General features: G+C 46.6%; 31 protein-coding genes and 1 pseudogene. 12 read left to right on the top strand and 20 right to left on the bottom strand.

The genetic code is table 11. The features are described from left to right. Window positions 1-130: 130 nt before the first annotated feature. Window positions 131-5,635, bottom strand: coding sequence for a S8 family serine peptidase (locus QUB11_RS21955; protein WP_333203994.1), 5,505 nt, complete (start codon window positions 5,633-5,635; stop codon window positions 131-133). Window positions 5,636-6,289: 654 nt separating this feature from the next. On the opposite strand from QUB11_RS21955, the gene QUB11_RS21950 reads away from it, so the two are divergent. Further along, on the top strand, window positions 6,290-9,103 hold the full coding sequence (locus tag QUB11_RS21950; protein WP_333203990.1) for a chloride channel protein: 2,814 nt from the start codon (window positions 6,290-6,292) through the stop codon (window positions 9,101-9,103). 330 nt (window positions 9,104-9,433) lie between these two features. Here the strand turns inward: QUB11_RS21950 and QUB11_RS21945 are convergent, their stop codons facing one another. Continuing rightward, window positions 9,434-10,948 carry an FAD-dependent oxidoreductase gene (locus QUB11_RS21945; protein ID WP_333203986.1) on the bottom strand — a complete coding sequence of 505 codons (1,515 nt, stop codon included), beginning with the start codon at window positions 10,946-10,948 and terminating at the stop codon, window positions 9,434-9,436. A 101-nt stretch (window positions 10,949-11,049) separates the two neighbouring features. Between QUB11_RS21945 and QUB11_RS21940 the strand changes: the two genes are divergently transcribed. Then, the gene (locus tag QUB11_RS21940; protein WP_333150991.1) at window positions 11,050-11,898 is read left to right on the top strand and encodes an ABC transporter permease; all 849 of its coding nucleotides are present in this window, start codon (window positions 11,050-11,052) and stop codon (window positions 11,896-11,898) included. A 137-nt stretch (window positions 11,899-12,035) separates the two neighbouring features. On the opposite strand, the gene QUB11_RS21935 is transcribed toward QUB11_RS21940, so the two are convergent. Beyond that, on the bottom strand, window positions 12,036-14,096 hold the full coding sequence (locus tag QUB11_RS21935) for a dynamin family protein (RefSeq protein WP_333203984.1): 2,061 nt from the start codon (window positions 14,094-14,096) through the stop codon (window positions 12,036-12,038). 94 nt (window positions 14,097-14,190) lie between these two features. Between QUB11_RS21935 and QUB11_RS21930 the strand changes: the two genes are divergently transcribed. From QUB11_RS21930 to QUB11_RS21920, 3 genes are all read left to right on the top strand, one after another. Beyond that, entirely contained in the window at window positions 14,191-15,048 is an 858-nt protein-coding gene (locus QUB11_RS21930) for an ABC transporter permease (RefSeq protein WP_333203982.1), read from the top strand. A 51-nt stretch (window positions 15,049-15,099) separates the two neighbouring features. Continuing rightward, on the top strand, window positions 15,100-16,161 hold the full coding sequence (locus QUB11_RS21925) for a spermidine/putrescine ABC transporter substrate-binding protein (protein ID WP_333203980.1): 1,062 nt from the start codon (window positions 15,100-15,102) through the stop codon (window positions 16,159-16,161). A 212-nt stretch (window positions 16,162-16,373) separates the two neighbouring features. Then, the gene (locus QUB11_RS21920) at window positions 16,374-17,462 is read left to right on the top strand and encodes an ABC transporter ATP-binding protein (RefSeq protein WP_333203977.1); all 1,089 of its coding nucleotides are present in this window, start codon (window positions 16,374-16,376) and stop codon (window positions 17,460-17,462) included. Window positions 17,463-17,618: 156 nt separating this feature from the next. Here the strand turns inward: QUB11_RS21920 and QUB11_RS21915 are convergent, their stop codons facing one another. Beyond that, window positions 17,619-19,898, bottom strand: a complete 2,280-nt coding sequence (locus tag QUB11_RS21915; protein WP_333203976.1) for a DUF255 domain-containing protein — start codon at window positions 19,896-19,898, stop codon at window positions 17,619-17,621. 127 nt (window positions 19,899-20,025) lie between these two features. Between QUB11_RS21915 and QUB11_RS21910 the strand changes: the two genes are divergently transcribed. Both QUB11_RS21910 and QUB11_RS21905 read left to right on the top strand, forming a co-directional pair. Then, on the top strand, window positions 20,026-21,600 hold the full coding sequence (locus QUB11_RS21910) for an outer membrane protein assembly factor BamB family protein (protein ID WP_333391747.1): 1,575 nt from the start codon (window positions 20,026-20,028) through the stop codon (window positions 21,598-21,600). A 296-nt stretch (window positions 21,601-21,896) separates the two neighbouring features. After that, complete coding sequence (locus QUB11_RS21905) at window positions 21,897-22,043, top strand: hypothetical protein (RefSeq protein ID WP_333391745.1); 147 nt, start codon at window positions 21,897-21,899, stop codon at window positions 22,041-22,043. 8 nt (window positions 22,044-22,051) lie between these two features. On the opposite strand, the pseudogene QUB11_RS31340 reads toward QUB11_RS21905, so the two are convergent. Then, window positions 22,052-22,225: pseudogene (locus QUB11_RS31340) on the bottom strand (DUF255 domain-containing protein); the annotation flags it as partial. Window positions 22,226-23,308: 1,083 nt separating this feature from the next. Here QUB11_RS31340 and QUB11_RS21900 point away from each other — a divergent pair. The 3 genes from QUB11_RS21900 (at window position 23,309) to QUB11_RS21890 (ending at window position 26,950) form a co-directional block, all read left to right on the top strand. Next, the gene (locus QUB11_RS21900; RefSeq protein WP_333391743.1) at window positions 23,309-24,028 is read left to right on the top strand and encodes a PEP-CTERM sorting domain-containing protein; all 720 of its coding nucleotides are present in this window, start codon (window positions 23,309-23,311) and stop codon (window positions 24,026-24,028) included. A 1,328-nt stretch (window positions 24,029-25,356) separates the two neighbouring features. Further along, complete coding sequence (gene crtA, locus QUB11_RS21895; RefSeq protein WP_333391742.1) at window positions 25,357-26,193, top strand: cyanoexosortase A; 837 nt, start codon at window positions 25,357-25,359, stop codon at window positions 26,191-26,193. Between the two features lie 259 nt (window positions 26,194-26,452). After that, a complete protein-coding gene (locus tag QUB11_RS21890; RefSeq protein ID WP_333206598.1) occupies window positions 26,453-26,950 on the top strand; it encodes a 2TM domain-containing protein in 498 nt (165 codons plus the stop codon). A gap of 235 nt (window positions 26,951-27,185) precedes the next feature. Here QUB11_RS21890 and QUB11_RS21885 read toward each other — a convergent pair whose 3' ends face one another. The 9 genes from QUB11_RS21885 to QUB11_RS21845 form a co-directional block, all read right to left on the bottom strand. Continuing rightward, complete coding sequence (locus tag QUB11_RS21885; RefSeq protein WP_333206601.1) at window positions 27,186-28,205, bottom strand: CHAD domain-containing protein; 1,020 nt, start codon at window positions 28,203-28,205, stop codon at window positions 27,186-27,188. A 423-nt stretch (window positions 28,206-28,628) separates the two neighbouring features. Beyond that, window positions 28,629-28,967 carry a cytochrome c6 PetJ gene (gene petJ / locus QUB11_RS21880; RefSeq protein ID WP_333206597.1) on the bottom strand — a complete coding sequence of 113 codons (339 nt, stop codon included), beginning with the start codon at window positions 28,965-28,967 and terminating at the stop codon, window positions 28,629-28,631. A 125-nt stretch (window positions 28,968-29,092) separates the two neighbouring features. Next, a complete protein-coding gene (gene psbV2 / locus QUB11_RS21875; protein WP_333058458.1) occupies window positions 29,093-29,593 on the bottom strand; it encodes a photosystem II cytochrome PsbV2 in 501 nt (166 codons plus the stop codon). 154 nt (window positions 29,594-29,747) lie between these two features. Beyond that, window positions 29,748-30,236 carry a photosystem II cytochrome c-550 gene (gene psbV / locus QUB11_RS21870; protein WP_333035576.1) on the bottom strand — a complete coding sequence of 163 codons (489 nt, stop codon included), beginning with the start codon at window positions 30,234-30,236 and terminating at the stop codon, window positions 29,748-29,750. Window positions 30,237-30,381: 145 nt separating this feature from the next. Then, window positions 30,382-30,573, bottom strand: coding sequence for a translation initiation factor IF-2 (locus tag QUB11_RS21865; protein WP_333058460.1), 192 nt, complete (start codon window positions 30,571-30,573; stop codon window positions 30,382-30,384). A gap of 379 nt (window positions 30,574-30,952) precedes the next feature. After that, entirely contained in the window at window positions 30,953-31,903 is a 951-nt protein-coding gene (gene accD, locus QUB11_RS21860) for an acetyl-CoA carboxylase, carboxyltransferase subunit beta (RefSeq protein WP_333151026.1), read from the bottom strand. Window positions 31,904-32,069: 166 nt separating this feature from the next. Next, complete coding sequence (locus QUB11_RS21855; RefSeq protein WP_333102041.1) at window positions 32,070-32,285, bottom strand: hypothetical protein; 216 nt, start codon at window positions 32,283-32,285, stop codon at window positions 32,070-32,072. A 61-nt stretch (window positions 32,286-32,346) separates the two neighbouring features. Then, window positions 32,347-33,177, bottom strand: a complete 831-nt coding sequence (locus tag QUB11_RS21850; RefSeq protein ID WP_333206596.1) for a prepilin peptidase — start codon at window positions 33,175-33,177, stop codon at window positions 32,347-32,349. Between the two features lie 286 nt (window positions 33,178-33,463). Then, window positions 33,464-33,724, bottom strand: coding sequence for a hypothetical protein (locus tag QUB11_RS21845; RefSeq protein WP_333206595.1), 261 nt, complete (start codon window positions 33,722-33,724; stop codon window positions 33,464-33,466). A gap of 88 nt (window positions 33,725-33,812) precedes the next feature. On the opposite strand from QUB11_RS21845, the gene QUB11_RS21840 reads away from it, so the two are divergent. Beyond that, entirely contained in the window at window positions 33,813-35,390 is a 1,578-nt protein-coding gene (locus QUB11_RS21840; RefSeq protein ID WP_333206594.1) for an adenylate/guanylate cyclase domain-containing protein, read from the top strand. 243 nt (window positions 35,391-35,633) lie between these two features. Here QUB11_RS21840 and QUB11_RS21835 read toward each other — a convergent pair whose 3' ends face one another. From QUB11_RS21835 to QUB11_RS21820, 4 genes are all read right to left on the bottom strand, one after another. Next, on the bottom strand, window positions 35,634-36,143 hold the full coding sequence (locus QUB11_RS21835; RefSeq protein WP_333206593.1) for an N-acetyltransferase: 510 nt from the start codon (window positions 36,141-36,143) through the stop codon (window positions 35,634-35,636). Window positions 36,144-36,181: 38 nt separating this feature from the next. After that, complete coding sequence (locus QUB11_RS21830) at window positions 36,182-37,270, bottom strand: tetratricopeptide repeat protein (RefSeq protein ID WP_333206592.1); 1,089 nt, start codon at window positions 37,268-37,270, stop codon at window positions 36,182-36,184. Between the two features lie 185 nt (window positions 37,271-37,455). Next, window positions 37,456-37,821, bottom strand: coding sequence for a hypothetical protein (locus QUB11_RS21825; protein WP_333206591.1), 366 nt, complete (start codon window positions 37,819-37,821; stop codon window positions 37,456-37,458). A gap of 26 nt (window positions 37,822-37,847) precedes the next feature. Beyond that, a complete protein-coding gene (locus tag QUB11_RS21820) occupies window positions 37,848-38,141 on the bottom strand; it encodes a hypothetical protein (RefSeq protein ID WP_333206590.1) in 294 nt (97 codons plus the stop codon). 239 nt (window positions 38,142-38,380) lie between these two features. Between QUB11_RS21820 and QUB11_RS21815 the strand changes: the two genes are divergently transcribed. Next, entirely contained in the window at window positions 38,381-39,313 is a 933-nt protein-coding gene (locus QUB11_RS21815; RefSeq protein ID WP_333206589.1) for a LysR family transcriptional regulator, read from the top strand. Window positions 39,314-39,601: 288 nt separating this feature from the next. Here the strand turns inward: QUB11_RS21815 and QUB11_RS21810 are convergent, their stop codons facing one another. Next, window positions 39,602-39,934, bottom strand: a complete 333-nt coding sequence (locus tag QUB11_RS21810; protein WP_333206588.1) for a hypothetical protein — start codon at window positions 39,932-39,934, stop codon at window positions 39,602-39,604. Next, window positions 39,931-40,831 (bottom strand): Uma2 family endonuclease (locus QUB11_RS21805; protein ID WP_333391739.1); only part of this gene is annotated, 901 nt, incomplete at its 5' end. The genes QUB11_RS21805 and QUB11_RS21810, both read right to left, overlap by 4 nt.

Below are 40,831 nucleotides of genomic sequence, written 5' to 3'. Positions count from 1 at the left end.
TACTCATTATTATCTCCGATGATTCACTTTTACTTCCTCAATCCGCGTATGTGCCAGTTGGGGGTGCGGAATGTGGGGTAAAATTCATCTGCGTTAATCTACGTGTATCTGCGGTTAAAAAAAGCCGCTTCTAAATGAAAGTGAAATAAGGTTGATCGAGATTCAAATCCATCACCCCTTGCACCGTGGCAATTAAATCATCGGATTCACCGGGTTTTTTGAGGAAAATGCTAGTAACATTCCCCGAAAGCGACAGCGAATAATTGTCCTTAATTCCCGAAAGGACGATCGCATCCTCCGCAGAATTAAAGTCACTAATCACAGCATTACCATCACCAGAGTAGTAGATTTTATCACTATCTCCCAGCAAGAAACGGTCATTACCTTCCCCGCCAGTCAAAGTATCAAACTCCCCAACTCCTGGGTTAGTAGCACTCGGATCGATACCTGCTAAAGTATCATCCCCAACGTCACCGCTAACAACATCATTACCGCTGCCGCCGAGCAAGAAATCCTTATCTAACTGACCAAAAATGCTGTCATCTCCCGCATCGCCGCCGATAGAATCATCGCCCTTTCCACCAAAAATTATATCGTTACCGTCTCCTCCCAAAACAACATCCAAGCCTTTATTTGCGTACAGCGAATCATTACCGCCGCCACCTAAGATGCCGTCGGAAGCTTTACCGCTGTAAACAATATCATTGCCATTCCCAGCATCGATAAAGTCGGTGCCAGCATTGCCCAATAGCGAATCTTCGCCGTCATTGCCCTGGATATTATCAGCACCATCTAAGCCGAAAATCGTATCGTCTCCTGCTAAACCATCCAGTGCGTCAGCTTGGGGAGTTCCGAAGAACAAATCGCTAAGCTGCCCGCCATTGAAAGTAGAATCAACGGTAGTATTCGGACTCGGAATCGGAATGCTGGGCGTTAAAATTTGGGGGCCGTCAGGCGTGGGAGTTGGGGTAGGTGTGGGTGTGGTTGTGAGTGGGGGTAGAGATGGAGGAACAAAGCGATCGAGAATAGTATTTCCCGACAAACCTGCAACAGTTTCGATAAATCCGCTGCCGGGGCCATTGCTGGTGGGAGAATCGAAGAAATTGAGAATTTCGATGTCATCTGCGGCGTTGATTTTACCGTCTTGGTTGATGTCTACTAGCAAGGTAGTACCGCTGCGATCGACTCCGACTTTACCGGGACTTAGAAATAAAGCTGCGGTAACACCCGTGACAACCAGGCTGTCAGTGCCGGCACCTGCTTGAATCTTGCTGGCGGCGGATTGTGTGGGGTCGAGGATAAAGGTATCGTTGCCGCCACCACCGGTGAGGATGTCGGCGCCGCCGTTGCCGATTAAGCTTTCGTCGCTGCTGCTGCCGGTGATGGTATCGGCGAAAGTTGTACCGATGATAACTTCGATACCGGTGAGAGTATCAGTACCTTCGGCTGTGGAACTTCCCCCTGCGAGATTGATATTGACGGGACTCGGGAGAGTAGCATAAGACACCGTATCGATACCGGCACCGCCGACAATACTGTCATTGCCTTCACCGCCAACTAAAGAATCATCACCATCGCCGCCGTCGAGAGTGTCATTGTCTTCTCCGCCGAACAAAAAGTCATTGTCGGCACTACCAAACAAACTGTCATTCCCTTCAGCCCCGTACAGAGAATCTTTGCCATCTCCTCCATTGATAATGTCAGTACCTTCACCGCCCCACAGGCTGTCATCACCGGCAGCGCCTACCAGAGTATCGTTACCTTCGCCGCCGTCGAGAGTGTCGTCGCCATCGCCGCCATCGAGGTAGTCGTTGCCAATCCCCGTACCGAGAATTACGTCACCCTCCGCCTCACTAATCACAATGAGCTCGTCGCCGTTCAACACATCATTGCCAGCGTTGCCGAACAGCGAATCATTGCCTTGATTGCCCTCAATCTCATCGTTGCCGGCCAATCCGTCGATGCTGTCATCGCCGCTGCCACCATTGAGGAAATCATCTTCAGGAGTCGCCTTCAGCGGGAAACTCTTGAGAATATCTGCCCCTGAGAGATTGCCAACTTGTTCGATAAAACCGTCTCCTTGTTCGAGATTTGGTTCAGCGAAGAAGTCAAGAATCAACAAGTCGTCAGTCTCGTTAAAAATCCCGTCCTTGTTGAGGTCAATTAGCAAGTCGGTATCCAATTCGCCGCCCCGCGTGACGCCTGCCGTACCGGCGGCTAAGCCGATCGCCAGCGTGAGACCATTGAGAGTTAGACTATCGGTGCCGCTGTCGTCAGCAATGATGCTGCCCGCTGCGGAAGTACCATTTAACACGTAGAAGTCATTGCCAGTACCGCCAAACAGACTGTCGGCACCACCGCCACCTTCTAGGGTATCGTTACCGTCATCTCCGTAGAGTTCGTCATTGCCAAGGCCGCCATTGATACTGTCGTTATCTTCGCCGCCGCTTAGTTCGTCATTGCCGTCACCGCCTTCTAGGGTATCGTTGTCGTCACCCCCATCTGCAATATCGCTGCCGACACCGCCAGAAATAGAGTCATTGCCTTCGTTGCCATCTAAGTAGTCATCGCCGACATCTCCTGTGAGGGAGTCGGCACCGCTGCCGCCGCTTAGTTCGTCATTGCCGTCGCCGCCGGTGAGCAAATTATTGCCCAATTCATCGTCTAGGATGTCATTTCCCGCGCCGCCAATTAGGCTGTCGTTACCTTCGTCGCCATCTAAGTAGTCATCGCCGGCATCGCCAGAGAGGGAGTCGGCACCGCTGCCGCCGAAAACTCCGTCATCGCCGTCGCCGCCGGAGAGCAAATTATTGCCCGATTCATCTTCTAGGAAGTCATTTCCCTCGCCGCCAAAGAGGCTGTCGTCACCTTCCTCGCCATTTAAGTAGTCATCTCCGGCATTGCCTAGGAGGGAGTCATTTCCTCCTAGACCGGAAATTTCATCGTCACCTGCAAGGCCGTCGATGGTGTCGTTTTGGGCGCTACCTTCGATGGTATCATCGCCCGGTGTTGCCGGAGTTGGAGTTGGGCCGGGAGCTGGGGCTGGAGCTGGGCCGGGAGCTGGGGCTGGAGCTGGAGCTGGGGCTGGGCCGGGAGCTGGAGCTGGGGCTGGGCCGGGAGCTGGGGCTGGAGCTGGGCCGGGAGCTGGGGCTGGAGCTGGGCCGGGAGCTGGGGCTGGAGCTGGGGCTGGGGCTGGGGCTGGAGCTGGGGCTGGGGCTGGGGCTGGGGCTGGGCCGGGAGCTGGGGCTGGGGCTGGGGCTGGGCCGGGAGCTGGGCCGGGAGCTGGGGCTGGAGCTGGTGGAGAGCCGGGAATCTGACTGCTAGGCAGGTTGCCGACATTTTGGAAGCGGCCGCTAGTAGGCAAGTAAAAGTCTTCAATGGTCAAATCATCATTCACTTCTACCTTGCCGTCGGCATTCAAATCGATCAGCAAATTGTTACCTTTTTTGTCAATCCCGTTCTGCCCTACTGCGAGGGTGTTTGTCAGGGTGGCGTTGCTGAGGATTAAATTATTGGCGACACCACCAACATTTTTGATTTTGCTGCCTTTGGCTGTCTTGGCATCGAGGATGTAAGTAGTGTCTCCGATGCCTCCCACTAGAGAGTCGCTACCGCTGAAGCCTTCTAGGGTATCCCCGGTACCGGAGGCGACGAGGGTATCGTTGCCACGGCCGCCGTAGAGGGTGTTGGCTGCTTCGTTGCCGACTATTGAGTCATTTCCTTCGCCAGCAAAGGCATTTTCGATGATGCTGCCGAGGGCGATGGTGAGAGTTTGAGGAGGGAGTTCTTGTCCTGTAACTGTGCGGCCGGGTAGGGTACTTTGTCCACCGGGCGCTAGGTTGACGATAACGTTCTCACTGATGGCGGCAACGTTGATGATGTCGTTGCCATCAGTGTCGCTGAGAGTTTTGCGGGCAGAAGAGGCATCGGTGAAACTTGCGAACTCGTTGGTGTAGATGTAGGTGTTGTCGTTAATTAAGTCGTCGCCGTACAACCGCAAAGTTGCGCCGATGAGTTTGCCAGTGTTATTTTCACTGGTATTTTTGGGGTCGGGGGTGTCGCTATTATCTGAAATGTTCAGCGTCCAATCGCCAAGGCCGGTTTCTCCCCAGTGGCGGGCGCTGCTGAAGGTGTAGTTGATGGTTGTGCCTTTGAAACCGTAGTCTTTTGTTCCACTATTGCCAGCCTGGGTGTAGTAAGGGACACGATCGAGAATTATACTCTCGGTACCACCTGCGGTACCATCTGGTTTTGGAGCAATCAACTTGACTACTAAGTCTTGAAATTGACCGTGCTCGATATTCAAGTCTAGTTCGAGCTTGTCGATGTTGATGCCTTGAGTAATCTTGAAGGTTTGATCGATCCCTGCTGGCTTATTGTCGTCGATAACCACCCCCGATTCTGGCAGGGTCAAATTATCAATTTTCACTTCTCGGTTTATTTCATTGGCCGCAGTTGCTGCTTCATTTTTGGCAGTTCCCAATCCCGATCGCGGCTGCCAAGTTTCAGCCAAACGCACTGCTGCCGTAGCATCGACTAATCCGAAGCCGTAGTCGTGATTGACGTGGAGTCCGCCGCCGTTCCAGTTTTTAGCGCCGTTAAATGTCCAAGTATCGGCGTTGAGGCTAACGGCTGCGCTAACGTTCCCGATCGTGAAATTTTTCCACGACTGATCGGGGTCATTTTTCCGGGCTGAGTAAGCTAGGATTTCCTGAACGTCGCGGTAGCCGAGTTTGGGATTGGCTTGCAGGATTAAGGCTGCAACACCGGCAACCATCGGCGCCGCTGCTGATGTGCCGTTAAAGCCTGCGTGGTAGTTGGTGTTGGGAAAGTTTGTCTTGCTTTTGGCTGTTGCGTTTGTATTGTAGCCATCATTGCCTGTACGATCTATAGTGGCAATACTTTGGGGGAATTCGCTGCCGAAGGTTGAGACGAGAACCGGTGCACCCGGATTGCTGTATGTGGTAAAAACTCCTTGATTGTCGAGCGCTGCTACGGCAATTGTATAGCGGCTGTTTGACAAACGGCTTAAGTTGGCATTTCTCCCCCGCTGTTGCACTCCTGCTCTCAGGTTAGGGTTAAACTGTTGGCGATCGTTTCCCGCAGACCAGGCAAATACTGTTCCCAACTTATTGCGGCCGTTGGTGACAGCGTTTTGGATGCCTTTAACATCATAATCAACAAAGTTAAACAGTGGGCCCCAGCTATTGTTGGAAACGTCGAATTTATCCTGGGCCTGTAAACTGGTATTAGCCTCCTTAAAGTTGTAACCTGCGATCGTCGCTTCGTAAGCAATACCCACTGTACCGAGATCGTTTCTGTTAGCTCCGATAATGCCAGCTGCAGCCATACCGTGACTCTCACCAGGATTCTGTGGCAAGAAGCCGGGCTGGGAAAGCAGTTTATTGAAGTTGCCTGCGAAATCTTCGTGTTCCTCAACACCCTGATCGACGACACCTACTTTGATGCCTTTGCCCGTATACTGTGGCCACAGAGGGAGTACATTCAGGTCAATGCCGGGAGCATTTTCGACTTTCCTATTATTCTCAACTTTCTGTCCTGTGTTCAGCAGCCACCACTGATCCTTGGCTAGAGTATCTTTTAAGTCGTCTGGAAATCTGGATGAATTAGTCATAACAAGCCTCTCCTGATAATTTTCTTAACTGCTTCTGAAAGCGATCGGGTATGAGGAGAAGGCGATCTCATCTGCCATTAGATGAGATCGCCTTCTCCCCGCATCTCCCCTCAGATAGATGTTGTCATAGATTGGTGGCGATCGCTCCAGTAATTTACCAGACATAAAAATTACCTGTTAAAGTTCACAAATATCCAACTGCATATAGAACCCAAGCGATCGCAGGTTGAGTTTCGCTATCTCAATTATTTCTGTCGGTGGCTGTTTGTAGAAGTCGGAAAAGTCGGATCTTCCAGTCGGATAAGTCGGAAAAGTCGGATCTTTGGCGATGAGGGCGGTTGAGGGTTGACTTTTGAGGGGTGTTGTGTAACAGGAATTGAAGAGGTCAAATGGGCGAAAGAATCCTCAGCAAAGTGAGTCTCAACAAATCAGGGAAGTAGTTCTTCCGTACTTGTTATGGTAAATGGACTGCTGTGAGATATTCGACTGCTATGAGCGATCGCTGGCAATATATCAAATTGGTTCTATAAACATATAGAATTAATCAGGGTTAATCTGCGTGAACATCCGGTTAAAAATTAGTTATATTTTGCCAAGTCGAACAATTTTTCGATAAAGTGCGAGCAGACAATTCTCAGGTCATCTACGCTATTTATGCCGTACATAACTATCCCTAAACAATTTAGGGAACCTTCCAGGGTCATCAAATCTCAACTTTTTTTACGACCAAAACGCCTAGCCATTTTTGAAGCTTGTCTGATCGGTTTAATTTCAGGACTCGCTGGGGTTTTGCTCAAATCAGGAGTCGGATGGCTGGGCAGTTGGCGAGTTGCTACCTCGACAGTAATCCCAGCTTGGATATTACTGCCCAGCGTCGGTTTATGCGGCGGGTTGCTGACTGGTTTCTTGGTTGAGCGTTTGGCTCCCGAAACTGCAGGCAGCGGCATTCCTCACGTCAAAGCTGCTCTCGGCGGAGTCAATCTTTCCTTAGATTTGCGAGTAGCTGTCGCCAAACTTCTGACCACTATTTTAGCAGTTGGTTCCGGTTTAACTTTAGGCAGGCAAGGCCCTACTGTGCAAATAGGAGCATCTTTGGCTGGCTGGATAGGTCACTTGATGCCGACTTCCCCAGACTACCGCCGACAATTGATTGCTTGCGGTGCTGCTGCAGGATTGGCTGCAGGTTTCAATGCTCCCATTGCAGGAGTTTTGTTTGTAGTTGAAGAACTCCTGCACGACGTTTCGGGATTGACTTTAGGGACTGCAATTATCGCTTCATTTATCGGTGCAGTTGTCTCGCAGCTTTTGGGCGGCGATAGTTTAAGTTTGAACCTTCGCGCGTACCAAACCAGTTTTGATGCTCAGGAAATCCCGTTTTATATACTATTAGGAGTTTTAGCGGGATGGCTGGGAGCTTTGTTCACCAAAGGGATTATGGCTAGCTTGCAATTTAACAGGCGATCGCTCAAATTAGCTTTGCCTGTGCGAATGGCTCTAGCTGGTCTAATCTGCGGTTCAGTAATAGCTTTTCTTCCAGCAACTTTCCGCGATAATACGGGTTTGCGGGAGTTTATGCTGACAGGCGAAGCAAGCGGCATAACGAGTTTAATTGCCTTTATAGCTCACTTTTTTCTGACAATTATTTCTGCTGCTTCTGGAGCTCCGGGAGGATTGTTTTCCCCAGCCCTAGTTATGGGTTCTGCACTCGGTCACATGGTGGGAATTGTGCAGGCAGATTCCCTGGGTGTCGGTTTGCCGGTAACTTACGCTTTGGCGGGAATGGGAGCGTTTTTTTGTGCGGTTTCTAGGGCGCCGATTACTGCGGTAGTAATTGTGTTTGAAATTACGGCAGATTTCAAATTAGTGCTGCCTTTGATGATCTGTTCTGTAGTTGCTTATTTGGTGGCGGAAAAGGTGGACAGTGGCTCTTTTTACGATCGCCTTTTGGAGTTTAACGGCATTCAACTGACAAAGGCAAAAGCGGCGAGCAATACTTTGAGCGACTTGCACGCAGATGACGTGATGCAGCGCCGAGTTGAAACTCTTTCGAGTCTGCTGACTTTCGATGAAGTGATGCAGGCTTTTTCGCGATCGCACCACCGAGGATTTCCAGTAGTTGAAGATGGCAAATTAGTCGGAATTGTCAGTCAAACCGATTTGGCAAATGCCAGCGATCGCAATTTGTCCGGCAACTCCCTGCTCAAAGAATTTATGACTGTACAGCCGATCGCAGTCAAAGCAAGGGATACTTTAAGCGAGGTATTGTACAGGCTCAACAACTACAATATCAGCCGTTTGCCAGTCATAGAAGGCCGGCGTTTGGTGGGAATTATTACCCGCAGCGACATTATCCGAGTTGAATCCGATCGCCTCAGCGGAGAAACAACCCAGGGCCCGCATCCAGAACCTTCCTATGTTGTCTATCAAACCAGGGCTCCGCAAGTCGGAAACGGCCGCTTATTAGTGCCGCTTTCCAATCCCCAAACAGCACCCGCTTTGCTGCGGCTGGCGGCGGCGATTGCGCGCGATCGTAATTACGAATTAGAATGCCTGCAAATCATCTTAGTACCGCGCAACAGTTCCCCCTCCGAAAGCGCAGTGCGGACAACCAAAAGCCGCCGCCTGCTGCAACAAGCCGAACGAATAATTCGCAATTTGAACTTGCCAGTACACACCCAAATACGGGTAGCTCACGACGTGCCTAACGCGATTTTGGAGACAATTAAGGAGCGACATATCGATTTGATTTTGATGGGCTGGCAAGGCGAATTATCCACAAAAGAACGCATTTTTGGCGATGTGGTCGATACCGTAATTCGGCAAGCAGGCTGCGAGGTAATTTTGGTTAAATGGAGCGAAAAACTATTAGCAACACGTCAGAAAAATGAGTTTTCCGCCGCTTTCAGCGGGCGGAAATATACCTCTATCGAATGGGAGTTAAAGCCGGAAAAAGTTGAGGGCGCAGATAATCCCCCATTGGCGATATCCTCAGATTCATCAGCGACTCCAGAGACTGAACTTTCCCCGCCGAATTCTGACATTCCAGCCCCAGAATTGGGACTGCACACGCTGATGGGTTTGCACCGCTGGTTGGTGCCTATTCGGGGCAGTTACAAGCAAGCTGCGGCTTTGCGGTTGCTACCGGCTTTGGTGGCTGCGAGTGCTGTACCGGAGATTAAATTGTGTCAGGTTCACCAGCCTTCTGTTGCAGAACCCGATCGCGGAGAATTAAAGCAAGCAGCGGAGTTTATCAAGCGCCGGGTTAGCTGTTCGATAATAGCGACTTCGGTTTGCGCTAAATCGGTTTCTGATGCTTTAATTGATTTGGCTCAGAACGATCAGTGCGATGCGATCGTCCTGGGAGCGAGCCGTGAAGGGCTGCTGAAGCAGGTGATTCACGGGAACATCCCGGAAGCTGTGGCGCGCGGGTGCGACTGTACAGTCATTTTAGTGCGATCGGCCTCTTAGCTAACCAGACGGGAATCCCCCTTCTTCCTAACATCTGTTAAATCTCACATCTTGCACCATTCTCAAGAACAGGCAAGATGCCTGTTCCACAAAGAGTGAATTTTCTTGTGGAACAGGCATCTTGCGTTCCACAAAGAGTGAATTTTCTTGTGGAACAGGCATCTTGCCTGTTCATAAAAAGCTTATTGAGAATGGTGCAACATCTCAGTGGGGTCGGGCGGGTTTATAGAACCTATTTGCAAGCTTTAAGGCTGTTGGCGAACCCGCCCCTACGGCTAATTGAGAATGGTGCAAGATATCTGTTAAATGCTTTGCAGAATTTCCTTCTTCTTATGGTAGCCAAAAATCGGGAATGAAAGTTTTAGTCAAAGTGCGAGTAAACTGATTAATCTTTCTCCCGATTTGAATGTGCGGTTCGTCAGCTTCCACGGGAATAATTGCCGCTTTGTTTCCGATTCCGAAACGCGAAATTACCAAATTTGCCGCTTCCAAACCAGTAACATAAGCTTTTTCCTGCGACCAAGAACCGTGACGGGTGACAACCCAATCGCCACTCATAAATACATTATCATAACTTGTTACCGCCGGCAACAAATACTGATAGCTGCCAGGGGCAAAATGCGTCACCGCCCGCGACAGCCGAATCGCGCTGCTGTCAATTACTTTTGCCTCCCGAAAAGCGGGGATGCAAGTCGCTAAATCCCGCTGAACTAAGGAAACTATTTCCTCATCTTTTAGAGGAATTAATTGATTTGCGTGATAAAAGTCAGCTTCGACAACTGTTCCCGGTTCGTCTCGAAATTCGTCGTGCAAAGCATTCAAATCAAAAAACGTCCAACCTGTAGTTGAACTAAATCCAAAACAGGCATTAGAAGGCAGCGGAATGTCAATTTTTCTGTCAAACCACAGGCGAACAGCTAACACGTCAACTGCACCCAAATTCATCGCGTCCCGAAACTCTTGGCGACTTTGCAAAGCTGGGCTGCTGCTGATAATTTTTTGCATTCCCGTGACACCAACTGCAAAAATAACTGCATCTGCCTCGAAAGTTTCTTCGCCGCCACAAACAACGCCTGTTGCTCGGTTGTTGCTGTCAACTCTTAAATCAGTAACTCGCTGCTTTGTCAATACTTTTGCACCGAGTTTTTCAATGCGTTCGACCCAGGGGCGAAAGATTTTTTCTCCTACTGTGCCGCGACACCAAACTACATCAAAATCTGGTTGGTGTGCTAAGATAAAATAATAGAGCATTCCCAAAGCGGCGGCGGCCGAACATTGTTCTCCTGGTGCAAATAAACCTACTAATAACATAGGCTCAAAAGCATCGCGGTACAGTCTTGCAGAAACGCCAAACTGTTTGAATAGTTCGCGGGCTGTGACGCGATCGTACCTGCGCCAAGCTTCGTCGGAATTGTCGAAATCTAGGACGGCGTAGAGTAAGGGTAAGGCGGAAAGCCGATCGACTAATGGCAGTCTTTTAAATCTGGTATAAAGAAAGGTTCCTAACGGTGTAGGAAGGCGCGGTTCGTCCTGAAAAATCGGCGATTCTACTTCCAATCCGGCGGGTGAATACTGACAAGAACGAGTCCAAGGCGTGAAGGGATCGAGTCCTAATTCCTTGACTAAGGAAAAGATGTTTTTGTAGGGATACCAGAAGCCATGAATGCCTGCTTCTACGGAACGCCCGCCAGCGGTTTTCCACCCTGCAACTAAGCCACCCGGATAAGGGCCTGCTTCTAGCAGGGTGACATCATAGCCTTGCTGGGCTAGGTGATAGGTAGCGCCTAAACCGGCCCATCCTGCACCGACGACGACTATTTTGGGGGTTGACGATTCTGCTGACATTGCGTACCTCTTGATAATTTATTAATGATGACATAATTCATAAAATGCGGATTTGATATAAAATGTGTTGCATTATGTGCTAAATTTCGCTTGAGTGAATAATGAGTGTCAAAAACCGCCAGCAAACTAACCTGTTGCTGCTCTTATTTCCCGCTACCGCATGGCTGATGGTTTTCTTCATTTTGCCCGTGCTAATTGTACTGTTGTACAGTTTCTTAGAACGCGGTACTTACGGCGGTGTTACTTGGATATTTACTCTCAGCAACTACCAGCGTTTGTTCAGTGGACTTTTCTTAGGAGTAATTGGGCGATCGCTCTGGCTGGCTTTTCTAACAACTGCCGCTTGCTTGTTAGTTGGCTATCCCCTAGCATTCTTCATCGCCACCCGTTCTCCTCGCTGGCGAAATGCTTTGCTTTTGCTGGTAATTATTCCATTTTGGACTAACTTTTTAGTGAGAACCTACGCTTGGATCATACTCCTGCGTAGCGAAGGAGTAGTTAACACAGCCTTGCAAAGCTTGCAAATTATTAGCGAACCGTTAAACTTGCTTTTTACGCCTTTCGCTGTGGCGATCGGTCTTATTTACGGCTATTTACCTTTCATGGTTCTGCCTTTATATTCTAGCATAGAACGCTTCAATTTTTCATTGGTAGAAGCCGCTCAAGATTTAGGGGCAAATGATATTCGTACTTTCTGGCGGGTATTTTTACCATTAACAACTCGCGGTATTGTTGCAGGATCTATTTTAGTTTTTGTTCCAGCAGTCGGCGCTTTCATCACACCGGATATATTGGGCGGTTCTAAAACAGTTATGGTGGGAAATTTGATTCAAAATCAGTTTATGAAAGCTCGCGATTGGCCTTTTGGATCGGCGCTTTCTATGCTGTTGACGGTAATCATATTGATTCCTGTGTTAATTTACTTCCGCGTGTCTGACGAAACCCAATAGTAAGGTGCGAAATGGGCACCTTAAGCTGTTGGGCATCTAAATTGTATTTTTTGGGCGGGCTTTCTGGCCCACCCCACAAGACTTTTCTTAAATTTGACTCTACAATTTAAATGCACTTCAGCTTACTTGGATTTTAGCTAAAGAAATCCACCTACCAACTCAATTTGCTGCAATTGAGACAAAATATTGGCTTCCAAGTCTTTTAGACGTTTAGTTTCAGCGAGTATGTCAATTTCTCGCGATTGTTTTTGAGCGAGCAAACTATCTAACTCGGCTTTGCGAGAATTGATATCAGCATTCACGCGATCGCACACCTGTTCTTCGTAAGTCTCAAAACATTTCCTGACTGCTTGATAAATATATTGCGACTGTTCTTCAGCGATTTGTGGCAGATATTTGACAAACTCTTTCTTAGTCGCAGAAATGAACTGTTGGCGAACATACTCCGCTTGCAATGCTACAACACCTGTAACTACCAGAATTCCACCCAAAACTGAAAGAGTTAAAGAGGCAAAAACTACACCGATAATATTTAGCACCAGCGTCACCATGACACAAGCCAAGACACTCTGCCAAAACATATTGAAAGAATGAATACCTCTGTTGAGGTTGTCGGGAATCGAGGAAAACATATCTATTGCCACCTCAGCCCAAGTCGAGTTTTCTTCATGCTTGTAGCTATGTCCGACGGCGTAGAATCGGTAGCCTAACAGCTTCTTATTCATAGCCTCTACTACTCGTTCATATTCAATTCGAGAATCGGCTGCTTTTTCCTCAAGTTCAGAGAAAGCAGAGGCTATCTTCTGTTTGGCGATGAATTCCCAAGCAGCGAGGCGATCGTTCATATATCGCTCGAAAGCACGTTTGAATGAGGTATAGAACATTGCCCGGTTGTTTTTGTCGAGAAATTGCATGAAATCTAAATCGGGCTGAGTGCTTAAAAAATCCTTTTCAAAGGTGTTCTCTAAATCCAGGATATAGGTACGGAAAGAATCGCCTATTTCTTGGGAAGTTCGCTCGCGGACTGTTCTAATTTCTTGCTGGAATTGATTACCAATTTTCGACAAGTTTGCGAAGTCCGACTGAATCGAATCAATTTTCTCTTTCAATTGATCGACAGTTTCATCTAACAAAGGAATGCGGCGGGAGATTGCTGCTTGAAAGCGATTGCAAGCTTGAAGGGCGATCGCTCTTGCTTGTTCCCGTTCAGCAGCAGCTCGTTCCCCAGTCAGAAAATGATTGAGAGCCGCCAGAAACTCGACAAAGCCCGTGCCTTCTAAAGTAGCTTCTGAGTTTTTCAAACGACTACGCAAGGCATTGAGAGCAGAAATCTCAAATACTCGCTGCTGATAAATATCCCGACCCCGATCCTGACAATATTCACTCAGATTAGTCTGGAAAACTCGACGCAGTTTGTCCTCGGCTACTTGCAGTGCCTCAGTGTCTTCTGGATCGAAAAGTCCCTCTCGAATTCTATCCCAAGAATTGACTATGAAGAAGATAGTTAAACCTCGGTCTTTCAGGTAATTCTGGAGATAGCGGCGTTCCTCCAATGTGCAAGGTTGAGACGCACTCAACACAAAAAGTATGGCGTGACAGTTATAGATATAGTCGAGAGTAAGCTGGTTTCGCGCTTCCGTATCATTCAGTCCCGGGCTGTCCACAAATTCGATACCTTTGGCTAGCAGCGGTAGCGGATGCTCTACCACCGCATGACTGATATCTGGAAAAGCTAGCTGTTTACCCCGCTCTAGAATTTTTGCTTCTTCTGGATCAATTGTATAGCGCTGCTTAAACTGCTGAAAATCTATTTCTTCTGGTTGTTTGCTATCGTTATAGTAAATCGTCGCTTTCTCTGCAGTACCGTATGTCAGCACCGTTAACAAAGCAGTACAGGGAGTGACATCACTGGGAAGTAAATTCTGCCCTAGCAAAGCATTGAGAAATGTACTTTTTCCCCGCTTCATATCCCCTAATACTAAAAACCGAAAGACTCCTTGGCGCAAATTTTTACTTTGCTGGATGAGACGTTCAATCTCTTTAGAGAGTCCTAGTTTTCCAGATGTATTTTCTGCTTGTGATTCAGCTTGGGTGAGATTTTGGGCGATATCCTCCAACAAAGCTGCTATCTCGTTGCGAACTCTGACAAGGCGATCCAAGCTATGGAGCCAACCAGCCGCTTTTTCTTGACTGCTCATGGGTCTTCCCTCGAGTAAGGTCTAATTCGATCTTATCACCTTGACCGATCTAAATTTAGGGTAAGATGCGCTAATGACTAATGACTAATGACTAATGACTAAAACAAAAATAGATTTACTCGTGCGGGCGATCGGCAAAAAGTGGCTTTGGGTACAAGCTGCACTAGCATTTGCCTTTCTTTACTTGCCAATTCTCATCTTAATTATTTACTCCTTTAACGCCTCCAGATTCAATGCCGTTTGGCGCGGTTTTACCCTCGATTGGTACCGCAGTTTGTTTAGCAATGCAGGCGCGACGATTGCTACGAGTAGCAGCGCCGGAATCTGGACAGCACTCAACAACAGCTTGCTAATTGCAGCTATTTCGACGGTGTTAGCGACAATTTTTGGTACAATGCTCGCCCTAGCACTCGAACGCTTTCATTTTCCGGGGCGCAAAGCTGTAGAAGCTTTACTGTTTTTGCCGATTATCATGCCCGAAATTACGATCGGCATTTCGCTGCTAGTTTTCTTTACCCTAGTATTTCGGATCGTAGAAAATCTTACAGGAATTCGCCTGAATCTCGGCTTACCTACCGTAATTATAGGTCACATTGTCTTTAATATTTCCTTTGTGACTATTACTGTCAGGGCGCGTTTGGCGGAACTAGATCCCCAATTAGAACAAGCAGCTTTTGACTTAGGCGCTAACGAATGGCGGGCTTTTTGGCGCATCACTCTCCCTCTGATTTGGCCCGCTATTTTCAGCGCGGCACTGCTGGCTTTTACTCTGTCGCTAGACGATTTTGTCGTGACATTTTTTACCACGGGTGTCGGTTCGATGACGCTGCCATTATTTGTTTATGGCATGATAAAATTTGCAGTTACGCCAGCGATTAATGCCATTTCAACTTTGATGTTGTTGGCTTCCTTGTTGCTGGTTGTATCATCGTTAAAAGTTCAGAAAAGTTAAAAAAATTGCTTTCTGTGTCATAATTATTGTCGTCTGCAACTAACACAACCTATGAAACGCCTGCTGACTTTCCTACTTTTGTTTGTGATGAGTGCAACCGTGGCTTTCGGCTGTAGCCCCACAGGTGGCAACCAGCAGCAAGTGCTCAGCATTTACAATTATGCAAGTTATATCGCCCCAGAAGCGATCGCCCAATTCGAGAAAGAGAACAATGTTAAAATTCAATACGACACTTTCGAGAACAGCGACGCACTCTATGCCAAACTCAAACAGGGAAACCCCGGTTACGACTTAATATTTCCTGCCGATTACATGGTGAAAATCATGACCGCAGAAAATCTAATTGAGCCGCTGAATTTAAACAATATTCCCAACCAAAAAAACCTCGATCCTAAGTTTATCAATCAAGCTTTTGATCCGGGAAATAAATATTCCCTGCCCTACCAGTGGGGAACGATGGGAATTGGCTACAACCTGAAAGAAACCAAGGGCGATATCAACAGTTGGGCGGCGATGTTTGACCCAAAATATACCGGAAAAGTCGCGTGGCAAGACGATGCCAGATACACATTTGCAGGAGTTTTAATGTATTTAGGATTTGACCCAAATACAACCAATACCGAAGAGATTAACAAAGCCCGCGATTTGCTAATTAAAAGTAAAAATATTATTGCAGCTTTTGTCCCCGACACCGGGCAAAATATGCTAGATCAAGGAGAAGTAAATTTGGCAATGGAATGGAGCGGTGATATTTTCCAAGTGATGACAGAAAATCCTAATATCCGTTACGCTATTCCCAAAGAAGGAACAATCATTTTTTCGGACAACATGGCTATTCCCAAAGGTGCGGCCCACAAAGAGTTAGCGGAGAAATTTATTAACTTTATTTTGCAGCCAGAAGTCGGCGCCCAAATTTCCAATTTTACCCACTTCGGATCGCCCAACAAAGCAGCAATCGATCAAGGTTTAATCGACCCGAAAGATTTTAAAAATCCTCAAATTTACCCCCCGGCTGAGGTGTTTGACAAAATGAAATTATTGCAGGATGTCGGGAAAGCAACTGCATTGTATGATAAAGCTTGGACGGAAGTTAAAGCAGGGGCTGGAAAGTAGATATAACACAGGTTTCTGCGGGGGCTGGTTCACTTAAGTTTTGAGTTTGCAGGGGAGTTGCACCCTCGTCAAGAACGGGCAAGATGCCCGTTCCACAAGAAAATTAAGTTTTGTGGAACGGGCATCTTGCCCGTTCCTAAACAAGTAATTGAGAATGGTGCAAGATATCAGGACTCGAACTCAGATTTTTATTACTCACAAATACTAACACAATGCACTCTGTCGAAGTTTTAGAAGTTTCCAAAGTATTTAAAAGTGCCCGCAGTCAAGATTTCTTAGCTGTAGATAACATCAACCTGCAAATTTACGATCGAGAATTCTTTTCTTTACTAGGCCCTTCCGGCTGCGGCAAAACTACAACTTTGCGAATGATCGCTGGTTTTGAAATTCCCACAGCGGGCGAAATTTACATTCACGGCCAACCGATGCAAAATCGCCCGCCATTTCACCGCCCAGTAAATACGGTATTTCAAAACTATGCTTTATTTCCGCACATGACAGTAGCACAAAATGCCGCTTTTGGGTTGGAAATGGAGAATTTGCCTCAGCAAACAATTCGCGATCGCGTTGCGGAAGCCTTAGCATTAGTACAGTTAACCGAGGTAGAAAAACGCTATCCCCGCCAACTGTCAGGGGGACAGCAGCAGCGAGTAGCATTAGCAAGAGCATTAGTCAAACAGCCGTCTGTTTTGCTGTTGGATGAACCTTTAGGAGCGCTGGATTTAAAATTGCGTAAAGAGATGCAATTAGAATTGAAAAAAATGCAGCGAAAATTGGGAATTACGTTTATTTATGTAACTCACGATCAGGAAGAAGCCCTAACGATGTCGGACAGAATTGCAGTGATGGATGGAGGAAAACTGCAACAAGTCGGCACGCCTGTTGATATTTATGAATATCCTAAAACGAGGTTTGTTGCTGATTTTATTGGCGACAGCAATTTTTTAAGTGGTCGAGTAGTAGAAAAGCAAAACGGTAAAATAATCGTGTTGGTTGACCAGGAGTTGCCCGTGTTAGTTGCGACAGCAGAAGATATGCCCGCTGGGAAAGTTGTTACCCTGGTGTTGCGACCAGAAAAAGCTGCTATTTATCCGGCTAATTATGATGTTGAAAATAGCTGGCCCGCCATAGTAGAAGAGGCTATTTATATTGGCACTGATACGCGCTATACGGTGCGGTTGACTGCTAAAAGTTCGATCGCCCTTCGCCGACAAAACTTGCACAGAGATGACTTGCAGCGGCACAAAGTCGGCGACAGCGTTCGAGTTGCCGTGCCGCCGGAAAGTATCTACATTGTTTGACACTCAAGCGGGCTGAAGCCACGGAGATTCTTTGGAAGATTGAGGAGCCGATTGAAGATGTACTTCCTTCCCGGTAGGAGATAATCTACTTCTTCCTTCTGCTTCCTCCTTCTTCCTTCGCGTCTTCGCGGTTCAATAATATAGACAGTATTGGTGCTAAACTCGCGTTTGACTGTGCAAAATTTCCTCCAACAGTCGCTCTTGACTTTTCGCAGGTTCCTTGCAAGTCAAACACTCGCAAACTAACCCGATAACACCTTCAGGCAAATCAGCCTCAATCTGACAGACAGCAGTCGGATAATACTGCGAAATCAACCCCGAAATCTGGTCGGGAGTCGTGCGAATCAGGGTAGAATGCTGATACCAGTCGATCGCCGAAAGTAGACTCGGACAAGCTTGCGGAGCATCTTGTACAATACTGCTGAAAGCTTGCAGACCTTGCTCCGCGCGATCGAGATATTCCAAATTCGGGCCCAACAGCGCGAGGCGAACCAAAGAGGCGATCGCAATTCCATTCGCCGCCGGAGTTGCATTGTCTATATAGCTGCGTTCCCGCACCAACAAATCTCCGCTAGCATCCTTAGCAGTATTGTAATATCCTCCCAATTCCACACTCCACAAAAACTCATCAAACTCTTCTTGCACCTGCACAGCTTTCTCCAACCAAAACTGAGAATTCGGCAACTGTTTTGCCTCTTCCCCATTGCCTAAAGTCAAACTCGCTTGATGCAAATCCAACAAAGCTTTCACAAACAAAGCATAATCTTCCGACTGCGCGGTTACAGCAGATTGTCCGTCATAATTCAGCCGCTGAAACCGCCCATCCGTCCACTGATTGTCTAAAATAAAATTAGTTGCTTTCACAGCTAATTCCAGATATTCCAAATTTCCAAAAACAGCGGCAGCGCGGGCTAAACCCGAAATCATTAAGCTATTCCAAGCAGCAATCATTTTCGTGTCAGTAACTGCGGGAATTCTACCCGGCCAACTGTCGTTTTTAGCTTCTTGATTGTTGCGCGCTGGCGGAAAGGTTTTTACAGTATCGGGATTGCCACCGTAGCGAACTTGAAAGAGTTTAGCCAAAGCCGTTTCTACCGTGTCGCTCAGTTTTCCCGGATGGCGGCGCTGCAATACATTCTTGCCTTCAAAATTGCCGTTGCGACTAACAGTAAACTGTGCTTTAATTTCTGCCAATTCCTCAGCAGTTAATAGTTTTTCCAGTTCCGCATAAGTCCAGACATAAAATGCTCCTTCTTCCGGTTCTGACCCCCCCGTTGCCCCCCCTTGGTAAGGGGAGGTTGAATTTTCTGCCCCCCCTTGGTAAGGGGGGGTTGAATTTTCTGCCCCCCCTTGGTAAGGGGGGGTTGAATTTTCTGTTTCCCCTTGATAAGGGGGGGTTGAATTTTCTGTTTCCCCTTGATAAGGGGGGGTTGAATTTTCTGCCCCCCCTTGGTAAGGGGGGGTTGGGGGGGTAAAGCTGTCCGCATCCTGTGCAGCATAAAAATAGCCTGTCGGCGCAATCATTTCTCGCTTCAACCATTCTACTGTCCCCGCGATCGCAGTTTCAAAAGCCGGTTCTTGTATTCCCGCGCTCCACAAATTTGCTAAATACTCAACAATTTGACCGTTGTCGTAGAGCATTTTTTCAAAGTGTGGCACAGTCCAAGTAGCATCAACCGTATAGCGGTGAAATCCGCCTCCTACGTGGTCGTAAATGCCGCCCAATGCTAAGTCTAATCCGCGCTGAGTGCAGACTTGTTTGCTGTCGTATTTTGATTCAAAATTAAATCGCGTTCCCCGCAGTGCTAGCTCAGCATAAGGTATCATCGGAAAACTGGGGCCGGGGTTGCTGCCCGCAATAATTCCGGTGTTGATTTCTAAGCCTTTTTGGAAGATTTGGCGATTTAATTCGGCAGTTACTCCTGACAGCGCTGCCGACTGTTGGAGGTTGCTTAAAATTTCTGCTTTGAAGGCTTCTACTTTGCCTTTTTCTGTGTCGTAAAAGCGGCGAATTGCTTGCAAAACTTCTAAAAATCCCGGCCGTCCGTAGCGCGGTTCTACAGGGAAATAAGTGCCTCCGTAGAAGGGAACTCGCTCGTCTGGAGTGAGGAAAACGTTGAGTGGCCAACCGCCTTGACCGGTCATCATTTGCAAGGTTTGCATATAAATGCTGTCGATATCCGGGCGTTCTTCACGATCGACTTTTATCGGTATAAAATGCGAATTCATGTATTCGGCGATCGCGCGATCGGAAAATGCTTCCCCTTCCATCACCGTGCACCAGTGGCAGCTAGAGTAGCCAATTGACAGGAAAATCGGTTTATTTTCGCTTCGGGCCGTTTCTAGGGCTTCGTCGCACCACGGCCACCAGTCGATCGGATTTTCGGCGTGTTTCCGCAGGTAAAGGCTTTGGGATTGAGCAAGACGGTTGACCATAATCAAATATACTTTTACTCGTGCTGGGTAAGCTTGTCAGTTCTATAGCAGTTTAGCGCGAGATGTTTTAGTTGAGTTGTTGCTGATAATTATGTTTTAATATTAAGGCTGATTATCTCGATCTAATATGAGCTTATCATCTCGGAGAACCTTCAATCAACAGCTAGGACAATTTTTGCTGAGTGCTGCTGTTCCTCCTGCTGTTCTCAAACTGAGCCAAACTGAATCCTCAGAGCCAGCTTTATTAGAAACTAATCTTAACAATTTGCTGGCGAAAGCAGACCCAGAAATAGAATTATTAGTCCCGACCTTTTTAGGTAACGACAAGCGTCGGTTCTACGGCAGAGGTGTTCCGAAAAGTTTGAAGTTAATCGACAAATTTCAACTCGGCGGCGGCCGGACTTTTCTGGGAAGGCGGTCTGTAGTTTGGAGCGGTGCCGGTTGGACAGGACAGCCGACAATTACCAGAGACGGGGGAAAAACTTATTTAATTATAGGTGCTTATGACCACAATTTGCGAAAAATAGATATTGCTACTAATAAAGAAGTTTGGCGCTATAAATTTGATGATGTAATCAAAGGTTCATCAACGATTTATATCGATGAAAAAGCTAGCGCCGAAAACAGAATTGTAATTTTGCAGGGAAGCCGCAGTGGTGGCGGTGGCAAAAGTGTCGTGCCGAGTTTTAGGGCAATATCTTTTAGAACTGGCAAGGAACTTTGGAAATTGGACATCAGGAAAACGCCTAGCTACAGCCGCGATAATGACAGTAGCGCTTTGGATCTCGGCGGTGGCGTTTTGTTCAATGCGGGGGAAAATGCGATCGGCTATTTTCTCGATAGTTCCACAAGCAATGCAAAAATCAAACAAGGCATCAAGCAGCCAAATATCTTGTCGGAAGTACAGCTTTATGCAGCAGCAGATATCAGCAAGCACCGCGGCAACTTGGTAGCGGAGTCATCGCCATCACGGCTCAAAGATAGAATATTTATAGCTGCTGGTTCCGGTCATATTTACGGTATTAGCATTGCAACTAAAAAGATAGTTTGGGATTTCTATACTGGTTCTGATTTGGATGGAAGTGCTGTAATTTCTAAATCAGGTAAACTGTTTTGTGCCATTGAAAAACAATACATTCAGGGCAACGGCGGAGTGCTGAAGCTGAATCCCAACAAGGAACCGAATGCCAGCGTCGAATGGTTTTTGCCTACCGGAAATCGCCGAGTTTCTAGCTGGGAAGGCGGGATAATTGGCTCGGTGGCGTTGAATGACGAGTACAATTCAGGGGAGTTTCCGGCGCTGTTTGCCACAAATGCGCTCGACGGCAATTTGTACATCGGTTCCCAAGATATGATTACAGGTAAAAAAACTTTTGTGCCTTGGCGTAACCAGTCTTACGATACTCCGGTAATAGTATTTAAAAAAGCGATTGGTTCTTCAATTTCGACTCCGATTTTTACCGATGGCAATAAACTGATCAGTGCGGGATACAACGGTGTTTATTTGTTCAATTTGAATTGGGAACGAGCGAAGTCGGGAGATCAGAATGCTTTGAAAAATGCTAAAGGGGAGTTTTACCGTTTGAAAGTAATAGAATCGGGGAGATTTAAGCCGGGTTTGTCATTTGAGGCGACGCCTGTAGTGTGGGACGGAATTGTGAGGATTTGCGCGAGGGATGGCTGGATGTATACTTTGGGTTAGTTATTGGTATTTTGTACCTCTATCGGGAACAGGCTTTCCGGCCTGTTCCACAATAAGTAGACTCTGTTGTGGAACAGGCCGGAAAGCCTGTTCTTAAAAGGGTGTTGAAATCCGCCAAGGCCACTACCTGCCGTTTAACTGCGCTTATATCTTTCATATAAAGGATGTCAGGTATCGGAAACCTGTTATAGCAATCCTCGCATCATTTGCGAATTTCTTACTCCCTCCCCTTACTAAGGGGAGGGTTGGGGTGGGGTAAAAAATTTACGACTCCTGCAAGGATTGCTATAGCAGCAGTGCACGAGCTTGATTGGTCGCTGTTGATTTTACTAAGGTGGGGATTGCGATTGTCGCTGAATGCTGGGAATTTCGATCGAACTGAAGGGAAAGAGTACGAACAGGCGTTTGGGCGGTGGCAGTTGAAGAAACAGGTGGGACAGTAAAAAGCGCTTTTTATCGGTATAAAGTGCGAATTCAGGTATTGGACGATCGCGCGATCGCAAAATCCTTCCCCTTCCATCACCCTACATTAGTGGCAGCTAGAATAGCCAATTGACAGAAAAATCGGTTTATTTTCCCTCCGGGCCCTTTATAGGGCTTCGTCGCACCAGGCCAACCAGTCGATCGAATTTTCGGCGTGTTTTCGCTTTTGCTGGCTAAGCTTGTCATATTATTTCCGATCGATTACCCCTAATACCGTAGGGGCGGGTTCACAAACCATACCTGCCAATAATTGACAACCTCAAAAACCCGCCCCTTGTATCTTAAAAGAGTGAGACGGTAGGGGGCAGGGCCGTTTCATTCTCTTGTAGGGGCAATCCCCCCGTGGTTGCCCCAATCCCGTGACTGCCCCAATCCCGTGGCTGCCCCAATCCCACCAAATGCCTAACAAATCCTGGATGGGTGGGCATTCTTGGCACAACCCGTACAAAAAGCTGGTTTTCCCTAGGGGCAATCCGACCCCTACTCCCCGTGGTTGCCCCGAAACAGCCCTGACGGTAGAGGCGTTCCGAAAACTATGTCCCAGAAAGTCGAGTCGTCCCTTTAGTCTGCCAAAGTTCCGGCGTCACAGATAATAACGAGCACCGAAACCATTGGTCTCTAAATTGAGATGTTGCACCATGATCAACAAGCCTGTTTTGGGCGGCCTCTCCTGCCCAACCCCCACTCCCCACAAGAAAACTCATTCTTTGTGGAACGGGCCTCAAAGCCGGTTCTTGGTAATGCTGCAATATATAAGTCTCAATGGCGCTGGTTGCTGAATCCGAAAGGGAGAATCGACGCACCGAATATGAGCCCCGATTTTGCCCAGAGTTGTAGCCCACATTCCGCAGCTTCCACTGTCACCATCGGTATTTACTTATTTTTACCCAGCAATCAAGCTCTTGCTTAAATTTTTCTACCGTACATTCACGGATAAAAAACTTTTTAAGCGTATACTTTAGAGCTTAAAAAGACTTTTATCAGTAATTATGCTGGGTGACACCCAGTCTAGGGAGCTGAGTTATAGCTTTTTAAAAGAGAGAGAAGTCAGGACTAAAATCCGGGTGGCAGCACCCCTATTTTTTGATGCACGCCATAGGAAATAGCTAGCTAGAAGCCCTCAATTTAGGCATTTTGCCTAAATCCCATCAGCGTATTCTGAATCTTCATCGAATCTTTATCAAAACTACTTGCATTAACTTGTGCTTTGCTTTAGATTGAATATGTGAAGGAAAAAAACCAGCTTCCAGTCAACTTAAACATAAAGGTGTCAACCATGAAATTCAACTTAAACTTGGTCAAATCTATTTTAGCCGTTGCCGGTATCGCCGCTGTTAGTGGAGTCTCCGCAGCACCTGCCTCCGCCTTCAGCTTTAGTAATATTGCTAGCGATAATACATCGGGAGATGCCTATGTAAATAGCTTTAGCTTTGATGTCCTAGATAATGGCTCCAATAACGTTTTATTCAACATTTTCAATAACAATACAGACCGATCCGCCGCCGAGATCTTTATTGCTGCAGTTCACTTGGACACAGGTTCTAATACCAATTTATTGAGCAACTTTGGCATTATAAATGGTCGTGGTGTTAACTTTACAGAGGGAGCTACTCCTCTGCCACAAACTAATAACCTTGCTACTCCTTGGTCTACGGATTTTGCAGCTGGGATAAATCGTACGCGGGACGGTGTCCAAACTGGTGAGGTTTTGGGATTGAGCTTTACTGGAAATTATAATAACGTAGTTGACGCGTTGAATAATGGTACTTTGAGACTAGGGATGCACGTCCGGGGTATTGGTCAGAAGGGCGATAGCGATGTTTTTGTCAGCACTGGCAACACTGAAGCTACTCCTGAACCTTTAACAATGCTTGCTGCTGGAGCCGCTGTTGGTTTTGGTACTATGTTCAAAAAGCAACGCGCTCAAGCTCAAAAAGCTGAATAGGCGATCATTTGAACTCGTTTTCGATTCTGGCTTGATGCCAAACTGATTATTGTATGTTCGAGCTAAAAACCTGGTTTCACCAAGAAACCAGGTTTCTTAGTATCTGATAGGGTGCAGCCGTGAAAACCCCGGACTTTTAAGGCGAGATGAAACGCAGTTGTAGCATTACCGCTGTTATTAATATCTATAATTGAGTCCTGGGAATCAAGTGGATCAACTAGGCATTGAAACATCTTAGAGGGCGAGCAATCCCTGCAACGGACTAATCCGAATTGATGCGGCACAGTTCAATGGCGAATAATCGCTGGATGGGTGGCGTAATTACAGCACCCCAGGGTAGTGGTATTGAAGGTCAAGTCGCCCCTATACAGCGCATTTAACAACTACCGTAATACCATTTTTCTAAAGATGTGCTATGGATGAAGTCTTAGCCCCCCCTTAATAAGGGGGGGTTGGGGGGGTAATATCTAGCGCTACTTTATGAAATTGGTATAAGGCTGTTTCTTAATAATTTCCGCTCTAAATACACTGAGATTTTTTAAAAGGAGATAAGCTGTTACGCATTTAAATTGGAAAATCGGGACAGGCTAGAAGCCCGTCCCACAAGAGTTTTATTGATTTTTGACACACAGTTTAAATGTAGAACAGCTTAATCACTATTGATCCTTGCTCGAACTCTAACTCGCTCAGCCGTATTTACTCGAACCTCAGTGTCACACCGTGCGCGGTGCTAATTGCGTCTACTCTCAAGAAATCCCAGCCTCATTGAGGCTACTTATTTTTAATTTTTGTTGATTCACTCGCTTTTTAGTCTTTGCTTACAGGGGCAAAGTAATACCATTTATCTAAAATCGTGCAACACTCTTCGACCCCCCCTAGCCCCCCGCAATGCAGCGGGGGGAACAAGAATACTGTTGCATTCTTTTTTAAAATTGGTATAAGCAAGCGCTAGGCATCCAACCAATCATTTCGAGTAGCAGTCTTTTCATCTAGGTGTCCTAATGCTGAGCTATGGGTTGCCTCTGAGTTTCACCATTCATCAAATTCCAGAGTGTCTACTAACCTCATCTCAAAGATTTACGGCGATTAAAATCCTCCGAGTCCTTTCCGTAGGAGGGTTTCAAGCTACTGAGTTGTCCACATCCCCCACTATTTTTATGATATGCTTTTACAATAGTCTGGACTGTTTTTAGTTCGTAGTCTGAAACCCTCGATTTTCCGTGGGTACTTTGATTGCCGAATCGCCGAGAAACCCTTATTCTAGGGTTGGCCATCAAAAACAGTCCGCAGTATCGCTCTCATCAATCAACTAATAACTAATATCTAAAATGTTCAAGAGAAAACTTTTTTGGCTCATCATTATCGCCACAGCTTTAGTAACTCTGAATATGACACTCCTGTGGAAAGTGGACGATGTTGCTCATTTTTGGATGAGTATAGTTTTTTGGTGCGCTGTGGGTTCCCTGCTTTGGGACAACCAGGATATTCTCAAACAGAGTGATATAAAAAGTGACCTATTATCGAGAATAGCAGGGACGCTATTAATAGCTTTTATTTTATTTCAAAGTGCTGGGGTTTCCAGTAAATTAGATCCTTTTTTAAGACTTGCACCTTTTTTGTCTGGTTTAGGTTTGAGCCTGCTTGCAGTAGGTTTTCAGAACTTAAAACTATATTGGCGTGAATTGGTAATACTATTTTTTCATGGCACCCCCAGTGTCATTACGTCACCTTTAGTGGATTTTGTTACCTCCCTTACTGCTAAATTTGCTTATTATTCTTTGTGGTATGTCGGTTTTGATGTAACACGTGACGGTAATTATGTTGCTTTACCGACAGGAAGGGTGTTGGTAAATGGGGGTTGTTCGGGTATAGAGGCAATGAATTACTTATTAGGTTTAGCTGTAGTTTGTTTGGTGATGTTTCCTACTAAACAAAATAAGGCTTTGGTAATAGGTGTCGCTGTCATTTTTGGTTTTATTATTAATGTTTTTCGAGTGGCGGGAATGGCATTGTTAGTTGCATCTAATCGCCTAGATTTGTTTAAATATTGGCATGAGGGTGAAGGTTCATTAGTCGTGGGAATGATTGCAGTGATTTTGTTTGGGATATTTTATCAATTTATGTTGAAACGAGATAGCAAAATTAGTCAAAGTTCGGCAAATTAATTAGTTTAAAGTTGAGGTAATATAGCCTTTCTCAGAAAGATGAGGTACGAATTTTGACCTGGAAAGCTTGACACTACAGGGTTTCGGTATACCTCATGTTACTGAGAAAGGCTATATATCGGTGCTTCGATTTCCCTTCCCATAGTCAGGAGTCTCACTCAAGTGTCCGGGTGTTGAAATCCGCCAATTTCACTACCTGTCGTTTAACTGCGTCTATATCTATCATAGAAAGGATGTCAGGAATTATAGGAAACTTGTTATGGCAACCAATGAAAGTCAAATAAGTCAAATTTACGGTTCAGAGGATGCTCAGGGTATTTTACAGCTTGCGATCGCACGCCGACAAGATGAAGGGGAATTATCCAGAGTGCAGCTTTTCGAGATTGCAGCGGAATTGGGCATTTCCGAACAGGATATTGTAGCGGCGGAACAGCAATGGTTAGCAACTAGAGGAGAAGTTCAAGAAAAGCTGGTTTTTAACTCTTACCGTCGTCGCAAATTGCAGAAAAATGTGACAAAGTACGGCATTATCAATACTTTTTTAGTTTTGTTTAATCTAGCAGGTTCGCACGAGCTTTCTTGGTCACTGTTCATTTTACTAACCTGGGGATTAGGATTGTCGCTGAATGCTTGGAATGTTTATCAAACTGAAGGCGAAGATTACGAACAAGCATTTCAGCGGTGGCGGTTGAAGAAACAGGTGGGAGAGTCGATTGGTACTGCGACGAATAAGTTTATGAAGTGGTTGCAGTCCTGATTTTCTATGGTAAAAAACGCGATCGCCCTTTCTTTTACTTCACACTCGTGAAGTAATTCGGGTTTTAACTCGTTACTGGAAAGAATAATTGTTAAGGTTTTTTCTTGAACCTCTCCCCAAGAGCGATCGCCCTTTATTGAGTTATACAATGAAGGACACTGCAAGGCTGTGTCCCTACAAATATCCCTCTTTTAGTCCCTCCCGCCAGTCGATCGCATTCTCTGGGCCTGAAAACCTAACTTTCCTGGGGCAATTTTCCATTAGCAGCATCTTCAACCACAGGATGAATTAAAGCAGATCGCAAACCTTGCCGAATTTCCGAACTCAAATACCTGCGCTGCAAAACCTGCCATTTTTGCCAAGCTGCATAGCGATTTTCGGCCAACAAACCCGCCAACTTCGGCAACTCTTTTTTCAGATCGCGATCGACAAAATCTGTCAGAAACTCGCCTAAAACTTCACTGTCTTGAATATCGCCCAAACATTCCTGAATAGCTTTCACATCTTCGACATAAACTTCGTAAGTCTCGCTGTAAAAATCGCCAAACAGATTCATCAAATAGCGAACCCGCTTAGCTTGCTTCCGCAAATCGTGCAGAATAGTTCCCTCGGCTGCTAACTTCTCTTCGACAGCCTCAGCATTCAAATCCTTAGCAATTTTAACTTTGCCATCTTCATATTCTGTACCCAACAGCCAAGCCGGATGGAGAAAAAACTCGCTGACTTGAGGTAACAGTAAATCCGGCAAAACCTCAGCAATTGGCAAATGTTCGATCGCCTGAAACTTCGGTTCTTCCAACCAATCCTTGATCGACTGCTTCAGCGATTCGTAGCTTTTGTGCTCTAAAATCGCCCTCACCCCTTTCAAAGCCCGGTGGCGCTGTTTGAGCAAATTCGACAAAGCCTTATCCAAAACTTCCTGTTCGTCAGTCGGCAAATTCGGGTAATAGCGATTTTGGAGACTTTCGAGCATCACATCCAAATCCCTGAGCGTTCCCAGAATCCGCCCCACCTTACCAATTTTACGTTCAGAAGCCTCTTTTGGCCAATCTAAAACCGGAGCAAAACCAGTCACAGCCGATCGCAAACGTCTCAATCCCACGCGCATTTGATGAAGTTCTTCCGCGTCTTGGTCTTTGAGAACTTCAGCCTCGTGCTCTACAGTTTTGCGGAAATATTTCTCAATCGCCCCAGATGCAGCGTCTCCGAGAGTTTTAACTTGAGTTTTAACTTTGGCTGATGTTTTTACGTTCATGGCAGGTGTAGATTCCAGATCCCCGATCGACTTTAATTTGGATTTCAAGGCTTTGCTAGTAAAGGGTTTACATCCTAGCACACCACCCCAATTTATGACTGGCTTCCATACATGAATCTTAATATTAGGTGCTTGACAGTTTATACAAAGTCAGCATTTAGCAATCTCAAATCTGCAATCTAAAATCTGCAATCTAAAATCTAAAATCTGCAATCCAAAATCTAAAATCTAAAATCTAAAATAAAATGTCCCTCCCTCGCCCTTGAACTCATAAAAATCGGATTTCTGACGCGCTTTCCCAAATAGGTTAAGATCGCTGCAAACCGATGTTTATTCGCCAAAGGGTGAGAGAGGGTGCGATCGGGAGGACAAGTTTTAAATTAAATCAAACCCGCCCAGGCTTCCCGACTTCAAAGAGGCAGTTTAGCCTTTCCAGTCTTTCTCAGATTGTTGGAGCACGTAAGTTGCTACATCCTCGATTTGTTCGGGCTTCAAGCGGCCGGCGAAAGCAGGCATAGCATTTTTGCCCTTAGTTACCTGAGTGGTAATAGCTTCCAGAGAATTCATGCCGTACTTCTCAAGAGCACTCTTTTTCAAGGTTTTCATCGCCATAACCACGTTGCCGCCACCGATGTGACAAGCAGCACAGTTCGAGCTAAAGATTTTAGCTCCTTTAACAGCATCACCTGCCAAAGCAGGGCGACCAAAGCCGACGGTAAAAATTGCGAACGCTAATAGGGCGATCGATAAGAGTCTTTTCAACGCAGTTCTCCTCTAATGGACACGCAAAGGGTGATTCTTTAGATATTTTACCTGTTTTAACAGGCGCGATCGCGCAGTCGTATCGCCTTCTTCCGAGTAATTTACCACTTTTTGGCAGTGGCAATTCAACTCTCAAAATTCTCCACGCCCCAGCCCGGAGCTTTCTGAGCCGCCCGGATCACAAAAGCCGCTAAATTTTCAATCTCAGCCTGTGGCATCCAGCTTTCCGGCACTTGGCGGCACCAAAAAGTCTCCTCAGTACCGTCATAAGTCATCGGTTCTCTCAGATACGCCACCAGACTATTGATGTTGTTGCGGGGAGGCGTTGCCCCCTTGAGGTCAGCCAAAGACAGAGATATCGTCGGATCGGGCAAATTAGCTCCTCCGACGTGACAATTCAGGCAATTTTGCTCGAACAATACCTTGCCCGCAGACAAATCAAACGCCGAAAACAAGCGAGTATGTCCCTCAGAGTCCAACTCCAGAGCCACAGGTTCGCTGGCTTGTAAATACCTATTCACGTAAGAATCGGCAGCAGCCAAAACAGGTTGAGGAGCCAACAGCACGAGTGGCAAAATAATTAACATCCCCAACAGAAAGCAGACAAAAGCACCACGACGCAGCATGAGGGACTACAACCTTTTGCGATAATCAATGAGCAGGAGGTAAATTTTAGATTTCAGATTTTAGAGCGAAAAACGACCAGCCAGCAATCCTTGCCGAACTTCAGCCATCTCCCAATCCAAAATCCAAAATCTAAAATCTAAAATCTAAAATCGATTAGCGAGCGCCTTTGCCACCAGCCCACTGCTTGGAGACAATTTTTGGCTGCAACAGAATGTGACCGGCAATCGCGTACAAATCGTCATCCGAGAGATTTCTCATCTCAGCGAAAATATCCGCACTCTTCATACTCGGATGCAGTTCCGAAATTTCCTCAAACCCGTCGTAAGTGGTGGGATTTTTCATAAAGTCCACCAGCGACTCAATATTATTCCGGGGCGGGTTGGCCAAAGCCAGAGTTTCCGGGCTCAAATTCACGTTCGGGTCAGTTTTTGTCATGCCCGCAGCGTGACATTGAGCGCAAGCCGAATTGAACAGGCGTTTGCCTTGCTGAACTTGTTTGAGGCTCAGCACCACTGGAGCACCCTTGTCATTCAAAGTCACAGTGCGAAGTTCAGGACTCAGTTCGACAGCCATCGCACTGCTGACAAATAACTGAAAGCTCAAGAATACAGCGGTCAGAGCAATGAAATATCTTTTAAGCATGGTTCTCCTTAAAAAAATCCGGCAAATTATTGAACGCTAAGAGATCATACCTGGCAAACAGATTTGTGTTCAAAATTCCCTCTTTCTGCAACAACTGGCGAAAGTTTGTGCAGCCATACCTTTAAAGGTAGAGGAATTTTGCGATCTAATCTGCAAGAAGTTTTGAGTCGCGCCTTTTTTCGAGAGTGGACATAATTGCCTTAACATCCTCCAAAGCCAAACGGGTTTGAGGGTGCTTGTAGGCAATTTCCAACTCATCGCACAAGCGGATCACTTCTTCAACAGGGACGTTGAAGTCCTCTGCTATTTCTGCGATGGACAGGTCTGCAAAACCCATAATTTTTAGGTCGCTGACAGGTCAAAATTGAGTTGACGGCTATTAACTGAAAGCCGGACAATTTTAGAAAGCGCTGTTAGCTTGTTCTGTTAGTTTGTTCTGAGATTTTGTTCGATCGCAAGCTAACTAACCGCTAACTGCGACTAGGCATTTTTGCCCAGCCTAACTTCAGGGCCAATCAACTTCCGATCAATATCATCCCACTGCTGGGTCGTTATTACCAATAGGAGTTGCGGGCGCGAGGTTCAAAACCCGGTGTCTGCGTGAACGTCTCGTTACCAAACTAAATATTTTTGGTAGAAGCCTGGTTTTGAGCAATTCCTCAGCAATTTCCCTCTGGGCCCCCACTCACCAACAGACAATCCTCCGGCGCGGCAGCTTAGGGAGAAAGTTTGAAAGCGTGAGTCTGCGGGGGCAAAGCGTGGCTATCGCTGCCATTGAGGGCGGGAAATTCCGAGTCTGCCAAGAAAGGCTGTGGCTGGTGGAGGCTGATGAGCTGACCAAGAGTTTTCTTTAATTGAGTCCGGGGTACAATCAAGTCTACAAAACCGTGGGCGAAGGAGTATTCGGAAGTTTGATAATTTTCCGGCAGCTTTTCCCGCAGAGTTTGTTCGATTACCCGGCCGCCCGTAAAGGCCACAGTAGCTTTTGGCTCTGCAATTATAATGTCTCCCAGCATGGCAAAACTGGCGGTGACGCCGCCGGTGGTCGGGTGGGTCAAAATCGGGATGTAAAGCAGTCTCGCTTCCCGGTGGCGTTCCAGAGCCCCGGAAATTTTAGCCATTTGCATCAAGCTGAGCATTCCTTCTTGCATTCTTGCACCACCGGAAGCGCAGACAATGATTACGGACAAGCGTTCCCGCGTGGCGTGTTCGATGAGGCGAGTCAGCTTTTCTCCGACTACTGAGCCCATGCTGCCGCCGATGAACTGAAATTCCATGACTCCGAGGGCGACTGGCAAATTTTCGAGTTTGCCGATGCCGGTTTCTACGGCGTCTAGGTGGCCTGTTTTTTCTTGAAATTCTCGGAGTCGATCGCTATATTTTTTTCGATCGCGAAATTTCAGGGGATCGGTGGCGTGCAGTCCTTCGTTAAGGGGCACCCAGGTATTGGGATCGATCAACTGCTCGATGCGATCGTCACTGTAAACTCTGATATGATGCCCGCATTCCAAGCAAACCATTTGATTTGCTCGCAGGTCTTTGGTATAACTCAGGGCATCGCAAGCTTCGCATTTATTCCAAAGTCCGTCCGCAATTTCTCGTTCCGGCCGTTCTTGGGAGTTCGGTACTGATTTTCGTCGATTTGCAAACCAATCAAATAGAGACATTAAAACTTGGTATTTGTTAACTGTTGACTGTTGACTGTTGACTGTTGACTGTTGACTGTTGACTGTTGGCTGTTGTTATTTGTGAGTTGTTAGCTGCTACCAATAACTAATAACTAATAACTAATAACCAATAACCATAACAACAGACAATAAACAACAGACTTGACTACTGACTATTGTCCTCTTCAACTGGACTGATGAGGAGCCATGCTGTTCGCTGGTGTTGTGGGAGAACTTGCAGGGCTGTAGCACTTCCAGCCCCGAAATAAGATGCTATGCCCAAGTCTACAATCCGGGCCGGGATTTCATGAGCAGCTAGGAGCTGCTGCATTAATTCCGCTTCCCAACGAAAGCTAGTAGTTGTAAGTGTAATCCAAGACACGGAACAATTTTACCAATTTTTGAGACAATATTATGTTCGATCGCGCCTGACTACGGGCACATCAGAAACTAAAATTCGGGAAAAACAACTGGAAGTAAGTAGATAAGATCGCTTCGCCCCACAGAGCAGTAATTGCTGTACCGAGAGCCAGAAACGGGCCGAAAGGCATGGGTTGACGCCGATCGAGCCAGCCAAGGGCGATCGCCCCGCCACCGGCAAAAGCCCCCGCTAAACAGGCAATAAATCCCGCTAGCAGCAAGTATTTCCAGCCCAGCCAAGCTCCCATCAAGGCGGCTAATTTGGTATCTCCGGCGCCCATAGCATTCTGCTTCAGCCCGATCGTCCCGGCGAGTCCGATCGCGTCAAACAGCCACAACCCGACAACTGCTCCCGCGATCCCATCGAGTACCAGATAGTTTACCGAGTCGATCGGACTAAATGTCGGCCACAAACCTTTCGCCATTTGGAAAACCAATCCGAGCACCAAACCCGATCGAGTTAAAGAATTAGGCAAAGTCATTGTATCGCAATCAATCAAAGACAAAGCCAACAGCCAGCTAAACAAAGCCCAAAAACCCAGAGTTTGCACTGTTACGCCAAACCGCCAGAAGATTAGCAAAAACAGCAAACCCGTAGCTGCTTCCACCAACGGATAGCGGGCAGAAATCCGGCTGCGGCAGTGATTGCAGCGGCCCCGGAGCCACAGCCAACCGAAAACGGGTATATTTTCGTAATTTCTGAGTTGATTTAAACATTTGGGACAGCGAGAAGGAGGGTTGATCACCGACAAACCCGCAGGCAACCGATAGACTACCACATTTAGAAAGCTGCCAATAGCCGATCCGACAATAAAGACGATCGCCATGACAAGGCAATTAAAGATTATTTCCATTAAGTTGACTGTTGACTGTTCACTGTTGACTGGGGTTATGTATCACTTGTTACTTCTCAATAGTTAGTTCTCAGTTGTTAGAGCCTGTACGGTCAATTACCCATCATAAAAGGTATTAATAGTCAAGAATGCAAGTTTTCATAAAATCCTGAAAACATGGCTCTTCACTAGAAACCTATTTTAGTGCGAGCGTTCGAGCGGACATAATATTAGTGACTAATTACCAATTCCTCATGCCCAATGCTTAATTATCAATTACCAATTACCACCAATGACCAATTAGCAATTAATACATTTGAGATTCAATTTCCTCAAAAGTAACAAAACGTTCACCGGGCAATAAAATCGGCTGCGAAGCAAAAATTAGCTGACCTCGATCGCTTCCTTGACTGACAACTACACCCGCCGGACGCTGCATCTGCTCGGAATGCACTTTCAGATACATACCATAGGCCGATCGAGCAGCTCGGATCAAATCGGGAGCTAGCAAGCTGTGACGTTCGGAAGTTTCTCTAGTGGGTTGTGGGTTTGGCTGGTATGGAGTCACTGGAAACTTATCATAATGGTATAGGTCGAGTTACTGGTGTAGCATCTCGATCAATAGAACTTACCCTATTTTTTAAGAATAAACTTAGGTGGAAATTATTAATAGATTAACCTACAATCCTCCCCTGGCTGCGATCGAACTGCGACTGCGATCGCTCCTTTCGGCTCAACTGTACGCTGCTGCGTGGGTAGATCCGTCCCCCGCAACGCTAATGGGGGTTTTCGAGCACCTGCGAACTCTGCGCTACATTCTCCACGACTACGTACCCAGGCTCGTGTCCGAATCTCCGCCCAACCCAGGCGAGGTGCGCTACCAGTGGCAAACAGGCACCTTGCTGTTCACAGATTTGGCAGGGTTTACCTCGTTGTTGGAAGCGAATGCTACCCAGGGGCGCAAGGGAGCTGAAAGCCTGCTGGGCGTGATTAACGACTATTTTGCCTCGATGATTGAAATTGTCAGCAAATCGGGCGGGGATTTGCTGGAGTTTACCGGAGATGCGATGCTGGTGCAGTTTCCGTCAGGAGTTTACCAAGAGGATACAGCCAGGGCGGTGCGGGCGGGTTTGCGGATGCAGCGGGCGATGGCTGAATTTGCCAATATTGAAACGGCGCGGGGTGTTTTGTCTTTGAGGATGCGGGTGGGCATCCACTGCGGCCGCTATATTAGTGCTGACATCGGTACGCCGCTGCGGATGGCTCACGTACTGCTGGGGCATTCAGTCCAGCAAGCTAAGCAAGCTGAGGGTTCTGGGACTGTGGGGCGGGTGTGTGTGACTGAAATTGCTAGGGAGTGTTTGGGAGAGCAATTTCGTTTTGAACCCGGGAAACCGGGTTATTTTTTGGTGGCGGACGATTTAACGGACGATCGCCTCGGAGAGTATGATATCACTTTGACTGGGCGACGGATGCCGAGTTCGGTATTGCTCGATCGCAGCGTGGCGGGCTTGGTAAAAGAAATCGGGGAAGCTGTGAATCGGCTTGAACCCCTTGCTAGTTATATTCCCAAAACTATCCTGAGACTGCTGGTGGAAAATGCAGACAGGCGGAAAATTCCGCCGGATTTTCCTGAACCGACGGTGATGTTTGTCAACTTGATTGGTTTACCAGAGTCTGTAGACAAAGCTTCGCTGGAGGAAGAAGTCAATCTGATAGTGGCTTTTTCTCGGGTGTTTGCGTCGATTGATGCTGTAGTGTCAGCTAAAGGAGGCGTGTTGCAAAAAGTAACGGCGCACTTAGACGGTTCGGATATGCTGATTTATTTTGGCGTACCTGACGCTCACACGGATGATGCCAGCCGCGCGGCTAGTGCGGCGATTGCAATCCGAGATCTGATTGTAGGTTGGCCTCTGGTAATTATTGCGGGTGAAGAAGTAAAAGTAAGCTGTCAAATTGGGCTGTCGCGGGGGCCGGTGTTTGCTGCTGAGGTTGGGGAACCGCGAGGGCGCAGGGAGTTTAATATCCTCGGTGATACGGTGAATACTGCTGCTCGGTTGATGAGCAAGGCGGCGGAAAACCAAATTTTGATTGGCGAAAGGGTGTGTGAGTCGATCGAGCTAAACTTCATTTGCGAGGCTTTGGGATCTGTTGCTCTGAAGGGGAAATCTGCTCAAACTCCGATTTTTGCTTTGCAAGGTGCAAAAGGGGAGAAGGGAAAAAGTGGCGTTTAAATAACTTTGCTGGGTAATAGTTGTACAGGTTTTATGGTTCACAAAGGCAAGTACAGCACAACGTTTTTCCACTGTGACTACTAAATGTTATTTTTATATTTTTTTACGATACTTCACAATAAAAACCGCCACTTCGTCAGATCAGTTCCGGTTGCATCGGAATGATTTAACCGCAGAGAACGCAGAGAACGCAGAGGGAGAGCGGAGAGAGATGAATAATTCGGATGAAGGGCCCAATTAATATCACTCGCATAGACTAAACTCCGATCGATACTTCACCGTTCCGCTGCAATCCTGCAAGGCTCCGCTTTCTAACTCCAATACCATAAATGCTTCATCGGGAACATCATATTCACATTTTAAGCTCTTTCTACTAGCAGGAATAAACCCAAAACGCGGATAAAAATCTGGATGACCAAGCACAACTACTGCCTGAAATCCCGATCGCCCGCACTCTTTTAAACCTTCCCGAATCAGCAGCGTTCCTATACCTTGCCGCTGATAGTTGGGTAGAACTGCGACTGGCGCCAACCCTAGAATCGACAAATGCCTAGAACATTTTCCTGCGACGGCAACTGGACTGAAGAAAATGTGTCCGACAATGCGATCGGATTCTACCGCAACGAAGGAAAATGTAGATGCAATTCCCCGCAATCGATCGACTAGATTAGCCTCATTTTCTCGCCCGAATGCCGCAATGTTAATGTTGCGAACAGCTTCTACATCTTCTGGCTTTTCGGTACGGATATACATAGCTTATATTGATTGATTGTTCTAGCAACTCACAGTCATTATTGCGGTACAAGCTGACTGGAAGACAATCGCTTAATGCCCTCCATCGCTGTAGTTTCTCCGGCTTTGTCACCGCCCTCACGAGCAATTTTTAAAGCTTCCTCGTAGGATTCGAGAGCTTGAGCATTTTGACCGAGACTTTCATGAATTGCGCCCATATTGTTGAGCAAGCGTCCGATACTTGTCTTGTCGCCGATTGCTTCTAACATCGGTATTGCTTGCTGAAAATATATCAGCGCTTGAGTATCTTTGCCGAGTTTGCGGGAGGTAAGTGCCATGTTGTTGAGGAGGCGGCCGACGCCAGCCCGGTCTCCGATTTCCCGGCGAATTGCTAAAGCTTGGTGGTAAAATTCCATCGCTCTATTAAAGTCGCCGATGTTGTAGTAGACGCCGCCCATATTATTGAGGGTACGGCCTAAATCGCGTTTATCGCCGGCGGCCGTGCGAATCGTCCGCGCTTGCTGGTAAAATTCGATCGCCTTGGCGTAATTGACCTGTTCTGCGTACACGGCCGCGATGTTGTGGAGGGATTCTCCAATTTCAATTTGGTCGTCGGTAGTTTTGGCAAGTTCCAAAGCTTCTTGGTGCAGTTTCATCGCTTCGGAAAAATTGTCCCCAATCCGGTTGACGAAACCGATGAGATTGAGAGTGCGCGCGATACGACGCCCTCCGCTGATTTCTCGGTGAATGACTAAAGCTTGCTGCAGAACTTCCAAAGCTTTGGGCCTCAAACCCATTTCGCCATAAACTTCCCCCATATTGTTGAGGGTTTCTCCGATTCCCGCTTGGTCGCCTAGTTGCTTGCGGATTGCCAAAACTTGCTCAAAAGTCTCGATTGCTTCTCGAAACAAACCCTCGCGGTGCTGTTTTACTCCTGTTTCAAAAAGTTGGTCTGCTTGCGTTTTGGGGTCTGTTGCCTGAGCGCGTGAAGCGAAGCTATCCCGTAGGGAATCGCTCGCTTGGGCGCGCCTCGCATTTATAATTGGGGCATAAGCGCGGGCGTCTGAAATTGCCAGCAAGCTGAGTGCGGGCGATAAGACAATACTTATAGCTGCGAGATAGCTGAAGTGGTAAGAGCGGCGGTGCACCGATCGAGTCCTCCAATAGCTAAGTGATAACTATTAAGATAGAGCTTTTTGGGGTGTTCCTGCCGAATTTTTTCTCAATCTCTAGGTTCTGATACCAGTTTCAAAAAAGAAGGCAACTGTAGACCCGTGCTTCAAACCCATACACAATCAGTCGTTCCCAATTCTTCAATCCAAAATCTCAAATCTCAAATCTCAAATCCCATGACTGAGTTTTTGTCTTGCCAGACGGCCATAATCAGCGGCATATTGTTGAGAGCGGATATGACAGCAAAGTTTTTGCTGGGTGGAAGCGATACTTTTTCAGAACTTTGCAAGATGATGTCCTGTTGGTCAAGCGTGATCCAAGCAATTCCTGACAAAACTTGAATTTTTCGATGAGTTTGAGGCAATCTGTATACCTCGTTTTTCATCAGAATAATGCGATCCTCTTCGAGGGCTCCGCTAACGGGCGCTGCACATTCGGAAGATATTTGAAGCATAGCATCTCCTACTTGGTAATTGGTAATTGCTACTTGGTAATTGCTAATTGGTAATCGAGAACTGTATTTCACTTCATTTCCACGCAACCCACACACTACTATTGGCAATAACGCCGATCGATCCAAGCGCGCATTTCATCATCCGTCGCCACACAGGTAGAGCGACCTGTAGCCCGATCGCAACCGTGCCACCAAGTGTTACCATAGCGATCGCACGTCTGCCAAATTCTCAGTTCGTCCTCACTCGAAATGAGGTAGAGCAAAAACTGCCCAATTTTTTTTATAGCTGAAAAGAGAGATAGCCCTTTATGTTTTTCGGATGGGTTAGCTCGATCGGTAATCGAAAAAATTTGGATGCTTGGGGTATCGATTGGATTTTTGCAAGTAGACATAGCCCACACCTTCAACTTATATTTTCCACAAGATTTGCACTAATAAGATTACAATAAATGCTTAACATTGTAATATTTTCAGCGCAATAACAGCCCACTATTGTTGGCGTGCAATTCCTGTGAAAGTCAATCTGTTATCTAATAAATTCACCTTAACTCTTTGGTGATTGACAATCAAATCATTGCTTGCATAGATTGTATGAATAAAATAGATAGATTGACGATCGGGCAAAAAGGCTATGAATGAAATCAATACGCGGCGGATGAAACTCTCTCAAATTCAGGCTTTGATAGCCGTAGCAGAGTGTGAAAACTTTAGCGAGGCGGCTTTGCAATTGGAACTGTCCCAATCCGCCGTCAGCCACGCCATCGCCTCTTTAGAAACAGAATTGGGAGTGCAACTGTTCCACCGGGGGCGACACGGTGCTCAACTGACGCCGGTGGGGGAAAGGGTAGTGAGTCACGGGCGTCAAATAGCCTGCGCCTTAGAAATGATGGTAAAAGAAGCGGATTTGGAAAAAGGTTTGCAGGGAGGCCAGGTACGGATAGTTACTTTTCGGAGTGTCGCCACTCATATCCTACCGGGTATTATTGCTAAATTTCGCAGTTGCTTTCCCAAAATTACGGTCAGCATTACCGAAGTTTATTATACTCAAGCTGTAGAAGAAGCTTTGCGATCGGGCAAAGCAGACATCGGCTTTGTCTCTCTTCCCATCTCCGATGAATTTGAAACGAGGGAAATTTTGCGGGATAAATATCTGGTTTTGCTGCCGCCGAAGGCGCAATGTAAAAGTGCTAAAATTACCTGGAAAGAATTAGCGAATTATCCGCTGATTTTGCAGCCGATTGAAAATGCTTGTTCGATACCGCTTCGCAAGTATTTGACAACTGCGGACTTTCCCATAAATATCGGTTACGAACTCAGCGAAGATTCAACTATTGTCAGTATGGTGATGCAAGGTTTGGGTGCAGCTATTCTGCCTCGTTTGGCCGCGGAACCGATACCGTCTTCGGTGAAAGTTTGCAGTTTACCGTCGGATTTTGAGAGGGTAATCGGGGTGGCTGTTTTGCGGGATGGGCTGTTAATTCCGGCGGTGTTTGCGTTTTTGGATTTAGTTAAAAGTGCTCCAGAGGTTGATAGTGAGGGTGAGTTTCCGATTAATCCTTCATGAGAAACCTGAGTCAGTTGTTATTGGTTATTGGTTAGATGGGGATTTTGTTACCGCGATATCAGCGGATGGACACAGATGAACGCGGATGGGATTTTATCTGCGTTCATCTGCGTTCATCTGCGGTAACAAAAATGGCCTAAAATAGTACGATCGCTGATTTCTTAGACTTCTTGCAAAAGTCCTTTCGATCAAATTTTCGGACGGGCTCTCCGGCCCATCCCACAAGAGAAAAAACTTTTTGTGGGACGGGCCGGAGAGCCCGTCCCAGCTATTTTTGCAAGAGGTCTCTTATTTCATGCGCTTAGCTACAAGACTAGAACTGTCGCCTTGGTGGAATTTGATTCGACCATCTACCAAGTTTTTATCCTTTAATTTTAGCCAACCGCTACCAAATGCAGGATCGTTCTCATCATTACCGTCCCATGTAAACTCAAATCGCTGATCCTTTCCATCTTTTATGACTTCGCCGTCAATTTCACCTGATACTAAACCGAATTGAAATTCTCCTGAACCTGTTTCATCAATCTCGATATAGGCTTCAACTTCCATGTCCAAATAATCACTATCCCACATTGCCATCTCTGCGATCCGCCATGTACCGCTATATTCCATTGCTTTCATCCTCCACTTGTGTTATTAATATTTGTCATCTCTCTCACCCAGTTGCGGAAATTCACCTCCGCTTCTACTTCATCTAGCTGCGCTGCTGCCAAGAATTCGTAGAGCTTTTCCTTGGGAACGATCGGAAAAGTGGGGCTGACAGATACTTCTAAATACTCATCGTTCTCTAGCTTATAAATTCGCCATTCTCTACCATTGTACCGCCAAAACTCTCGTACTCCCATACTGGCGTAGAGAGCAGGCTTGTTAATATCGGTATGGGTGATATCTATTTCCACTACTAAATCGGGTGCTGGATCTGTGGCTATATCTACTGTACGACCGGCTACGAGGGGCTGATTTTGGATGTAATAGGCATTATCTGGTTCTGCACCGCGCTCTAAGTCCGATCGATCCAAGGTTGTCGAACCCATTGTTTTGATTTTTAAACCTAGCTCTACAGCCAAAATAATAATCAGTCGTTCGATTAAGCGTGCTGAAAATTCGTGTTCTTCTAAAGGCATGGTAATTTCTAAAATTCCCCGGTCGAATATCAATGTAGCCGCTCGGTTATCGCCTAAAATCTGTAGCAGTTGTTGATAACCCTGCCAAGTAATATTTCTCAACAATACTCGCTTTTCGCCTATGAGTAACGGTGGTGCGATCGGTGCAACAGAAATCATATTTTTTACTTCCAGATATGATATTTTTAAGATAACATAAGGAACAGGCAAGATGCCTGTTCCACAACTAACAAATTTTTCTTGAACAGGCAAGATGCCTGTTCCACAACTAACAAATTTTTCTTGAACAGGCAAGATGCCTGTTCCACAACTAACAAATTTTTCTTGAACAGGCAAGATGCCTGTTCCACAACTAACAAATTTTTCTTGAACAGGCAAGATGCCTGTTCCACAA

This window comes from Microcoleus sp. B6-A1, assembly GCF_036705085.1.
Taxonomy (GTDB): domain Bacteria; phylum Cyanobacteriota; class Cyanobacteriia; order Cyanobacteriales; family Microcoleaceae; genus Microcoleus.
Note: the sequence above shows the minus strand (reverse complement) of the source record. Positions and strands in the feature narration are given on the sequence as shown.

Bases quoted from the DNA above. Each gene is read 5' to 3' on its own strand.
- QUB11_RS21955 (WP_333203994.1), bottom strand. From the start codon at position 5,635: ATGACTAATTCATCCAGATTTCCAGACGACTTAAAAGATACTCTAGCC.
- QUB11_RS21950 (WP_333203990.1), top strand. From the start codon at position 6,290: ATGCCGTACATAACTATCCCTAAACAATTTAGGGAACCTTCCAGGGTC.
- QUB11_RS21945 (WP_333203986.1), bottom strand. From the start codon at position 10,948: ATGTCAGCAGAATCGTCAACCCCCAAAATAGTCGTCGTCGGTGCAGGA.
- QUB11_RS21940 (WP_333150991.1), top strand. From the start codon at position 11,050: ATGAGTGTCAAAAACCGCCAGCAAACTAACCTGTTGCTGCTCTTATTT.
- QUB11_RS21935 (WP_333203984.1), bottom strand. From the start codon at position 14,096: ATGAGCAGTCAAGAAAAAGCGGCTGGTTGGCTCCATAGCTTGGATCGC.
- QUB11_RS21930 (WP_333203982.1), top strand. From the start codon at position 14,191: ATGACTAAAACAAAAATAGATTTACTCGTGCGGGCGATCGGCAAAAAG.
- QUB11_RS21925 (WP_333203980.1), top strand. From the start codon at position 15,100: ATGAAACGCCTGCTGACTTTCCTACTTTTGTTTGTGATGAGTGCAACC.
- QUB11_RS21920 (WP_333203977.1), top strand. From the start codon at position 16,374: ATGCACTCTGTCGAAGTTTTAGAAGTTTCCAAAGTATTTAAAAGTGCC.
- QUB11_RS21915 (WP_333203976.1), bottom strand. From the start codon at position 19,898: ATGGTCAACCGTCTTGCTCAATCCCAAAGCCTTTACCTGCGGAAACAC.
- QUB11_RS21910 (WP_333391747.1), top strand. From the start codon at position 20,026: ATGAGCTTATCATCTCGGAGAACCTTCAATCAACAGCTAGGACAATTT.
- crtA (WP_333391742.1), top strand. From the start codon at position 25,357: ATGTTCAAGAGAAAACTTTTTTGGCTCATCATTATCGCCACAGCTTTA.
- QUB11_RS21890 (WP_333206598.1), top strand. From the start codon at position 26,453: ATGGCAACCAATGAAAGTCAAATAAGTCAAATTTACGGTTCAGAGGAT.
- QUB11_RS21885 (WP_333206601.1), bottom strand. From the start codon at position 28,205: ATGAACGTAAAAACATCAGCCAAAGTTAAAACTCAAGTTAAAACTCTC.
- psbV2 (WP_333058458.1), bottom strand. From the start codon at position 29,593: ATGCTGCGTCGTGGTGCTTTTGTCTGCTTTCTGTTGGGGATGTTAATT.
- psbV (WP_333035576.1), bottom strand. From the start codon at position 30,236: ATGCTTAAAAGATATTTCATTGCTCTGACCGCTGTATTCTTGAGCTTT.
- QUB11_RS21865 (WP_333058460.1), bottom strand. From the start codon at position 30,573: ATGGGTTTTGCAGACCTGTCCATCGCAGAAATAGCAGAGGACTTCAAC.
- accD (WP_333151026.1), bottom strand. From the start codon at position 31,903: ATGTCTCTATTTGATTGGTTTGCAAATCGACGAAAATCAGTACCGAAC.
- QUB11_RS21850 (WP_333206596.1), bottom strand. From the start codon at position 33,177: ATGGAAATAATCTTTAATTGCCTTGTCATGGCGATCGTCTTTATTGTC.
- QUB11_RS21835 (WP_333206593.1), bottom strand. From the start codon at position 36,143: ATGTATATCCGTACCGAAAAGCCAGAAGATGTAGAAGCTGTTCGCAAC.
- QUB11_RS21820 (WP_333206590.1), bottom strand. From the start codon at position 38,141: ATGTCTACTTGCAAAAATCCAATCGATACCCCAAGCATCCAAATTTTT.
- QUB11_RS21815 (WP_333206589.1), top strand. From the start codon at position 38,381: ATGAATGAAATCAATACGCGGCGGATGAAACTCTCTCAAATTCAGGCT.
- QUB11_RS21810 (WP_333206588.1), bottom strand. From the start codon at position 39,934: ATGAAAGCAATGGAATATAGCGGTACATGGCGGATCGCAGAGATGGCA.